This is a genomic window from Streptomyces sp. NPDC058464, from assembly GCF_042721035.1.
Taxonomy (GTDB): Bacteria; Actinomycetota; Actinomycetes; order Streptomycetales; family Streptomycetaceae; genus Streptomyces.
On the sequence record NZ_JBHXMA010000030.1, the window covers coordinates 98,474 to 150,296 of the forward strand.

39 protein-coding genes and 1 pseudogene are annotated in these 51,823 nt (G+C 69.5%); 23 read left to right on the top strand and 17 right to left on the bottom strand.

Annotated features, from left to right (window positions below; translation table 11 throughout):
- The first annotated feature begins 462 nt into the window (after positions 1–462).
- The 6 genes from ACFWPQ_RS34195 (at position 463) to ACFWPQ_RS34220 (ending at position 5,752) form a co-directional block, all read left to right on the top strand.
- Positions 463–861: a cytochrome P450 gene (locus ACFWPQ_RS34195; RefSeq protein WP_384043422.1), complete on the top strand. Its 399-nt coding sequence runs from the start codon at positions 463–465 to the stop codon at positions 859–861.
- A gap of 216 nt (positions 862–1,077) precedes the next feature.
- Positions 1,078–2,055: a TAXI family TRAP transporter solute-binding subunit gene (locus ACFWPQ_RS34200; protein WP_384043425.1), complete on the top strand. Its 978-nt coding sequence runs from the start codon at positions 1,078–1,080 to the stop codon at positions 2,053–2,055.
- Complete coding sequence (locus tag ACFWPQ_RS34205) at positions 2,052–2,759, top strand: class II aldolase/adducin family protein (protein ID WP_384043427.1); 708 nt, start codon at positions 2,052–2,054, stop codon at positions 2,757–2,759. Before ACFWPQ_RS34200 ends, ACFWPQ_RS34205 begins: the two co-directional genes overlap by 4 nt.
- Positions 2,760–2,856: 97 nt before the next feature.
- Entirely contained in the window at positions 2,857–3,603 is a 747-nt protein-coding gene (locus ACFWPQ_RS34210; RefSeq protein ID WP_384043430.1) for a dienelactone hydrolase family protein, read from the top strand.
- A 42-nt stretch (positions 3,604–3,645) separates the two neighbouring features.
- A complete protein-coding gene (locus tag ACFWPQ_RS34215; protein ID WP_384043433.1) occupies positions 3,646–4,629 on the top strand; it encodes a hypothetical protein in 984 nt (327 codons plus the stop codon).
- 31 nt (positions 4,630–4,660) lie between these two features.
- Positions 4,661–5,752 (top strand): alcohol dehydrogenase catalytic domain-containing protein, encoded by a 1,092-nt coding sequence (locus ACFWPQ_RS34220; protein WP_384043437.1) that lies wholly within the window; start codon positions 4,661–4,663, stop codon positions 5,750–5,752.
- 107 nt (positions 5,753–5,859) lie between these two features.
- Here the strand turns inward: ACFWPQ_RS34220 and ACFWPQ_RS34225 are convergent, their stop codons facing one another.
- Complete coding sequence (locus ACFWPQ_RS34225) at positions 5,860–6,504, bottom strand: CoA transferase subunit B (protein WP_384043440.1); 645 nt, start codon at positions 6,502–6,504, stop codon at positions 5,860–5,862.
- A complete protein-coding gene (locus ACFWPQ_RS34230) occupies positions 6,504–7,286 on the bottom strand; it encodes a CoA transferase subunit A (protein WP_384043443.1) in 783 nt (260 codons plus the stop codon). The genes ACFWPQ_RS34225 and ACFWPQ_RS34230 overlap by 1 nt, the downstream gene beginning before the upstream one ends.
- 392 nt (positions 7,287–7,678) lie before the next feature.
- Here ACFWPQ_RS34230 and ACFWPQ_RS34235 point away from each other — a divergent pair, with 392 nt between their 5' ends.
- The 3 genes from ACFWPQ_RS34235 to ACFWPQ_RS34245 all read left to right on the top strand — a co-directional run bounded on the left by ACFWPQ_RS34235 (position 7,679) and on the right by ACFWPQ_RS34245 (position 10,374).
- A complete protein-coding gene (locus ACFWPQ_RS34235) occupies positions 7,679–9,268 on the top strand; it encodes a bifunctional 3-(3-hydroxy-phenyl)propionate/3-hydroxycinnamic acid hydroxylase (RefSeq protein WP_384043446.1) in 1,590 nt (529 codons plus the stop codon).
- A 101-nt stretch (positions 9,269–9,369) separates the two neighbouring features.
- The gene (locus ACFWPQ_RS34240; RefSeq protein WP_384043449.1) at positions 9,370–9,522 is read left to right on the top strand and encodes a hypothetical protein; all 153 of its coding nucleotides are present in this window, start codon (positions 9,370–9,372) and stop codon (positions 9,520–9,522) included.
- Positions 9,523–9,570: 48 nt separating this feature from the next.
- Complete coding sequence (locus ACFWPQ_RS34245; protein WP_384043452.1) at positions 9,571–10,374, top strand: IclR family transcriptional regulator; 804 nt, start codon at positions 9,571–9,573, stop codon at positions 10,372–10,374.
- Positions 10,375–10,616: 242 nt separating this feature from the next.
- Here ACFWPQ_RS34245 and ACFWPQ_RS34250 read toward each other — a convergent pair whose 3' ends face one another.
- The 8 genes from ACFWPQ_RS34250 to ACFWPQ_RS34285 all read right to left on the bottom strand — a co-directional run bounded on the left by ACFWPQ_RS34250 (position 10,617) and on the right by ACFWPQ_RS34285 (position 17,545).
- Positions 10,617–11,978, bottom strand: a complete 1,362-nt coding sequence (locus ACFWPQ_RS34250; RefSeq protein WP_384043455.1) for a DUF3533 domain-containing protein — start codon at positions 11,976–11,978, stop codon at positions 10,617–10,619.
- A 185-nt stretch (positions 11,979–12,163) separates the two neighbouring features.
- Positions 12,164–12,772, bottom strand: coding sequence for a hypothetical protein (locus ACFWPQ_RS34255; RefSeq protein WP_384043458.1), 609 nt, complete (start codon positions 12,770–12,772; stop codon positions 12,164–12,166).
- Positions 12,773–12,962: 190 nt separating this feature from the next.
- The gene (locus ACFWPQ_RS34260; protein WP_384043461.1) at positions 12,963–13,424 is read right to left on the bottom strand and encodes a MarR family winged helix-turn-helix transcriptional regulator; all 462 of its coding nucleotides are present in this window, start codon (positions 13,422–13,424) and stop codon (positions 12,963–12,965) included.
- An 85-nt stretch (positions 13,425–13,509) separates the two neighbouring features.
- On the bottom strand, positions 13,510–13,887 hold the full coding sequence (locus ACFWPQ_RS34265) for an antibiotic biosynthesis monooxygenase family protein (protein WP_384043464.1): 378 nt from the start codon (positions 13,885–13,887) through the stop codon (positions 13,510–13,512).
- Between the two features lie 50 nt (positions 13,888–13,937).
- Positions 13,938–14,858 carry a VOC family protein gene (locus ACFWPQ_RS34270; protein WP_384043467.1) on the bottom strand — a complete coding sequence of 307 codons (921 nt, stop codon included), beginning with the start codon at positions 14,856–14,858 and terminating at the stop codon, positions 13,938–13,940.
- 39 nt (positions 14,859–14,897) lie between these two features.
- Positions 14,898–15,743 (bottom strand): fumarylacetoacetate hydrolase family protein, encoded by an 846-nt coding sequence (locus tag ACFWPQ_RS34275; protein WP_384043470.1) that lies wholly within the window; start codon positions 15,741–15,743, stop codon positions 14,898–14,900.
- Positions 15,744–15,778: 35 nt separating this feature from the next.
- Positions 15,779–16,951: an acyl-CoA dehydrogenase family protein gene (locus ACFWPQ_RS34280; protein WP_384043473.1), complete on the bottom strand. Its 1,173-nt coding sequence runs from the start codon at positions 16,949–16,951 to the stop codon at positions 15,779–15,781.
- Positions 16,952–17,011: 60 nt separating this feature from the next.
- Complete coding sequence (locus ACFWPQ_RS34285) at positions 17,012–17,545, bottom strand: flavin reductase family protein (RefSeq protein WP_384043476.1); 534 nt, start codon at positions 17,543–17,545, stop codon at positions 17,012–17,014.
- A 122-nt stretch (positions 17,546–17,667) separates the two neighbouring features.
- On the opposite strand from ACFWPQ_RS34285, the gene ACFWPQ_RS34290 reads away from it, so the two are divergent.
- Both ACFWPQ_RS34290 and ACFWPQ_RS34295 read left to right on the top strand, forming a co-directional pair.
- On the top strand, positions 17,668–18,465 hold the full coding sequence (locus tag ACFWPQ_RS34290) for a FadR/GntR family transcriptional regulator (protein WP_384043478.1): 798 nt from the start codon (positions 17,668–17,670) through the stop codon (positions 18,463–18,465).
- Between the two features lie 124 nt (positions 18,466–18,589).
- A complete protein-coding gene (locus ACFWPQ_RS34295; protein WP_384043481.1) occupies positions 18,590–19,147 on the top strand; it encodes a pyridoxamine 5'-phosphate oxidase family protein in 558 nt (185 codons plus the stop codon).
- 75 nt (positions 19,148–19,222) lie between these two features.
- Here the strand turns inward: ACFWPQ_RS34295 and ACFWPQ_RS34300 are convergent, their stop codons facing one another.
- Together ACFWPQ_RS34300 and ACFWPQ_RS34305 are read right to left on the bottom strand one after the other, a co-directional pair.
- Positions 19,223–21,046 (bottom strand): RICIN domain-containing protein, encoded by a 1,824-nt coding sequence (locus ACFWPQ_RS34300; protein ID WP_384043484.1) that lies wholly within the window; start codon positions 21,044–21,046, stop codon positions 19,223–19,225.
- A 27-nt stretch (positions 21,047–21,073) separates the two neighbouring features.
- Positions 21,074–23,707 (bottom strand): cellulosome protein, encoded by a 2,634-nt coding sequence (locus tag ACFWPQ_RS34305; RefSeq protein WP_384043542.1) that lies wholly within the window; start codon positions 23,705–23,707, stop codon positions 21,074–21,076.
- A gap of 384 nt (positions 23,708–24,091) precedes the next feature.
- On the opposite strand from ACFWPQ_RS34305, the gene ACFWPQ_RS34310 reads away from it, so the two are divergent.
- The 5 genes from ACFWPQ_RS34310 to ACFWPQ_RS34330 all read left to right on the top strand — a co-directional run bounded on the left by ACFWPQ_RS34310 (position 24,092) and on the right by ACFWPQ_RS34330 (position 30,108).
- On the top strand, positions 24,092–25,117 hold the full coding sequence (locus ACFWPQ_RS34310) for a LacI family DNA-binding transcriptional regulator (protein ID WP_384043487.1): 1,026 nt from the start codon (positions 24,092–24,094) through the stop codon (positions 25,115–25,117).
- Positions 25,118–25,256: 139 nt separating this feature from the next.
- Positions 25,257–26,498 (top strand): extracellular solute-binding protein, encoded by a 1,242-nt coding sequence (locus ACFWPQ_RS34315; RefSeq protein ID WP_384043490.1) that lies wholly within the window; start codon positions 25,257–25,259, stop codon positions 26,496–26,498.
- Positions 26,499–26,508: 10 nt separating this feature from the next.
- Positions 26,509–27,492 (top strand): carbohydrate ABC transporter permease, encoded by a 984-nt coding sequence (locus tag ACFWPQ_RS34320; protein ID WP_384043493.1) that lies wholly within the window; start codon positions 26,509–26,511, stop codon positions 27,490–27,492.
- The gene (locus ACFWPQ_RS34325; RefSeq protein WP_384043496.1) at positions 27,489–28,304 is read left to right on the top strand and encodes a carbohydrate ABC transporter permease; all 816 of its coding nucleotides are present in this window, start codon (positions 27,489–27,491) and stop codon (positions 28,302–28,304) included. The genes ACFWPQ_RS34320 and ACFWPQ_RS34325 overlap by 4 nt, the downstream gene beginning before the upstream one ends.
- 58 nt (positions 28,305–28,362) lie before the next feature.
- Positions 28,363–30,108: an amylo-alpha-1,6-glucosidase gene (locus ACFWPQ_RS34330; RefSeq protein WP_384043499.1), complete on the top strand. Its 1,746-nt coding sequence runs from the start codon at positions 28,363–28,365 to the stop codon at positions 30,106–30,108.
- A gap of 286 nt (positions 30,109–30,394) precedes the next feature.
- Here ACFWPQ_RS34330 and ACFWPQ_RS34335 read toward each other — a convergent pair.
- Together ACFWPQ_RS34335 and ACFWPQ_RS34340 are read right to left on the bottom strand one after the other, a co-directional pair.
- Positions 30,395–31,249, bottom strand: a pseudogene (locus ACFWPQ_RS34335) (IS3 family transposase); the annotation flags it as partial.
- Positions 31,227–31,403 (bottom strand): hypothetical protein, encoded by a 177-nt coding sequence (locus ACFWPQ_RS34340; RefSeq protein WP_384043502.1) that lies wholly within the window; start codon positions 31,401–31,403, stop codon positions 31,227–31,229. The gene ACFWPQ_RS34340 and the pseudogene ACFWPQ_RS34335, both read right to left, overlap by 23 nt.
- A gap of 272 nt (positions 31,404–31,675) precedes the next feature.
- Between ACFWPQ_RS34340 and ACFWPQ_RS34345 the strand changes: the two genes are divergently transcribed.
- The 4 genes from ACFWPQ_RS34345 to ACFWPQ_RS34360 are packed head-to-tail and all read left to right on the top strand — an operon-like array spanning position 31,676 to position 36,503.
- Positions 31,676–32,932: a substrate-binding domain-containing protein gene (locus ACFWPQ_RS34345; protein WP_384043505.1), complete on the top strand. Its 1,257-nt coding sequence runs from the start codon at positions 31,676–31,678 to the stop codon at positions 32,930–32,932.
- A gap of 12 nt (positions 32,933–32,944) precedes the next feature.
- A complete protein-coding gene (locus tag ACFWPQ_RS34350) occupies positions 32,945–34,516 on the top strand; it encodes a sugar ABC transporter ATP-binding protein (protein WP_384043508.1) in 1,572 nt (523 codons plus the stop codon).
- Complete coding sequence (locus ACFWPQ_RS34355; RefSeq protein ID WP_384043510.1) at positions 34,513–35,487, top strand: ABC transporter permease; 975 nt, start codon at positions 34,513–34,515, stop codon at positions 35,485–35,487. Before ACFWPQ_RS34350 ends, ACFWPQ_RS34355 begins: the two co-directional genes overlap by 4 nt.
- On the top strand, positions 35,484–36,503 hold the full coding sequence (locus ACFWPQ_RS34360; protein ID WP_384043513.1) for an ABC transporter permease: 1,020 nt from the start codon (positions 35,484–35,486) through the stop codon (positions 36,501–36,503). The genes ACFWPQ_RS34355 and ACFWPQ_RS34360 overlap by 4 nt, the downstream gene beginning before the upstream one ends.
- Positions 36,504–36,703: 200 nt before the next feature.
- Here ACFWPQ_RS34360 and ACFWPQ_RS34365 read toward each other — a convergent pair whose 3' ends face one another.
- The 3 genes from ACFWPQ_RS34365 to ACFWPQ_RS34375 form a co-directional block, all read right to left on the bottom strand.
- Positions 36,704–37,687, bottom strand: a complete 984-nt coding sequence (locus ACFWPQ_RS34365; RefSeq protein ID WP_384043516.1) for a LysR family transcriptional regulator — start codon at positions 37,685–37,687, stop codon at positions 36,704–36,706.
- Between the two features lie 353 nt (positions 37,688–38,040).
- Complete coding sequence (locus tag ACFWPQ_RS34370; RefSeq protein ID WP_384043520.1) at positions 38,041–39,165, bottom strand: SMI1/KNR4 family protein; 1,125 nt, start codon at positions 39,163–39,165, stop codon at positions 38,041–38,043.
- Positions 39,166–39,755: 590 nt separating this feature from the next.
- Positions 39,756–41,321: a hypothetical protein gene (locus ACFWPQ_RS34375; protein WP_384043523.1), complete on the bottom strand. Its 1,566-nt coding sequence runs from the start codon at positions 41,319–41,321 to the stop codon at positions 39,756–39,758.
- Between the two features lie 157 nt (positions 41,322–41,478).
- Here ACFWPQ_RS34375 and ACFWPQ_RS34380 point away from each other — a divergent pair, with 157 nt between their 5' ends.
- The 3 genes from ACFWPQ_RS34380 (at position 41,479) to ACFWPQ_RS34390 (ending at position 51,780) form a co-directional block, all read left to right on the top strand.
- Complete coding sequence (locus tag ACFWPQ_RS34380; protein ID WP_384043526.1) at positions 41,479–46,932, top strand: hypothetical protein; 5,454 nt, start codon at positions 41,479–41,481, stop codon at positions 46,930–46,932.
- Positions 46,933–47,012: 80 nt separating this feature from the next.
- A complete protein-coding gene (locus tag ACFWPQ_RS34385) occupies positions 47,013–47,309 on the top strand; it encodes a WXG100 family type VII secretion target (RefSeq protein WP_361292658.1) in 297 nt (98 codons plus the stop codon).
- A 94-nt stretch (positions 47,310–47,403) separates the two neighbouring features.
- Positions 47,404–51,780 carry an FtsK/SpoIIIE domain-containing protein gene (locus tag ACFWPQ_RS34390; RefSeq protein ID WP_384043530.1) on the top strand — a complete coding sequence of 1,459 codons (4,377 nt, stop codon included), beginning with the start codon at positions 47,404–47,406 and terminating at the stop codon, positions 51,778–51,780.
- The last annotated feature ends 43 nt before the right edge of the window (positions 51,781–51,823 follow it).

Sequence of the window (51,823 nt, forward strand, 5' to 3'; positions counted from 1 at the left end):
GGGCCGGGCGGGCCGGCGCGCCGGCCGCGCGCCCCCCCCCCCCCCCCCCGCCCGCCTGGTTTGCGGGGGCGCGCCCCCCCCCCGGGGCCGCCGGGCCCCCCCCCCCCCGCCCCTCCGGAATCAGTGCGAGCCTCCGAGCATGTCCTGTACCGCCCGGCGATGGACTTTTGGGGCGTACGTGCGACCTCGATCGCATCAGTGGCTGGCGGCCTCGGGCCTCGTCCCGGCTTTCCTGATTTCCGGGACATGTGCCTTGATTGTCGGGTCGCTGGTTCTCGCCATGCGCAATGATCAGTTATGCGTGGACACCCGCTGCGCTATGCAGGTACGGGCACCGCGCACTAGGAGGTGGTCATGTCCTTTCACCTGGTGATGGCCTATGTGGCCGCGGGGATGGACACCACCGTGCACGCCATTGGTCACATGATCTGACTGCTGGCCGAACACCCCGCGCAATGGGACATGTCGCGAGCCGATCCGGCCCTGGTCCCGTCGGCATTCCGGGAAGTGCTGCGTTACGAATCACCCGTCCAGACGTTCGGGCGTACGGCGCGTGTCGATGCGGTCGTCGGAGATGTCGCCGTCCCGGCCGGTACCCGCCTGGCAGTCCTCTTCGGCTCAGCCAACCGCGACGAGCGCAAGTGGCCGGACGCTGACCGCTTCGACGTCACGCGGAGCAACCACGACCATCTCGCCTTCGGATTCGGCCTGCATGGCTGTGCCGGGCAGGCGCTGGCCCGTATGGAGGGCGAGGCGATCCTGCGCGCACTCCTTCGCGATGTCGTCCGTATCGAGGTCGGCCGGCCGGTCCGTCACTTCAACAACGTCCTGCGCGGTCTGGACTCGCTCCCGTCACCGTGACTGTTGGCTGAACGGGCCGACTGTGCACCGACAACGCGCCCTGTGAGAGGTCGACACGGGACGGCGCCCGACTGGCGGTCACGTACGCCATAGCTCTAATGGTAGACCTATGACGCTAGACTAGATGTCTCCCGCCTCTCGCGCCCGTCCAGGGTGTACTTCTATATTGATTCGATTGGCAGGATTCATATCCTTCATTACAGGACTGGAGCCGCGATGAGTCCCTCCGTTGCCAGGCCCGACCGGCCGGTGGAACCGAAGATCGAACGCTCGCTCACCCTGCACCTGCGGGGCGACTGGGGCAGTGCGAACCTGCACCGGGTCTGCGGCTGGATCGCCCAGGAGCTGGCGGACCGCTGCGGTCCGCACACGCGCATCGCCACCTGGAACAGCCGGGGCTTCTCCGATGCCGTCCGCGCCGTGGGCAGAGGCGAGGTGCAGGTGGCGCTGACCACCCCCACCGCTTTCGCGCTTCCGGCCCTCGACGGGCGCGGGGTCTACTCGGATGAGCACTACCCGGACCTGCGCACACTGGGCGTGGTGCCGCAGCGAGACCGGCTGGTCGTGGCCGTGCACAAGGACCTCGGCATCACATCTTTCGCCGAACTGCGGGAGCAGAAGCCCGCGTTGACCCTGGCCACGTCGATCCACGACGGTGTCAACCACGTGGGGCTCGCCGCCCACGAGGTACTGACCCGGTCGGGCGTCGATGTCAAGGGGTGGGGCGGCGAACTACTTGAGGACGAGAGGCCGTTCGAGTCGCTCGACCATGTGAAGGAGGGCCGCGCCAACGCCATCGTCCACGAGGCGATCATGCTGCCCGTCTGGCAGGAGATCGGTCGCCACCTGAACTTCCTGGAGGTCGAGGAGGACGTCCTGGAGCGGATCCACGAGGACTTCGGCTGGCCGGCGGCAACCGTCGACGACGGCTACTTCCCGGGGCGCTCCGCCTTCCGGACGCTCGACTTCTCCGACTTCCTGGTACTCACCCGCGCCGACCTCGCCGACGACGTCGCGTATGCCATCGCGTGGGTGCTGGGGGAGACCCGGCACATCATCGAGGGGCAGTACCGGCACCTGGCCCCCGAGCGCAGTCCGATCACCTACCCACTGGACCCGGCCACCATGGGCAAGTCACCGATTCCGCTGCACCCCGGGGCCGCCCGCTACTACGGCGCCCTGCCCACGTCATGACCCCCGGCGAGGCTCGTGCCCACGTGATCCAGGCCTCGCACGCCCTGGCTGCCGCCGGTCAGAGCGACATGGTCTGGGGCCATGTCGCTGTGCGCGACCCGGAGGGGCGCGGCATCTGGATCAAGGCGCCGGGCTGGGGCCTCGAAGAGGTCGGCCACGACCGGCTGCAGCTCGTGTCGTACGACGCCGAGGTGCTCGAAGGGGACGGCGCCCCGCACAAGGAGTGCCACATCCACCTGGAGACCCTTCGGGAGTCGCCGGAACTGACCTGCTCGGTGCACACCCATGCCGCGTCGGCCGTCGCCTTCGCGGCCCTCGGAGTTCCTCTTCTGCCTCTCTCGCATGAAGGAGCACTCTTCGCGGGAGCCGACGTGCCCCGCTTCCGGGAGACCGGCGGACTCGTCAGCACGCCCGGCCTCGGCAAGGCGCTTGCGGCAGCACTCGGAGATGCTCCTGCCGCCTTCATGCCCAAGCACGGGCTGGTCGCCGCGGGCCGGACCGTGGCAGGGGCCGTGATGCACGCGGTACTGCTCGAACGGGCCTGCGCTCTCCAGCTGACGGCGCAGGCGGCCGGCCCCGTGCTCGTGCACTCCGACGCCATGGAAGCCCTCGCGAAGCGGGCCGAATGCTGGCCTGAAAGCCAGCTGGAAGCCGGATACCGCTATCTCGTCCGCCGGGCGCACGTCGCCTTCGCCGCCCTCTGACGCTTAGCCCCTGACCACCGTCAACCGGGTACGGCGGCACGGCTGACGTCCGCACATCGGCAACCTCCTCTCTCATACCAGTGAAGGACTCAGCACCATGACTGACCAGCACAGCATCAACAGCGCCACTACCGAATGGCTCACGGTGTCCACGGCAGACGGTCCCATGCGCGTGTACATCGCCAGCCCCGCACAGCCTGCCAGCCGGGCGGTGGTGGTGCTGCAGGAGGCGTTCGGCGTCAACGAGCACATCCAGGACATCGCGCGGCGATACGCCGCTCGTGGCTTCCTCGCGCTCGCGCCCGATCTGTTCCACCGCAACGGCGTCGGCATGCTTGCCTATGAGCAGCATGCCGAGGCGATGCCGCTGATCGGCGCGATCGGTCCGGACGCGATCGTCACCGATGTCCGGGCCGTCGTGGCCCACCTCACGGAGCAGGAGGGCATTCCGGCCTCGCGTACGGCCGTCAACGGCTTCTGTTTCGGCGGCCGGGCGGCTTTCACGGCCGCCACCGGGATCGGCGGGCTGGGTGCCACCGTCGTCTTCTACGGTCCTGGCATTGCCGCCGGTCCGCACGCGGTCGTGGACCGGGTCAAGGACATCGATGCCCCGATGATGTTGCATGTGGGATCGGCGGACCCGACCATTCCCGCCGAGCAGGTCAGGGCCATCGACGAGGCGCTGACCGGCGCGCGGGTCGAGTTCGAGAGCCATGTCTACGAAGGCGCTGGACACGCCTTCGCCTGCGATGCCCGTCCGCACATGTATGTCGAGGACAGCGCGTCCACTGCTTGGCAGCGCACTTACGCGTTCCTCGACTGGCACCTGCCCGCGACCGCCTGAACAGCCGTTTCCCCAACGAGACAAACGAAACAAGGACGTTTCATGGCCACTGTCACCGAAGTCGTCGCGGTCGTCTGTTCGGACGAGCCGTCCCGTCTGGTCGAGAGGGACGAGCATCTGCTGCTGTCGCCGCCGCACCCGAACCCCTTCCCGGTGAAGCTGTGGAGGGATCACGAGCCGCTGAGTGTGGTGCACTTTCCGCAGGAGTACGCGGCAGTGCCGTTCGCTCCGCCGCGCGGGATCTACGAGAGTGCCCAGCTCCGTGTCGAGTGGCAGACGATGGACAACCGTCAGCCCTTCTACCACCGCAACTGCGACGTCGACGAGATCTCCTACCAGATCGCCGGCGACCGCACGTTGATGACCGAGCTCGGTGTTGTCGAACACCGGCCGGGGGAGTTCTCCCGCCTGCCGCGTGGTGTCGCCCACGACAACTACGGGCGCCAGGAGAGCCATCTGCTCTTCTACACGCCGGCCCCGGTGAGGGAAGAGCGCAACCCCGTGCGGCGGTCGGAGGTGGTGTTCCCCGTCTTTCCCGGCTGGCAGCCGGGGAAAGTCAACGAGGCGGTCACACAGTGCATGGGCAGCCCGGGGCACGACATCAGCGTCGCACCCGTGGACGAGCTGCGGCTGCTGGAACAGGTGCACGCGGAGAAGGAACGCCTTCAGGTCCTCACCGGCACCGGTGAACTGGGCATGACCTGGTTGTACCGCTCAGCCGGTTTCCGGCTCGGCACGGTGCGGTTGGAGCCCAGTGGGCAGCGGGTGTACCGCCGGACCCTGGACGCGGACGAGGTCCAGTATCAGATCAGCGGCCGCCGCACCCTGGTCAGCCAGCGAGGCATCGTCGAACTCGGGCCGGGCGACTTCGTCCGCATCCCGCTGGGCATCGCGTACACCAGCGTGTGCAGTGAGGAGAGCGAGCACATCGCCGTGTTCTCCGACCGCGAGCTCCCACAGATCGCCGAGACGAGCAGGGCCGCCGAGCCGTACACCCCCGAACTGCTGGCCGCGCTTCAGGCCTGACACAACGTAGGAGCCGTATACCATGACCGCCATGCTCGCAGCGCGCGCCGAGAAGGGCTCCGCCGCGCTGCATCTGCACAAGATCGCCACTCCCGAGCCGGGCCCCCGCGACGTCCTGGTGAAGGTTGCCTCCGCCGGTCTCGCCCCCGGCATGATGGCTTTGCTGGCCCAGGGCGCCTTCAAGCACCTGCCCACCACGCTGGGGCACGAGGCCGCGGGCACGGTCGTCGCCGTGGGAAGTGAGGTCGACCCAGCGGTTGTCGGCACCCGGGTGCGGGTGCATCCCAACCTCAACTGCGGAACCTGTGGGTACTGCCGTTCCGACCGGGACATGATGTGTCCGCAGCAGGCGATGATCGGACACGCCGCGTTCGGTGACGTCCCCATGCCGCTGTACGACCGGTATCACGACGGCGGGCTGGCAGAGTACATCCGTGTTCCCCATGGGCTGGTCGACCCGCTTCCTGACTCCGTGTCCTTCGACGTCGGCGCCAAGGTCCACGACCTCGCCAATGCCGTGCGTGCCCTGAAGTGCGCGGACCTGCGGCTCGGGGCGACTCTCGTGGTCACGGCCGCGACCGGCACCATGGGCACGGCCACCATCAAGCTGGCACGGTACTTCGGCGTCACCCGGCTGATCCTCGTCGGGCGCAGCGCCGAACGGCTGGAGGCGGTCCGGCACCTGGCGGGCGGTCTGGCCACCGATGTTGTGGCGCTCGAAGAACTGCCGCAGAACTGGGCGAAGGAGGGCGGTCTGACCCGTGCTCTGCGCGCTCTCGTCCCCGGAGGGGCTGATGCCGTCCTCGACTTCGTGCCGGACGGGCCGGCCACCGGTCAGGCGCTGGCCTCGCTCGCGACCGGAGGCAGCCTTGTGCACATGGGTGCCAACCGCAGTCCGCTGATGTTCCCCATGATCGCCGTCATGGTCAACTGCTGGCGCATCATCGGCACCCGATCCTGCACGCGCACCGATGCGCAGGAAGTGCTGACCCTGCTCGCCGACGGCATCCTCGACGTGGCGGAACTCATCACCCACCGCTATCCGCTCACCGAGGTGAACGAGGCGGTGGCGGCGATGCAGAGCCGGAGCGAACCCATCTGGATGGCAGTGGTCAATCCCTGACGACACAGCCGCGTCTGCGGACACGGGGCAAGGGCTGTACCGGATCCGGTACAGCCCTTGCCCCGTGTCTCGGTCACCACGGACTGGGACCCCGCCCATGGCCCGTGCTACACGCGCGGAAGAGAGACCCTCAGGGAGGCGGCGGTCGCCGCGATCACCTTGTCCGCCGTCACCGTGGGCGCCGTCTCGACGAGTGTCAGGCCGTCGGCCGTGACGTCGATGACAGCGAGGTCGGTGATGATGCGGTGGACGCAGCCACGCCCGGTGAGCGGGAGTGTGCACTCCTGGACGATCTTCGGGGTGCCGTCCTTGGCGGTGTGGTCCATGAGGACGATGACGCGGCGGGCACCGTGGACGAGGTCCATCGCGCCGCCCATGCCCTTGACCATCTTGCCGGGGATCATCCAGTTGGCGAGGTCGCCCGCGGCGGAGACCTGCATGGCACCGAGGATCGCGGTGTCGATGTGACCGCCGCGGATCATGCCGAAGGAGAACGCGGAGTCGAAGAACGAGGCGCCGGGCAGGACCGTGACCGTCTCCTTGCCCGCGTTGATCAGGTTTGCGTCGACGTCGGGGTCCTGAGGGTACGGACCCACGCCGAGGATGCCGTTCTCCGAGTGGAGTACGACCTCCACACCGGGCTGGATGTGGTTGGGCACGAGGGTCGGCAGACCGATGCCCAGATTGACGTAGTCGCCGTCGTGGAGTTCGGCGGCGGCCCGGGCCGCCATTTCGTCTCGGGTCCAGGACATCAGGCCAGTACCGTCCTCTTCTCGATGGGCTTGTCGGCGGCTTGGCCGGGGTCGAGGGCGAGCACTCGCTGCACGAACACCCCCGGCAGATGTATCTCGTCGGGGTCGAGTTCGCCCGGCTCGACGAGTTCCTCGACCTCGGCGAGCGTGATGCGCCCGGCCATGGCGACGAGCGGGTTGAAGTTCCGGGCCGACTTGTCGAACACGAGGTTGCCGTGCCGGTCGCCGCGGGTGGCGCGGACGAAGGCGTAGTCGGTGGTGATGGCCCGCTCCAGGACGTAGGTGACGCCGTTGAAGCCTCGTACCTCCTTGGCTGGTGAGGCGACGGCGACCGACCCTCCCCCAGACTCCGTCTGGGAGGTGCCCCCAGCCGCGTAGCGCCAGGGCAGACCGCCCTCGGCGACCTGGGTGCCCACTCCGGCCGGCGTGTAGAAGGCGGGGATGCCGGCCCCGCCCGCGCGCAGGCGCTCGGCGAGTGTGCCCTGCGGGGTGAGTTCCACCTCGAGTTCGCCGGTCAGGTACTGACGGGCGAACTCCTTGTTCTCACCGACGTAGGAGCCGGTGACCCGGGTGATACGGCGGTCGGCGAGCAGGATGCCGAGGCCGTGGTTGTCGGTGCCGCAGTTGTTGGAGACGACCTCCAGACCGTGGGCACCCTGCGCGTGCAGGGCGCGGATGAGGGTCTCGGGGACGCCGCACAGGCCGAACCCGCCTACGGCGAGAGTGGATTCGTCGGCGATGTCGGCCACGGCCTCTTCGGCGGTGGCCACTGTCTTGTCCATGGGGTGCTTCCTCGGGTGGGCCGGCCTGTGAAGCCGGACGCGGGGGCAGCGGGGTGAGTGGTGCTGTCACACTTACCCAATTCATCATGATGATTACATGGATAATGTGGTGTCGGGACCTATGTCGTCAAGGTGTCGAGGCACTCGCTGCGTACCTCGGCTAGAAGTGGGCGCCGGTGCGGGTTTCGATCGCGCGGTGGACCGGTCTGGATGTCGTCAATCCCCTCGCGTTCGGTGTGATCGAAAAAGCTCTAAGGGTAGAGCTTTACGGGATCCGCCCCTCGCGCCCTGGTGCCTCACCTTCTATGATGGCTGCAGAGTAGGACATGAGTCCTTCTTTTCAGGACAGGAGCAGCAATGAGGTCCTCCCTCGCGTCAGTGGTGGTCATCCCATGACCCCGGCGCAGCATCCGGTACTCGTCGTGGGCGGCGGACCTGTCGGCCTCGCCGTCGCCAATCTCCTCGCGGCGCGCGGTGTACCTCTCGTTCTGGTGGAACGCAACGCCTCCACCAGTGACGAGGCCAAGGCCATCAGCCTGGACGACGAATCCCTGCGAACCCTGCAGGCGACCGGCCTCGCGGACAAGGTTCTGGAGATCGTCGTGCCTGGAACCGGCACCCGTTACTACGACCGCAAGGGCCGGCCTCTGTTCCATGCTCGCGGCCCGCAGGCGTACCGGCTCGGCTTCCCGTTCAAGAACCAGTTCGCCCAACCCGAATTGGAGAAGGTCCTCCTCGACGAGTTGAAGTCCCGTCCCGAGGCGGATGTGCGGTTCTCGACCGAGCTGGTCACCCTGGAGGAGAGGCCGGACGGCACCGGCGTCACCGCCACCGTCCGCACGCCGGGCGCCATGGACGAGGAACTTCTAGAGGTCAGTTGGGTGTTGGCCTGCGACGGCGGCCGTTCCGCGGTGCGCGAGCTGTTCGGTATCCGCATGACCGGCACCAGCCACCAGGAGGTCTGGCTGGTCGCCGACACCACCGGCGATCATCACGACGAGCGCTACGGCATGCACCACGGCACTCCCGACCGGCCCACTGTGATCGTGCCCGGCCGGGGCGGCCGCTGTCGGTACGAGTTCCTCCTCCACCCCGGAGAAGGGGAGAAGGGTGTGCGGCCGGACTTCGAGACCCTGCGCCGGCTCGTCGCGCCCTACCGATCCCTCACCGAGGAGCAGGTGGAGCGCTGCACCGCCTACACCTTCAACGCGGTCGTGGCCGACCGGTGGCGTGACGGGCACGTCCTGCTGCTGGGTGACGCCGCGCACATGATGCCGCCGTTCGCCGGCCAGGGGCTCAACTCGGGGATCCGGGACGCCACGAACCTCGCTTGGAAGATCGATGACGTGTGGCACGGGCGAGCCCGGGAAAGCCTGCTCGATACCTACGAGGCGGAGCGCCGCCCCCATGCCACCGCCATGGTCCGCTACTCCGAACGCCTCGGCGATGTCGTTATGACCACCGACCGGCGGCGCGCCCTCGTGCGCGACATCGCCGCCCGGACCCTCCTGCGCATACCACCGGGACGGCGCTACCTCAGCGAGATGCGGTTCCGGCCCCGCGCACGGCACGAGGCCGGACTCGTCGTGGGCGACCACCCCCTGACCGGCACGCAGCTGCCACAGCCGCGGGTCCTTGTCCCGCCGAGTCTGCGCCCACAACTCCTCGACGACGTGCTCGGAAAGTCCTACGCCCTGCTGGGCGTCGATGTCCCGGACGCCGCCTGGCGACGCGTCGACGGCTCACACTGGCCCGACGACACGATTGGCATCAAGCGCATCGACGTCCTCCTCGGCGACCGGCTGCCGCCCGCGGCGGCCGCACGTGAAGCCGTGGCGGACGCGGACGGCAGGCTGGAGGAAGCGCTCGGGACCGCCCGCAACCGATTCGTGCTCGTCAAGCCCGACCGCTACATTGCCGCGGTCATGGGGCCGGACGACCTCCCCGCCGTCGCCGCCGCTCTGCGCCGACAAACCGCGTGAGCACTCTCCCGACGCCCACGGCGGCCGTCGGGGCTAGGAGAACTGCGGACCAGAGCGACTCGTCCACGTGCAGCGGCCGTTGTCGGTTCTCGAGCCCGCCGATGTCCAGATGTCCGTCGATACCGCGGATTGAGAAGGACGTACGGCAGTCGTTCCGTACGAGCACCGACTTCGGTCTCTGGCCGGAGGAGATCTGCACGGAGACCGAGCGGCTGCTCAATGACGACGGCGCTGCCTACCAGCCCATCCAGTAGTACTGGTGTTGTAGGCGCAGGAGGCATCAGGACCTTACGATGTCCTGCATGACAGGACGTAAGTCAGAAACCCCCGCCCCGACAAGCCAGTATCGGGAGCGCAATTCGACCGCCGACCGGGCGCTGGACATTCTGGGGCTGTTCTCGGAGGGCAGGCTGTCTGTGTCGGGGCAAGAGGTCGCCACCGCGCTGGGGACGGCGCGTTCGACCGCCTACCGGTACCTGCAGAGTCTCGTCGGGAGCGGATTCCTGGAGGAGGACCCGGGCGGGGGCTTCCGTCTGGGGCTTCGGGTGCTGGAGCTCGCTCGTCTGGCTAGGCGCGGGTACGGTCTGTCGGAGATCGCCCTGCCCGTGATGCGGAACCTGTCCGGTGAGATCGGCGAGACGGTGCTGCTCACCCGTCGTGCCGGAGCGGCCGCGATCTGCGTGGAACGGTGCGAGGCGGATCACCCGGTGCGGATTTCCTACGAGCGCGGCAGCGTTCTGCCGGCCAATGCGGGTGCCTCCGCCCTGGCACTGCTCGCTTGGCTGCCCGAGAAGGAGTGCCGGGAGCTGCTGGAGGGTCAGAGGCTCCAGCGGTTCACCGCGCGCACCATGACAGATGTCGATGCTGTGATGGCCCGGCTCGGGGAGATCCGCCAGGACGGGTACTGCGTGAGCCGTGGTGAACTCGACACGGACATCCTCGGCATCGCCGCTCCGGTGCGGGGAGCCTCAGGGGGTGTCGTGGCCGCGCTGAGCGTGGCCGCGCTGGAACACAGGGTCCCCGACCGCCGGCTTCCCGAGGTGGTCGAATCCGTGCGCACTGCTGCCGAACACATCGGTAATCAGTTGAAGATGGTCGGCGACTGACAGAAGAAGCCGTCCATACAGCCCAATGGCGTTCCTGCCGCGCCTCTGCGCGTTCAGTGGACGAAGCGCACCACGACTCGCGGCCGTCGGCCGATACGCGGGCGGCGCGGCCCGAGTCAGGCTCGGACCGCGCCGCCTCCGGCCCAGGTCAGGGCAGGACAGGGCCGGATATCACCGCCGCTGATGCCGTCCCCGGTTCTTGGCGGCTTCCCCGTGCTTCATGCGCACGGGGGCTTGAGGGGTTACGCGGACGCCGTGTCGTCCGCGCGGACCGTGTTCTTGTCGTGGTGGAGGAACTCCCGCAGCCGGGTGAGTGTCTGGGGATGGATCCGGTGCCAGCCCTTGTGGTCGTATAGCCAGGTCACGGCGAATCCGATGATCAGGCTGGCGAGGAGTCCGAGGCCCAGTGTGATCCAAGCACGGTCGAGTCCCGCGGCGCCCTGCGCGTCGAAGTACATGATCGCGCGGACGCCGTCTGTCACGGCGCGCTGGGGTTCGAACTGGGCGAGCCACCGCCAGAACGGGGGCATCGCCTGCAGGGGAACCGCACCGCCGGAGGTGGGAATCGACGCGGCGATGAAGAACAGCATCGCGGCGACGACACCGGGCCCGCCCAGCATGGCCAGCACGGTCAGCGTCCCGATGCCCACCGCTGAGATCGCTGCCGTGCCGAACACCCACAGCAGCAGCGAGTGCGGCAGGTCCAGGTCGAGGGCGAACGTGGACACCCCCAGGATGACGGCCGAGACGACAGCCGAAGTGACCACCATGACCAGGTACTTGGCCAGGAGGGTCTGCCGGCGGTTGATCTGCTGCGGCAACGCCACCTGGCGCTTCGGCCCCATTTCGGTCGCGCTGAAACCGAGCGCGGAGTCGGTCATGTTGTGGATGAGGTTGGCTCCGAGGAAGCCGGTCATCATCAGAAGCAGTGCGTAGAAGAACGCGGTCAGGCCCTGTCCCGTACGCGCGCCCAGGTGCACCCCGTCCCTCGCGGTAATGGTGATCGGGTCTTTGAGCAGGGTTTGATTCGCGGCCGGCACCTTCGCTCCCGCTTCTTGGGCGTGCGCGAGGATCTGGGCGCCGGCACCTGAGGAAGCCCTCTGGATCGCGCCCTCGGCGATCTGCTGACCCATGGAGGCGGCCATGGAGCCCCCGGCGTGGTTGGTCAGGACCGTGACCGCGGGCCTCTTCGGATGGGCGCCCGCGAGACTGAGCAGCTTCCTGCTGTAGTCCTGGGGCAGGACTATGGCGGCGAAGAGCTCGTTTCGCCCTAGGGCGGTCTTCGCCTCGTCGAGGGTGGCGTAAGTCTTCCACTTCACCGTCCGGTGAGGCTCCTGCTTCCGGGTGGCGATGCCCTTCACGACCTGGCCGCCGATGTTCTCCCGGTCGCCCTTCTTGACGGTGGTGCCCTTGTCGAGGCTGACCAGGCCGATCGGCGCGTCACGCAGGTCGGCCTTGGGGTTCGCCACGCTGCCGTTGAACAGCACCGTGATGAGGCCGAGCGCGACGGTGAGCAGGCTGACAGGGATGAGCCACACCCGGGGCGCGCGGAGTACGCGCAGCGCGGTGACGGCTATGGGGTGGCTGGAATGAGGGGCAGGCATGTGTCATGTCCCGACGTCGTGGACCCGATGCAGTAGCTCTAATCTTATACCTATAGAACTAGATTTAGATAGCGACCTGCGCCACTGCGCTGCTGCACCCATCACGGGGCGGGAGGTGTTGCCCTTCGTGTCGCAGGTCTGTGAGGCGGAGCACGGATTCTGGATGCCGGCCCGGTTGTTCGCTCTCAGAACGGGCCGGTGGTTCGGGCACGGTGGTCGCCCAACTGCGCGCGACCGGGCTGTGCAGATGGAGCGCGCCAGCGATGGGGCGATCCGGCCTCGGTCACCGCTGATACCGTCACGCCCCGTCTGCTTACACCGCCGATTTCTGCAGTGCTGGTGTGGTGGCGGGGGTGCGTGGCAGCAGGGCAGCAGGGCAACGAAGAGCGCGCCCAGGAGGGCCGGGATGACGAAGGCGTAGAAGCCGTTCTTCGTCGAGAAGCAGAGCGCGGCGGCAGTCGCGATGTAGCTCGGGGGTTGAAACTGATCGTCGGGTCCAGGGGTGCCCTCAGGTCGATGCCGCGGTCGACCGTGATCGTGGGCGGCCACGTGCCGGTGCTGTAGATGAGGAGCAGGCCCATAAAGATGCCACCGCACAGCAGCAGGGTGCCGCGCAGCCGTCCGGGGGAGAAGGTGTAGGTCGGACCGTTGAGGCCCTTGCTCCGCGGTTCCCCTTGTTCCTCACTGGCTTCGACGGAGGTCACGGGCATCAGCCACCACACCAGCAGAACCAGTAAGAGCGGCAGCGCGCCGAAGAGGAACATCCGTTGGAAGTGCACGTCGGGGGGCAGCATGCGGCTGAGGAGCGCCGCGGCGACCCCGCCCATCCCGATGGCGCCGAAAGCGACGTTGACGTACAGGGTGCGCCTCTGCGGCGGGGCGGTCCTGGTGACGAACGCAGCGGTCAGGCAGCGTCAGAACCGGCGCAGTCGGGAGGATGCGGATGAACTGCTCTGACGCGAGCCAGCAGGAGCTCTCGCACCCTCACTGCTGCGAGGGTGCGAGGGCTTTGGCGAGATCCCACAGGCCGGGGAGGGCCTCGGTGATGCGCTCGGCCACCTGCGGTGACAGCTGTTCGAGCGCCTCGTTGATGACGACGCTCAGGCTGGCGTCGACCTGACCGGCCGCCGTCCGCATCTTGCCCGTGGGGTGGAGCTCCACATAGCGCTTGTCGCGAGCGCTGGGCCGGCGTTCCAGGAAGCCGTCATTGGTGAGTTGCGTGACCAGGGTGCTGACGTTGTTGGGTTGCATCCCCAGGGCCGTGGCGACGTCGCCCACGCTGATGCCTGGCTGACTGTCGACCAGCCTCAGCACTTCGACCTGGGCGAGTGGGCGCCTGGACTCTCCGGCGGGTGGAGATTGACGTTGCTGAAGGACGCGGTGCAGGGTCCAGACCACTCGGGTCAGTTCCACGGGCAGCGCTTCTCGGGTGGGTTGGTTGCTCACCTCTCCAGGATATATCTAGGCGTAGACCTTTAATGTGGCGGGCCGGATGGCCGACGGGACCACCACAACACCGTCGGCCGTCCGGTCAGGCCACGCACACCCCGGGCACCGCTTCCTTGCGCATCAACGACGGGTAGGCGACCGAGCCGTCCGGGTACAGGGGCAGTGTTTTCTGGAATTCGGGGGTGTTGAACGCATTTCTGAGCGCGCTGAGGGACTCCCACACGGCCACGTTCGTCAGGACGTGGCTGTCGCCGATGCCCCGGTAGAGCTGGGCGGAGACGAGACCGGGCTGCGCTTTCATGATCAGAGAATCCTGGCGCCAGACGCTGATGACCTCGTCTACCTGCCCTTGGGGGGCGACGAAAGTGTTGACGAGAGTGACGGGCTGTCCGTCGTCCGGGCCCTGGAGCTGGGCCAGGAAGGAGGCCGAGGCGGCGTCGACGTCCTTGAGTTCGATCACGCGGACTCCTTGGAGAGAGGGGCGGGAAAACAGGTGGGGAGCGCCAGTGCCTAACTGCTGTGTGCGCCGGTCATCAGTCCGGCGAGGTCGTCGGGCTTGATGAACGAGGGCGGTGGGGGCGGCCCCCAGTTGAAGAGGCCCTTGGCGCCTTCGAAGACCTCCGGCTTCCAGAGCTGGTCGTCGACGATGCAGTCCAGGTCGGAGTAGTACTCGGAGAAGTTCCCGGCGGGGTCCTTGAGGTACCAGAAGAAGTTGGAGCCGGCGTGGTGCCGGCCCAGGCCCCAGACATGTCGTTCGGGGTGGTCCTCCAGCATGGCCGCGGCGCCGCGGCCCACCTCGTCGACATCGTCGACCTGCCAGGAGGTGTGGTGCAGGAATGCCACCGGGGCAGCGAGGACGAGGACGTTGTGGTGGTCGGTCGAGCAGCGCATGAAGGCGCCGACGTCACCCATGAAGTCCGAGATCTTGAAGCCGAGACCGTCACGGAAGAAGGCTGTGGTGGTCTCGAAGTCGGTGGTGCCCAGGACCGCGTGGCCGAGCTTGCGGGGCTGGACGGGAGTGCTGCGCAGCGTGCCGGGCGCGCGTGTTCCGACGCGTTCGGCGCGGCCGGGACCGTTGTAGGGCGTGGGCGGGGTCGTCGGCTGCGTGACCCGGGGCTCGACGCGCAGCACGGCGCGGACACCGGTGATCTTCTCGTAGGCGGTGAGGGTGCCGGCCTCCAGCGCGGCGTGAATACCGAGGCGGTCCAGCCGTGCGGCGGCCGCGGCGAGGTCGTCAGGGGTGTCGACGCCTATGACGATCTCGACGAGGCGGCGGGTGGGTGTCTTGACGAGGCGGAGCTGGCGCCCGCCGTCGCGCGTGCTGAACCAGCCGTCCAGTTCCGGACTGAGGCCGAAGGCGGTGTAGTAGGCGGCGGTCTCGGAGGTGTTGGGGACTCCCATGACGATCGAGGACAGACGGTGCAGGGACATAGGGGACTCCTGGACGCGGGAAGTACGCGGGGTGGGGGCTCAGGCGTGGAAGGTCTGGCGGAGTTCGCCGATGCCTTCGATGTAGCTGACGAGGACATCACCGTCGGAGAGCCAGCGTTGCGGGGTGCGGCCCAGTCCGACGCCGGCGGGGGTGCCGGTGAAGATGACGTCGCCGGGCAGCAGCGGAAGGATGGCCGACAGACGGGAGACCAGGGCGGGGACGGAGAAGATGAGGTCGCGGGTGCGGCCCTTCTGGACTTCTTCACCGTTGATGGAGCAGCTCAGTTCGAGATCGTCGCTGTCGGCGAGTGCGTCCGGCGTGACCAGGTAGGGGCCCATGGGAGTGAAGCCGGGGTAGGACTTGCCGAGACCGAACTGAGGTGCAGGCCCGCTGAGTTGGGTGATGCGCTCGGAGATGTCCTGGCCGACGGTGAGGCCGGCGATGTGCAGCCAGGCGTCGTCTTCGCCGATTTGGTGGGCGGTTTCGCCGATGACGGCGACGAGTTCGGCTTCCCAGTCCGTGTGTCCGTCCTCGGGGAGGTGTACGTCGGTCACGGGTCCGGTGATGCTGGAGACGTACTTGGTGAACGTGGGCGGCAGGGTGTCGGGAGACTCGAAGCCGGACTCGTCGGCGTGCGCGTGGTAGTTGAGACCCACCGCGAGGACCTGGCGCGGGGCCGGGGCCGGCGAGCCGAGGTCTGCGGCGGCGAACGGCCGCCCGGCCGGCAGTTCGGCGTTCGCGGCCCAGACCCGGAAGTCGGTCCAGCGCTCGTAGATGTTCTGCGGGTCGGGCCCGAACCGGCCGTCGCTGGCCTCCTCGACGTCGACGGCGGTGTCGTCGTCCGTGATGATGACGAGGCGCCCGGAGAGATTGGCGGTACGCACGTGCTGCTCCTTGAATGGGTGGGGGGTGGGGCGGGTCAGACCAGGGGGGTGATCTTCTCGTCGATGCCGAGCAGGGCCTTGCCGTACACCTCGATCGCCACCGTCGGGGCGGCGACCGCGTGGCGGCCCGCGGTGTTGGCGTCGCGCCAGATCCGCTGCAGCGGGTTGACCTCGGCGAAGGAAGCCGCGCCGTGCACGCTGACGAGGGTGTTGATGGCTTCGAGGACGTTCTGGATGGCCCAGCCCGTGTCCGCCCGCACGCGGGCGCGCTCGGTGTAGTCGAGGTAGACACCGCTCCGTGCCGCCTGGTCGATGGCGGCGGCGGCGCGTTGGGCGTGCAGGGTGGCGGTGTCGATGCGCAGGGCGGCCTCGGCGATCTGCATCTGCACGGCGACCGATTCGGCCTGCGTCTCGTAGAAGGTGTACGAGATCGGCTTGCGTCCGGCCTTCTCCGTGACGTACTTCAACGCCGCACGACCCAGTCCCAGCTGAGGTCCGGCGAGGACGAGGGCGAGGACGGGCACGAAGCCCGAGCGGGAGAGCACCTCGTCGGTGTGCTCGGTCGGGTACCTGCCCTCGATGGCGGCGGGCACGGACATGACGCGGTGCTCGGGGACGAAGATGTCGTCGGCGATCAGGCAGTTGCTCGCCGTGCCCTTCATACCCGCCACGAACCAGGTGTCCTCCAGTGACAGGTCGGTGCGGGGGGCGAGGACCAGGCCCTGATCGACGACGGTGCCGCTCTCGTCCGTCAGCGGAACGCCGAGTACGGCCCAGTCGGAGTGCGAGGAACCGGAGTTGTAGTACCAGCGCCCCGACACCCGCCAGCCGCCGTCGACCTTGGCCGCCGTGGAGGTGGGGCTCAGCACCCCCGTGACGCGTGCCTCCGGGTTGGCGCCGAACACGTCGTCCTGCGCCTTGGAGGGGAAGAGGCTGGTGAGCCAGTTGCACACGTTGACCAAGGTGACGACCCAGGAGGTGGACCCGTCACCCTCGGCCAGCGCTGCCGACACGTCGAGCATGGTACGCATGGACGTCTGGTGGCCGCCGTACCGCTTGGGGGTGGAGAGTTTGAACAACCCTGCTTCGGCGATGGCGTCGATCACGGGATCCGGTACCCGCCGGTCGGTCTCGGTGGCCGCCGCGTGCTCGCGCAGCAACGGCTGCAGGGCCACGGCACGGGCGATGAGATCTTCGTTGGTCGTCATCGTGGTGCGCTCTTTCTGTCGGTCCGGGGGCGGAAGTACGTGATGGGTGGGGTAAGGCAGTCAGCGTGCGAAGGCCGCGATGTGGTCGGTGATGGCGTTTCGGTGGGGGCGGTCGGCGTAGGCGGAGTGGGTGCCGAAGGTGCGGTGGCCGTAGACCAGCGGTGGGGCGGGTGTGGTCCGGGCGTGGGTGACGGTGCCGAGCAGCAGCAGGTGGTCACCGCCTTCGACCACCTCGGCCACCTCGCACGCCAACCATCCGGAGGCTGAGTCGAGGCGCGGCAGGCCGTGGTCGTAGTGCCAGGTCGTGTGGGCGAAGCGGTCGGCCCCGCGGCGGGCGAAGGTCAGCGCGAGGTCGTCCTGGGTGTGGGCGAGGACATTGACGCCGAAGCGTCCGGTGCTGGTGATGCGGGACAGGACTCCGGACGCGCGATCGAGTGCCACGGTGACCATGGGGGGCCGTAGCGACAGTGAGGCGAAGGCGCTCACGGTGGTGCCGTGGGGGAGGCCCTCGGCCGTGGCGGTGACGATCGTGACCGGTGCGCAGACGCCGGCCATGAGATCGCGGAACTCCTGCTCACCAAGGACGGGGACCATCGGATCTCCATTCATTATGATGATTATGGCGATGTTGCATCCCTGTTTCCTGAGGCGTCAAGAGGATGCGAGGATTTTCGTCATAATGAATCGACAGTGCTCGATCGGAAGGCGGAGGGGCTGTGACGGCTCAAGGTGAAGGCGCTCGGCGCGAGAAGCGCGGGGAACGGGGCGCTGCCGCGGACCCGGGCGCGGATCCGCCGGCGCTGCGGCGCGCCGACTGGGGGCAGGCGGGAGGCGCCTCGCGTGCCGAAGCCGCGGCCGACATGGTCGCCGACCTCGCCGCCCAGGTGTCTCCTGGTACCCGCCTGGGTACGAAGGACGAGCTCCGCGCTCGCTGTGGCGTGTCGGTCGGCACGTTCAACGAGACGCTCCGGCTGCTCCAGACCCGGGGCGTGGTCACCGTCCAGCGCGGTCCCGGTGGCGGTCTGTTCGCCGCGGAACAGACCCCGATGGCGCGGCTCGCGCACTCCGTCCTCGCGCTCGACGCCGCTCAGGCGGACGTGGCGCAGGCGCTGCGGATCCGGGACGCGCTGGAGCCGCTGCTGTGGCAGGACGCACTGTGGCACGCCTCTCCGGCGGACATCCGGGACCTGCGTGACCACCTTGAGCGTATGGACGACGCGGCTGAAGCGGCTGACGCCGACAGGTTCGTGCGGGCCAACTGGCAGTTGCATCTGCGTGTCGCGGACATCACCCCCAATGCCCTCCTGCGCTCGCTGTACGTGGCGCTGGTGGGGCTCGTGGACCGTCACGCGATCGCCGTCCGGCCGCAGGGCGGCGTTCCGCTCGCCGAGCATGCCCGTGACCGCTCCAGGCTGCACGCCGCCCTGGTGGACGCCCTCGACAAGCGTGATGAGGAGACGCTCATGCGGCTCGTCCGCGAGCACGACACGGCTCCGGCCGTCGACGCGGAATGAGCCCGTGATGTCGACGGTCGGGCGCAACGGGCAGACATGCGTGTCTCGCATAGGAGGACTAGTGTCCTATGTAGTCGACCGGGCGGCCAGTGCTCGGCGTACGTCCTTTTTCTCCGGAGGCGTCGTGACGCAGGTCGAGCCGAGCTTGGAGGAGATCGAGGAAGCCGTCGTCGACCTGCTCCGCAAGGAGGAGATCGCCACCCTGGCGGTCCTGGACGGGCAGGGCGCGCCGTCGGTATCGACGATGCACATCGCCGCCGACCGGCTGCGTGTCTATGTGCTCACCTCCACGCACAGCCGCAAACGCTCCGAGATGGTCGAGGACGCGCGAGTGGGCTACGTCGTCAACCACGTCCTGCCCGGAACCGGCGACGGACGCTGCGAGACCCTGTCCCTGCAGGTCAAGGGGCGGGTGACTCTCGTGGAGTCGCCGGGCGAGATCGAATGGGCCGTCAGGCTGAGCCGCGAGCAGTTCCCGTGGGCGGCGGATTCCGGCATGTTCGACCACGCCGGTGGCTCGGAGGGAGGGCAGAAGGTCTTCTTCCGTGTCGATCCGGTCGAGGCGGTGTGGACGGACCATCGCGTGGGGCCGAGGTGGCGGACGGTCCTCGACTGCACCGACGACGGCAGGAGGCTCTCCGGCATGCGCCCCTACGCGGAACTCTTCCCCGCTCGGGGGTGAAACCGAGACAGGGCCGACGGCCCGGTCCACCAGGGGAGTGGGGGAACCGGGCCGCCGGCCTGAGGGAGGGCGCTGTCAGACCTTGCCCTGCAGACGCCAGATCTGGTTCTTCTTGGTGCTCAGGGCGCTCGCCGGGTCACAGGTCCACTGGTGGATCAGGGCGCCGGGCGACGTGGAGACGTTGGAGACGTCCACGCACTTGCCGCTGTGCACGGCGACCAGCTGGTAGTCCTGGCTGTTTCCGAGCGCGGTGACGGGGTTGAGGGTGAACATCTGGTTGGTGGCGCCGTTGCAGGTGTACTGGATGACGGCGGCGCCATCGGCGGTCGAGGCGCCGGAGACGTCGAGGCACTTGCCGCTGAGTTCGTTGACGACGGTGTAGGTGTTCGCGCGCCCGGAGACCGGCTTGAGGTCCAGCATCTGCTGGTAGCCGCCCTCGCAGTTGTACTGCTGGTACTGGGTGCCGTTGGCGGTGCTGAGGTTGGTGTCGTCCAGGCACAGCCCGCTGTTCTCGCTGACGGCGACCGTGGAGACGGTGGTGTTGGACGGCGGCAGCAGGGTGACGGTGTAGCCGTCCTTGGCGTTGCTGAACGGGACGCTGACCGAGGCCGCGTTGTTGCTGACGGTCAGGGTGGTGTCGGAGACCGTCGTCGGTCCGGTGACGGCCGCTCCGTTGTTGTAGGGCACGCGCTGGACGATCGCCCGGACCTGGCTGTTCTCCACCACCGAGGTGGTGTTGAGGCCGGTGAGGTTGACGGTGACGTTGCCCGTGTTGCCGCTGCTGCCGAGCAGGATCTTCGCGTTCTTCGCGGTGTTGTCCTTGGTCGCGAGCCCGTCGGTGCCTGTGCCCGGGATCAGGTTGACGATGTTGCCGCTCTGCGAGCCGTAGTAGCGGTACATGAACCACTCGCCCAGCGGGAGGTACTGGCCGGCGCTGTTCTTGGTGAGGAGGTTGGCCTCGTAGTCGTGCAGGTTGGTGCCTCCGGCCCAGTTGCCGCGCAGTCCGTCGGCGCCGGCCCGCTCCAGGCGGCCGATGAACCACGCGCCGCCGCCCGGGGACTGCATGGACAGGGTGGCGTACTCGTTGATCTGGTACGGACGGGTGTTGACCAGCCCAGCTGCGGCGAGCGTGGAGTTGGCGCGGCCGACGTCCGTGACCGGGTCACCGGGCTCGTCGTGCCAGCTGTAGATGTCGGGGGCGACGTTGTTGGCCTTGACGTAGTTCAGATACGTCGTCCACCAGGTGTTGGAGGAGTTCGGCTGGCCCGCGGTGCTGGGCCCGACGATCAGCTGGCTCGGGAAGGCGGCCCGGACCTTCGCGTAGAACCGCGACCACATCTGCAGGTACTGGCTCTGCGAGGCGCCCCAGAAGTTGCTGCCGTCGGGCTCGTTCCACAGGTCCCACTCGACGGTCATGTTGTTGGCCTTGACGTCGCCGATGAGCTGGGTGACGAAGTTGTCGAACTGCGTCCAGTCACCGTTGTCGCCGGGCCAGCCCTGGCTCGTGGTGCCGTCGGCGCCCCACAGATCGTGCGGGAGTATGACGAACGTGCCACCGAGGGCGGCGGTTCGCTTGTACTGGGCCAGAGTGGAGTTCCAGCGGGTCTGGTAGTCGGCGAGGCTGGTGGCGTAGCCGCCGCTGTTGAGCTGCGCGCCGCCGGCCCGCATGAAGTGCCACTTGATGTCCTTGAAGAAGTGGTCCTGCGGCAGCGACCCGTCCGGGGTCATTCCGTAGATCATGCCGGACGCGTGGTAGGTCGGGGCGCCTCCGGCGGTGGCGAAGTCCACGGTCACGCTCGTGTCGGCGGCGTGCGAGGCGGTGGCGGGCAGCACGCTCGCCGCGAGCGCCGTCAGGAGGACGGTGGTTCTGAACAGCAGGCGTGGTGATCGGGTGTGCATGTGCGGCTCTCCGAGGGGTTGGGTGGGTCAGTGCTGCTTCTGTGCGAGGGGGGTGATCGAGAGCCGGTCGAAGACCGGCGCGTACGGCGACCGCTGGCCGTACGGGTTGCGGGTGTCGCCGTCGAAGTCGGGCAGCTCGTCCGCGGTGAACGTGAGCCGGTTCGTGCCCTTCTTCAACGTCACCGGGACGGTCAGCTCCCGGAAGTCGTCGAAATGGAAGGTCGTCGGGAACAGCACTCGGAGGACCGGCCCGCCGTTCACCGAGAGGTCGGCGTGGCGGGCGATCGGGTCGGGGTTGTAGTGCGTGGCGGGTGCCTGTTCGCCGTTGGAGTAGCGGATGGTCACCGCGTGCCGCCCGGACCGCGTGGCGACCACGTCGACCGTCAGGGCGTTGGTCGCTCCGCCGCCGACGTCGGTGACGGCCCGGCCCCCGGAGGCGAGCGGGTAGGCCTCCGTCACCTTGGCGGCGCCGGTCAGCGTGCCGTCCTCGGCCTGGTAGACCCTGGTCGCCAGGACACCGCCGGACGGCGCGACCCGCAGCCGGTCCAGGACCAGTGCACGCGACGTCCCGGTCACGGTGATCTTGTTGATGCCGCCGGACAGGAACAGGTGGATCCGATCGGTGCCCTTTCCGGGCCCACCGACCTGGGGCACGTCGAGCGTCTCGCCGTTGAGGGCGACGGCGGCCCGGCCACCGCCCAGGTGGTCGACGGACACGGTCGTTTCCCGGTCGGTGGGGGAGTGGACCCAGAAGGTCGCGGAGTCGCCCTCGGCCAGTGGTACGGCGCCCGGGCCCGAGGCGCCCTGTTGCGTGTAGACGGGCCGGGCGCCGGCCAGCGTCGCGTACTCGGCCTCGTAGACCGCCGGTGCGCTCGCCTGTGCGTCCCGCAGCGCCAGGTCGATCTTGTCGATGATGGCGTCGCCCTTGGTGACGCCCAGGTCAGGGTCCGTGGCGGCGAGGGTGATGCGGTGCCGGCCGGCGGTCAGCTGTACCCGGGTGTCGGTGTGGCCCCACACGACCCACTTGTAACCGAGCGGCAGCAGCAGCTCCTGCGGCTGCTCGCCGTCGACGCGCAGGAACACGTTGGTCGGCCCCTGCTCCTTCACCAGGTCGTACAGGTTGTAGGAGTTGGCGAAGACGCTGAGGTCGTACGTGCCGTCCTGCGGAACGTCCACGTCGAAGCCGAGGACGCCGTCGGAGCCAGTGCGCAGTCCGCCCACGTTGTAGGTGCCGGAGGTCGCGAAGCCGCCGACGTTGGAGGGGGTGCCCTCGGGGCCGTTCTTCGAGTAACCACCGCCGGTGTAGACGGCGTTCTCCGCCTCGTACGTCCCGCGCCAGCTCACCGAAGGCGCCTCGGGGGTACCGCCGTGGCCGCCGGGGGAGAGGATGACCTGGTACGCCGACATCTCGTTCATGCCGGTCATGGGGAGGGTGACGGTGCCGTCCGCGCCGACCCTCAGCTCCTCGTCGGCCAGACGGAGCGGCTGGGCCGAGTCACCGACCTGACCGGTCCAGGGGATCTCCTGCACGGTGGCGTGCACCGTCTTCCCGAAGAGCTCAGTGCCGACGTTCTCGAAGACGATGTCCGCGTCCCCGCTCTTCCCGCCGAAGAGAGCCCGGGACTGCCGCTTGTCCTCGTCGACGGTGGCCAGGCCCTGGAGGGTGTACTGCTGGTTGGGGTGCGGGGCGGTCACCCGAACGGTGTGACCGGACAGCTGGCCGTAGGCGTTGAACAGCCACCACTGGCCGTTTCCCCTGTTGGCCTCCACGGCCGAGTCATTGAGGTTGCCGTCGATGTTCCAGTACGCCAGATCGGCGTCGATCTTGGACTCCTCGATCGCGGAGGCCCACTGCACCATCTGACCGGGGACGGAGAGGTGGTAGTTGTGCCCGTACTCGTTGACGTTGACGGGCAGCGGGCCGACCCCGACGTCCTTCTCCATCTGCCGGTACCTGGCCACGTTGGTACGGACCGCGGCGGGGCTGGAGAGCTCGTGCCAGGTCATCACGTCCGGGACCACGTCGTTGGCCTTTGCGTACGCCAGGAAGCCCTTGACCTGGTCGTAGAGGACGCTGGTGTTGGGGCCGGCGACGCGGGCGTCCGGATCGAGGTCCTTGATGAGGTGGTAGACCTCTTTCCAGGCCGCGAAGTAGTACTGCGGGTCGTCCAGCCAGGAGACCTTGTTGTAGCTCCACTCCCCGGTCCCGAACATGTTCCCCTCGGGCTCGTTGAAGGGGACGAAGACGACGTGGTCCTTGTAGTCGCCCATGGTCAGGACCTGCCGGACCTGCTTGCGGATCCTCTCCTTGAAGTCGGCGAGCCGAGCCGGACCGTCCGCGCCAGGCCACTGGTAGGGAAAGCCGCGGTAGATGTCGGTCATGTAGACGTAGACGTCCTTGCCGCCCGAGTCCACGAAGGACGGCAGGATCTCCAGGGCGTCCGCCCCGGGATGCTGGGGGCCGTCCTGCGCCTTGGTCGACACCGTCCGGACGTGCATGCCTTCGAGCGCGGTACGGCTCGGCACACCGTCGCCGTAGACGCCGTACAGCGAGCCGGAGGCGCCACCGTGGAAGGCGCCGGTGTCGTCGGCGAGGTCGACGGTGAGCCGCTCGGGTTCCGCCGCACGGGCCGTCGTACCGGCGGCGGGTACGACGAGCAGGGCGGCGAGGGCGGTCGCGGCGGTGGTGCCTGCGGCTGCCCTTGTTCTGCTGCGGATACGTCTGCGGATACGTCGCAACTGAGGTCTCCGTGGGGTGATCCGTCCCGGGAATCGAACCGGTTCGATGACTGTCGAGCTGGCCCGGCCTGGAACGGCAAGGTCCATACCGAGGGCGGTCGAGGGTTCGTGCAGCTGTGTCGAACCGGTTCGCCGGAAGCTAGCACCGCCGGAAAAGGGGCAGCAATACCCGGAACGCAGAAAGGCGCCGGTTCCCCGGAAGTCTGCGCAAGGCATTGACAGCGGCCTCTGTCGCTCCTAACTTCCCATCACGCGAACCGGTTCGACAGACGGCTCGCTATCGAACCGGTTCGACCAAGGAGTGCCGTGAACATCGGTGAGATCGCCAAGCGGGCCGGTGTCTCGCGGAGCACCGTGTCCTACGCTCTGAGCGGCAAGCGCTCGGTCTCCGAGGAGACCCGCCGCAAGATCCAGCAGGTCATCGACGAACTGGGCTACATCCCCAACGCGAGCGCCCGTGCCCTGGCCAACGGCCGGACCAGCACGATCGGTCTGGTCTTCCCGCCGGCCGGCACCCACTACACCGGCATGCAGCTGGACTTCATCGGCAGCGTGGTGGAGGCCGCGGCGGCCTACGACTACGACGTGCTGCTCTCGCCCAGCGGTGTGGACAGCGACCGCTCGTTCCAGCGACTGCTGGCGGAGCGGCGGGTCGACGGCGCGATCCTCATGGAGATCAGGCTCCAGGACGATCGCGTCGACCACCTTGTGGAAGCAGGCTTCCCCGCTGTGTGCATCGGCCGCACCGCACATCCGGAGGGCGACTGGTGGGTCGGACTCGACCACACCGCGCTCGTGGAGGCATGCGTCCACCACCTCGCCGACCTGGGACACACCCATGTCGCCTTCGTGAACCGGCCCGAGCACCTGCTGCGGTCCGGCTACGAGTCGGCGCACCGCGGCCTCGAAGGATTCAACAAGGCCGCGGCGGAACGGGGGCTGACCACGCGCACCTACACCTGCGGCGACGACGCGGCCTCCGGTCAGGGTTGCCTGGAGCGGATCCTGCAGGAAGACCCGGCCACCACTGGCCTGGTCACCCTCAACGAGGCGGCACTCGGCGGGCTCTACCGAGGCCTCGCCGTGGCGGGCCGCCATGTGCCGCGCGACTTCTCCGTCACCGGCGTCGTGGCCGGCCGGTGGGCGGAGACGGTGACCCCGCAGCTCACCGCGGCCGACGTGCCGGCCGAGCAGATGGGCCGCCTCGCCGTGGAACTGCTCGTCGAGCGGATTGATCACTCCGACGCCGGACCGCGCCACCACCTCCTGACCCCGCCCATCTCCCTGCGTGCCAGCACCGGACCCGCCCACGGGCGTACCACCCGCGACTGACACCTGGACCGTTCTTCTCTTCTTCTCTTCCGGCGGCCGCCGCGACCGGCCCGCCGCCTTTCACCGGCCCTGACCGGCCGGGCTCTCTCCACACCCGCAGCTTCGGCACGCCCTTGCCGAAAACACAAAGGAACGCACCATGAACAGACCCACCGGACGGCGGCTGACCGCCGCGGCCCTGACCGTCGTCGCCCTCGCCGCCACGAGCACCGCATGCTCGTCCGGCGGGGACTCGTCCGCGAAGGGCGACGGCGGCGGCACCTTCACCATCTGGGACCCCTACCCGCAGTTCACCGCGGATTCGGCGTGGGCGAAGCTGCTCGACGGTTGCGGCACCGAGGCCGGTGTGAAGATCAAGCGGACCGCGTTCGACACCAGCGACCTGGCGAACAAGGCGCTGCTCGCGGCGCAGCAGGACAACTCCGCGGATGTGCTGATCGTCGACAACCCGGTGGTGTCGACGCTGGCGGAGGCGGGAGTCCTGACCACGACGGCCGACAACAAACTGGACACGTCGAAGGCCGACCCCAACCTGCTCGCGGCCGGCCAGGCGGGTGGTAAGACGTACGGCACGCCGATCGGCGCCAACACCCTCGCCCTGTACTACAACAAGACGGTGCTGAAGAAGGCCGGAGTGGACATCTCGTCGGTCAAGGACTGGAAGTCGCTGACCGCGGCGCTGGCGAAGGTCAAGGCGGCGGGCAAGAAGGGCATCACCTTCTCCGCGATCGGCACCGAGGAGGGCAGCTTCCAGTTCCTGCCCTGGTTCTGGGGCGCCGGTGCGAACCTCACCGAACTCGACTCCGCCCAGGGCGTGTCGGCCCTGTCCCTGTGGAAGGACTGGCTGAAGAGCGGCTACGCGCCCAACTCGGTCCTCAACAACACCCAGACCACCAGCTGGCAGGAGTTCGCCACCGGTGACTACGCTTTCGCCGAGAACGGCACCTGGCAGCTCGCCAACGCCGAGAAGGCCGGCTTCGACTACGGGGTCCTGCCCATACCCGGCGCCACCGGCGGCACCGCCGCGGCACCGACCGGCGGCGAGTTCGTCACCATCCCGGTTCAGGGCGACACGGGCCGCTACGCCACCTCGCAAAAGCTGGTGTCCTGCCTCACCAACACCCAGAACCTGCTCGAAACCGACACGACCCTCTCCTACGTGGCCCCCACCACCGCGGTACAGGACAAGCAGGTCGCGTCCGACGCCAAGCTGAAGCCCTGGGTCGAGGCGGTCAAGGCAGCCAAGGGCCGCACCAGCGACGACCTCGGCACCAAGTACCCCAAGATCTCCGAGCAGATGTGGAAGGCGGTGCAGTCCGCTCTCAGCGGTGCCGCGTCACCCAAGGACGCGCTGAAGTCGGCGCAGGCCGCGGTCAAGTGACGTGAGCCCGATGAAGCAGACGACGCACCTGCCGGAGCGTCGGCCGGTGCCGGACGGGGGCCGCATGGCCCCCGCCGGCCCGCGGCACCTCCGCTCCGCCCCCCGGCGCCGCCCCCGTTCACCACAGTGGGCGGCCTGGGCCTTCCTCACCCCGGTCACCCTCTACCTCGGCCTCTTCTACGCCTATCCCCTGTACCGCAACCTCGATCTGAGCCTTCGCCACTACACCGTCCGCTCCTTCGTCCAGGGCGACGCGCCCTTCGCGGGCCTCGACAACTACCGCACCGTCTTCGACGACCCCACCTTCGGCCCCGCACTCACCCACACCGTGGTCTTCACCGCCGTGTGCCTGTTCTTCCAGTACGCGATCGGACTGGCCCTCGCGGTCTTCTTCAACCAGCACTTCCGGCTCTCGGCGACCCTGCGCGCGCTGTTCCTCGTACCGTGGCTGCTGCCGCTGATCGTGTCGGCGTCCACCTGGTCATGGATGCTCAACAGCGACTCCGGAGTCGTCAACGCCGTCCTGCACGCCGTCGGCATCGCACCGGTGAACTGGCTGACCTCGCCGTCGTGGTCCCTGGCGTCGGTGATCATCGCCAACGTCTGGATCGGCATCCCGTTCAACCTCGTCGTGCTGTACAGCGGTCTGCAGTCCATCCCCGCGAGCCTGCACGAAGCGGCCGCGCTGGACGGCGCCGGCGCCTGGCGGAGGTTCTGGCACGTCACCTTCCCGCTGCTGCGCCCGGTCTCCGCCGTCACCCTGCTGCTGGGCCTCGTCTACACGCTCAAGGTCTTCGACATCATCTGGATCATGACCAAGGGCGGCCCGGCCGACTCGTCCACCACCTTCGCCACCTGGTCCTACCGGCTCGGCTTCGGCAACCTGCTGCCGGCCTTCGGCCCCGGTGCGGCCGTCGGCAACCTCCTCGTCGCCGCGGCCGTCGTCTTCGGCCTGGTGTATCTGCGGGTCCAGCGGAAGCAGGCACTGTCATGACGCGCCGGACACCGTGGAAGACAGCCCTGGGAGTCGCTCTCACCGCGATCATGCTCTTCCCGGTCTACTGGATGCTGAACGTGTCCTTCACTCGTGACCAGGACATGCGCAAGAGCCCGCCCGACCTGTTCCCCGTGCACGGCACGCTGGAGGGCTACCGGGCCGTCCTCGACGACCAGCTTCCCTACCTCGGCATCAGCCTCGTGATCGGCCTGGGCACCGTGGTGCTCACCGTGGCCCTGGCCGCGCCCGCCGGCTACGCGCTCGCCAAACTGCGCCCCCGCGGCGGCGGCGTCCTCAGCTTCCTGTTCCTGGTCGCCCAGATGATCCCGGGGATCATCATGGCGATGGGCTTCTACGCCATCTACCTCAGCCTCGGCCTGCTCCAGTCCGTGCCCGGCCTGATCGTCGCAGACTCCACGCTGGCCGTGCCCTTCGCCGTACTGATCTTCACCGCGTTCATGTCCGGCATCCCCGGCGAACTCCTCCAGGCCGCCAAGACGGACGGCGCCGGCCCCGCGCGCACCTTCTGGTCCATCGTCCTGCCCATGAGCCGCAACGCGGTGGTCACGGTGTCGCTGTTCGCCTTCCTGTGGTCGTGGTCCGACTTCGTCTTCGCCAGCACCCTCGACGGCGGCGGCGCCCACGAGCCGATCACCCTCGGCATCTACCACTACATCGGCAACAACAACCAGCAGTGGAACGCCATCATGGCCACCGCCGTCGTCGCCTCCCTGCCCGCGACGGTCATCCTCGTCCTCGCCCAGCGCTACGTCGCCGCAGGTGTGACCGCCGGAGCCGTGAAGGACTGACCGCCGTCCCCGTCCACCTCCGGCGACACCCCCCTCTCGAAGAATCGAGTAGTTCTGCATGCCCGACGCCCGATCCGGCCCGGCCTTCTCCCTCGACGACATCCCGTTCAGTACGCACGGCTCCTGGTTCGGTATCTCGCCCGTGCTGGCGGAGAAGCAGCGTTCCAACGACCTTCACCTGGTGTCCCACCAGAACGGCATGCACGCCGTCCTGCGGTTCACCCCCGTACATCCCACGTCCCTCCAGGGGTACGGGGCCCGCGCGACGGCGATCCCGAGTCTGCTCACTTGGACGACACTCGAGGGACGACAGATCGATCTCGCCTACGAGTCACGCCACACCGTACGTGTGCGGGGGGCCGGCGCAGGTCTGCGCATCACCGCGGCGTCGGAGACACTGACACCGTTCTCGGGCACATATTTCCTCCACGACCCCGTGGACGGAGGGTATGTCTTCACCTCGTACGAGACGGGCCGCCGCTATCGGGTCACCGTGCTGTCCGGGACCGTAAGTGAGGTACGCGGGAGCCAGGCCCTGGGCCGCGCCGAACGCGGTCTCACCGTCACCGCGGAGGCGGGCGGCACGTGGGAGGCAGCGGTCGAAGAACTCGACACCGCGCGTGCTCCCTACACCACACGAGCGACGTTCGCCGAGGTCGTGGCCGCGGCCGCGCAGAGTTTCACGGACTTCGCCGACGCGGTGGCACCTTGGCGCTCCGCCGAGACCCCGGCCGCCGAACTCGCCGCGTACGTCCTGTGGTCGGCGACGGTGGAGCCGGCCGGCCTGGTCACCCGGCACGCGACACTCATGTCCAAGCACTGGATGGACAAGGTCTGGAGCTGGGACCACTGCTTCAACGCCCTCGCCCTGGCACCGGGAGCACCGGCCCTCGCCTGGGACCAGTACCTGCTGCCGTTCGACCATCAGGACGCGAGCGGTGCTCTGCCCGACTCGGTGACCCACTCGGAGGTCCTCTACAACTTCGTCAAGCCACCTATCCACGGCTGGAGCCTGAGCCATTTGCGACGCCGGCTTCGTCGGCCTCCCGGCCGCACCGAACTCGCCGACGTCTACGAGAAGTTGGAGCGCTGGACAACGTTCTGGCTCTCCGCACGCCGGGCCCCTCGCGCCACACTGCCCCATTACCAGCACGGCAACGACAGCGGCTGGGACAACGCGACCACCTTCGATCCGGAACGCGTGGTCGTCACCGCCGATCTCGCGGCATTCCTCGCCCTTCAGTTGCGCGAACTTGCTGCCTTGGCGGCAGAACTAGGCCGTGATGACGACGCCGAGGAGTGGACCGGTTCCGCGGAGGTGATACAGACGGCCATGCTTGACGAACTCTGGACAGGAGAGCGGTTCGTCGCGCGGGGCGCGGACAGCGGTGACACTTGGGTGAGTTCCAGCCTGCTCGACCTGATGCCGATCGCTCTGGGGGAGTACCTACCGGATAACGTTGCCAAGAGCCTGGCCGCGCGGATCGAGACCCACCTGACCCCGTACGGACTGGCCACCGAACTGCCCACCTCGCCGCACTACCGCGCAGACGGCTACTGGCGCGGACCGATCTGGGCCCCTGCCACCGTTTTGATCGAGGACGGCCTGCGCCGCAGCGGTCACCAAAGGCTCGCCGATGAGATAAGCGCCCGCTTTCGGGCCCTGTGCGAGGCCCACGGTTTCGCGGAGAACTTCGATGCCCTGACCGGCACAGGCCTGAGAGACCGTGCGTACACCTGGACCGCCGCGGCCTACCTTCTGCTCGCGGAGAGCCACACGCATCGGGAGGCCTCGACCGACTGACTGACTGGCCTAGATCCTGGCCGATGGCCCGTTGACGGAGGATCTCGCAGGTGGCGACCAACAGCCAGTCAGCGGGCTCTGGCAGCTATCACGGGGAGTTGTCACGGCGGGCGAGGGGCGCGTTTGAATATCGGGTTCGTGCCGGAGTGCGCTGGGTTGCCCGTGGCGGTTCATGACGCTCCACCAGGTCTCTGGGGATCAGGCCGGACGGGCTCGCCCTGGCCGACGTCCCGGACATGGAGGGACGTGAACTCACTTGACAGGAAGTGCTGTTCGGCGGCGCCGCGGTACTCTCGATCCAGGTCAAGATCGCGATCCGCAGTTCCTCGCGGGTGGTCCAGCTCCGACGGTCGAGGACGTTCTTCTGCAGCAGGCTGAAGAAGGACTCCATGGCCGCGTTGTCGCCGGCTGCCCCTACCCTGCCTATCGATCCGACCATCCGGTGGCGATCGAGAGCCCGGACGAACTTCCGGGACCGGAACTGCGATCCGCGATCGCTGTGCAGCGATGCACCCGTCGACGTGTTCACGCCGGGCCACGGCGTTGTCCAGGGCAGTCACGGCCAGGCGGGACTTCATCTGCGCATCGATGGAGTAGCCCACGATCCTGTTGCTGAAGACGTCCTTGACCGCGCAGACGTACAACTTGCCTTCGGCGGTGGCGTGTTCGGTGATGTCAGCGAGCCACAGCCGGTTCGGGCCGGTGGCGGTGAAGTTGCGGCTCACGAGATCGTCGTGCACCGGCGGGCCGACCTTCTTGCCCCGGCCACGCTTCTTGTCGAAGACGCTCCACCAGCTGTTGTCCCGGCAGATCCGCCACGCGGTGCGCTCGGCCATCACTGCCCCGGCACCACGCGCTTCATCGGCCAGGAACCGGTAGCCGAATTCCGGGTCGTCGCGGTGGGCGTCGAACAGTGCGTTCGCGCGATATGCATCCTCCAGGACAGTGTCGGCCACCGGCTTGCCCAGCCAGCGGTAGTAGGGCTGTCTGGCGAGCTTGAGCACCCGGCACGTCACCGTGACGGGCACCTCGCCGGCGGCCAGCTCCTTCACGAGCGGGTAGATCCTTTTCCCGGCAGATGCGCCTGCGAGAGATAGGCCGCAGCCCGGCGCAGGACCTCATTCTCCTGCTCCAGCAGCTTGATTCAGGCCGCTGACATGACCGGACGGGCATGCCAGCACTCTGTCGAGCCGATCCAGCCAGCCGTCCACCTCGTCGTCCGAGGCGGAGTCCGCCTGCATGATCCGCTGCACGAGCGCGACCGGCTCCGCGCTTCTCATCTCCACAGCACTCATCGAGTCCCTCCACCGGGTCACCCTGGTGGGACGCGTGATCGCCCGGACAACTCCTGGCTGGATCGCGATCCTCGGCGGTGCGGAACGGCGTGCGCGACCCGCGGCGGCCGAGCGGCGCGGACCTGACGGGCATACCACCCATCCCCAGGCTCGATGACTGGGGACCTTGTACGTCGTTTCGGGCACTTCTTACGCTGCCGTGCAATTTAGTCGGGCCGTTTCCCTCCGTGACCCGGCACTGACTTGCACAGGCTCGAAGGAGAGTCCCCACGATGACTGCAAGACCAGCGACCGCGGCCACCGCCACGACGCGCCGCAACCGCACCGTCCGGATCTCGGGCGCTCTCTGTGCCGCGGCCCTGCTCACCGTCACCGCTGTGGGCTGCAGCAAGAAGAGCTCGGACAGCACGAGTGCCGGCGCCGATTCGTCGTCCTCGTCCTGCGGCACCGTCCCGGTGGCGAAGTTCAACGACACGGCCGGCCTGATCAAGGCCCTGGGCTCGGACTACACCGCGGCGTACAGCGGCTACTCCGGCACCGTGCAAAAGAGCGCCTGGGCGAACTGGCAGGGCAAGAAGTCCGGCACGATCACGGTCGGCATCTCCGAGTCCCAGCTCACGAACCCCTACCAGACACTGATCAACAACGCGCTGCAGAAGTACCTCAAGGCGCAGGGCTACAAGGTCATCGACCTGGTGTCCACCAACGAGGTCACCAACCAGATCTCGCAGTTCAACCAGTTGATCACCGACAAGGTCGACCTGATCATCTACCAGCCGCTGGCCGCGGGCTTCGAGTCGGTCGTCGACAAGGCCGCCAAGGCCGGCATCCCGTCCATCTCGGTACTCAACAACGTGGCCGACGCCAACACCGTCAACGTCGTGCCGAACGCCTTCGCGGCGGGCGAGGCGCAGGCCGCCGCCCTCGCGAAGTCGATGGGCGGAAAGGGCACGATCCTCGGCGTGCACGGGATCAAGGGCGTGCCGATCGACACGGACACCTTCAACGGTGCCAAGGCCGCACTGGCGAAGTGCTCCGGCATCACGCTGGACGACTCGATCTACACCGACTTCTCACCCACCACCGCGCAGACCAAGGTCCAGCAGTACCTGGCGGCGAACCCGACCAAGACCATCGGCGGCGTCCTGGAGGGCGGCCCGATGACCACGGGCATCATCTCGGCCTTCCAGAAGTCCAACGTCACCGTGGCGCCGGTCGCCGACAACGGTCTGACCAAGGGCGGGGTGGCGTACTGGGCCGCCAACCAGAGCAGCTACAAGGGCGTCGGCCTGTTCAACCCGGCCGACGGACTGGCCAAGGCCGTCGTCCAGGTGGCCAAGCACATGCTCGACGGTGACGGGGTCAAGGCCTCGGACATCGTCATCAACCCGCCGCTCGTGACGAGCGACAACCTGTCGAAGTTCTCGAAGTCGAGTTTCAAGACCGGCGACGCCTCCACCATCACGGTGGGCGACGTCGGCCAGACATTCGCGGAGACGAGCTACATCGACGGCTTCTTCGGCTCGTAGGGAGCAAGTACGTTGAGCGAGCAGAGCCAGGTGGCCCTCGAAGTCACCGGTCTCGCCAAGTCGTTCGGGGCGACCAGGGCCTTGCGGTCCTGTTCGCTCCGGCTTCTGGCCGGCGAGGTCCATGCCCTGATGGGCGAGAACGGGTCCGGGAAGAGCACCCTGGTCAAGATACTCACCGGGGTACACGTCCCGGACTCCGGCGGCTACCGGGTCGGCGGCCGTACGGTCCGCCTCGGTGGCCCCGCGGCGGCGATCGCGGCCGGTGTGATGGCCGTCTACCAGGAGGTTCTGGTGGTCGGCCCCCGCTCGGTGCTGGAGAACATCTGGCTCGGCGCCGACGGGGTCTTCCGGCGGAAGATCTCCGAGGCCGACAAGCGGGCCAAAGCCGCAGCCGTACTGGGCGAACTGCTCGGCGAGGCACCCGACCTGGACACTCCGGTCGAACAGCTCTCGCTGAGCGACCGGCAGGCCTGCGGCATCGCCCGCGCGCTGGTCCGCGAGCCGAGGGTGCTGATCCTGGACGAGGCCACCAGCGCGCTCGACGTGGCCACCCGGGACCGGCTCTTCGAGGCCGTCGCCCGGCGCAAGGCGGCCGGCATGGCCGTGCTGTTCGTCTCCCACCGCATGGACGAGGTCGACGCGATCTCCGACCGGGTGTCCGTCCTGCGCTCGGGCGAGTCGGTGGCCACCCTGGAGGCCGAGGACGCCACCACGGCCGAGCTGGTGCGCCTGATGACAGGCGCCGAACACCTCACCGAGATCCCCGAGGGCGGCGCGCTGGCGCACCGCAGCGGCCCCGCCGCCGACGCGCCGGTACTGCTGCGGGTGCGCGGGCTGCGGCTCCGGCCGGACGCCGACCCGGTCGACTTCGAGCTCCGGGCCGGGGAGATGGTCGGTCTGGCCGGCCTTGAGGGCCACGGCCAGGACGCCTTCATCAAGGCGCTGTGGCACGGCCCCGCGGGTGCGGGGTCCGTCGCACGCGTGGAGGTGGGCGGCGAGACCGAGATCCGCTCGGAGCAGCGGGCGGCGGCGGCCGGCATCGGGTACGTACCGCGCGACCGGCGCGGCGAGGCCCTGTTCGGGACGCTCTCCATCCGGGAGAACTTCTCGGCCGCGACCCAGGACCGCGACACCCGCTTCGGGCTGCTGTCGCGGGCATCCGCGCTGGGCCGCTTCGCGGAGTACCGGTCCGGCCTCAAGGTCCGGATGGGCCGCGAGTCCGACCCCATCACGACCCTGTCCGGCGGCAACCAGCAGAAGGTCGTCATCGCCCGCTGGCTCGCCCGCCGCCCGGACGTACTCCTGCTCAACGACCCCACCCGGGGTGTGGACATCGGCGCCAAGCGCGACATCTACGCCCTCCTCGACGAGCTGACCGCACGCGGTGTCGCGGTCGTCATGCTCTCGACGGAGGTCGACGAGCACATCGAGCTCATGGACCGCGTCCTCGTCTTCCGCGAGGGCTCGCACTCCGCGACCCTCGACCGCCGGTCCCTGACCCGTCAGTCCCTGGTCGCCGCGTTCTTCGGCCGCACGGTCACCTCCTCGGTCGCCGGCTCCGCCTCCCCGGATGGTGACTCATGAATTCCCTCGATTTCCTGAGGGGCCTGCTCGGCAAGCGCCCGTACGCGTTCGCGGGGCTGCTCGCGCTGGTCCTGCTGGCGGTCAACACCGCCCTCCAGCCGGCGTTCCTGGCCTTCGGCAACTGGGCGGCGGTACTCGCGTCCTTCGCGCCGCTGGCCGTCGCGGCGATGGCCAGCACCCCGGCGATCCTCTCGGGCGGTGGCGGCATCGACATCTCGATCGGCCCCTTGCTGACCCTGATCGACATCGTCATCGTGGCGAACCTGTTGCCCAACGGGCTTACTTCACCCTTCGTGGTGATCCCGGTCTGCCTGGCGATCGGCGCGGCGATCGGCGCGGTCAACGGCGTCCTCGTGGCCGTACTGCGCTTCCAGCCGGTCGTGGCCACGCTCTGCGCCAACATCGTCATCGGCGGCCTGGCCACCCAGGTCCAGGGCGACACCGTGCCCTCCGGCAGCACCTCGTGGACCAAGGACCTGGCCGGTTCCTTCGGGCCGGTTCCCGGCGCACTGCTGACCATCGGCGCCCCGCTGCTGATCTGGTGGGGCCTGTCCCGTACGCCGTTCGTCAAGGCGCTGTACGCGGTCGGCGGCGACGACGTCACCGCCTTCTCCGCCGGCGTGAACGTGCCGAAGGTCCGGATCGCCGCCTACTCCCTCGGCGGGCTCTACGCGGGCATCGCCGGAATCGCCCTGATGTCCCTCATCAGTGAGGGCGCGGCCAGCATGTCCGCGCAGTACACGCTGCTCGCCATCGCCGCGGTGGCCCTGGGCGGCACCTCGCTGGCCGGTGGCCGGGGCTCCCTGTTCGGCTCGCTGCTCGGCGCGGCGAGCATCTACCTGATCAACAACCTGCTCAACGTGGTGAGGGTGTCCACTCTGTGGTCCACCGCGATCTACGGCGCGATGCTGCTCTTCGCCGTGGTCGTCGGCGCCGTGTTGACCAACGCCCGCAGGAGGGCCGTCGCATGACCACAGACACCGCGGTCGCGGACCCGGCGACGGGAACGGGCGGGGTTCCCCTGCTCCACACGCTCAACGAGTGGCAGCGCCGGGTACCGCTGCTCCAACTGCTCGCCCTGGCCGCGCTGTACGTGTACGGCCTGAGCACCATCGAGGGCTTCGGCTCGCAGCGGGTGCTCTACGCGATCCTCGTCAACGCCTCGCTGCTGGGCCTCGCGGGCGCCGGGCAGACCATCGTCGTCCTGGTGGGCGGGATCGACTTCTCCATCGCGGCGTTCATCTCGGCCGGCAATGTCATCATCGCCGAACTGTGCGGCACCGACCACTGGTCCACCGGGGCCGCGGTGGCGGTCGCGCTGGCCGTCGGCGTGGTGGGCGGACTCGTCAACGGAGTGCTGTCGTACCGCTTCAAGGTCGAGCCGCTCATCGTGACGCTGGGCGTCAGCGCGCTGCTGTCCGGTCTGGTGCTGAAGTGGATCAACGGCTCCGCGACCGGCGTCGCCCCGGCGTGGCTGGGCAGGCTGACGGCCGCCAACGGCACCACCTTCGGCATCGGCATCCCACCGGTGGTCGTCATCTGGGCGGTGGTGGCGATCGTCATCGGCCTGGTGCTCACCCGCACCCGCGCCGGACGGAACCTCTATCTGACCGGCGTCAACCAGTCGGCAGCCCGGCTCGCCCTGGTGCGGGTCAACCGCACCTGGATCTACGCGTACGTCGCCAGCGCGGTGCTCGCCACCTGCGTGGGCATCCTGCTGGCCGGCTACTCGGGCTCGGGCAACGTCACGATCGGCGACCCCTATCTCTTCCAGTCCCTGGCGGCGGTCATCGTCGGCGGCACCATGTTCGGCGGGCGCGGCGACTACTGGCGTACGGTGCTCGGCGCGCTGGTGCTGTCGGTGGTCGCCCTGCTGCTCAGCGCCAACCAACTGTCGTCGGCCGCACAGGACATGATCACCGGTGGGCTGATCCTGGTCGTCGTCGGGCTATACGGCCGGGAAAAGCGGCTACGCGACCGCATCTGAAACACTCAGGGCCCGCGCGCGAGCCGGCCGGCGGTGCGGTACCGCCGGCCGGCTCCGCCGCGTATACGACAACGACGCGGGCGGTCGCGTTGCCTGCGACGTGTCAGGACACTCTCCCAGCGGTGGGGTACTCGCTGCACCAGCGACGGCGAGGCATAGGGACCGGATCATTCCGGTTCCCGCCGCTCTCCCGGACGGCGCTAGGAGACCACTCTCAGATCCGATCGCGGATGGGCGGCCGGGGCGGCGTCCCCGGCGCCGGTCTCCTGCGTGAGCGACCCGTCCAGCGATGCGCCCACCTTGCGCAAGGTCTCCCGCAGCCAGCGGTGAGCCGGGTCCGTGTGCCGGTTGTGGTGCCAGTACATGGCTTCCACCAGCGGTACGACCGGGAACGGCGTGGGGACAGCGAGACAGCGTGTGAGACGCTCGTAGCGCGTGGCGAGCCGTTCCGGAACCAGTGTGACGAGATCGGTGCCGCTCACGAGGAACGGCAGCACGCTGAACCCCGGCGTGCTGACCTGCACCTTCGGCCTGATACCGAGAGTCTCCAGCTGACGGTCGGCGGGGGTGTAGCTGTTGCCGATGACGCAAGCCGCGTGCGGCATCTCCGCCAGGTCGCGCAGGGAAAGCGTCCCATTGACCAGGCGCGGGTTTTCCGGGTCGACCAGGCACACGAACCGGTCGTGCATCACGGCCTCACTGACGCCCGGCAGCTGGTAGCCGAGCGGCACGATCATCAGGTCGTGGCAGCGCAGGTGGCTTTCGTTCTCCGGCTGCCCCTCCACGATGGGGTGGAAGTCGATGCGAACGCCTGGCGCCTCCTGGGCGATGATCCGCAGCAGCGGTTCCAAGAGCACCGTCATCACGTAGTCGGACATCACGACGGAGAACCGCTGCCGGCTACTCTCCGGATCGAACTGCCGAGTCAGCGACAAGGCCTCCTCCGCCTTGTGCAGAGATGCCTGTACAACCGGCAGAAGCCGCTCCGCGAGCGGCGTCAGCTCGTACTCGCGGCCCACCCGCACCAGCAACTCGTCGTTGAAGTGCCGGCGCAGCCGGGCCAGTGAGCCACTCATCGCCGACTGGCTCGTGCTGAGCCGGAAACCGGCATGCGTGACGTTCTTCTCCTCCAGGAGCGCTTCCAGCGGCACCAGAAGATTCAGATCGATCGCTCCGAGACTCACCGACATCCCCTTCCGGCCACGTTGATGAGAAAGCGATGAAACGCGAGAGTAATCACCGGAACACGGCCGAGGAAGGGAGCCGGTGGAACGTGGAAAAATGCGATGTGAGCCATCCGAGCGATCCATACTCGCAGCTCAGGGTGGCCGCACATGGCCGAGTTCGATAATGAGCGTTTCTCGCTCTTGGCCCCCCTTGTCCCCCCTTGCTCGTGAGGCAGATCGCGATCGCCTCCGACTCCACGAACGAGCCGCGTGCCGCGATCGCGGAAGCCTGCCGTGGAGCGGCAGAGACAGGGTGGGGTGTGTCGATGGAGTCGGCTGCCTACCTCGAACTCGACCGACGCGGCACTGAATCACTGGTCATCAGCGGCTGGTTCCATGTCGTAGGGCTCGAATTCGATGTAGTCGAGGGGGTTCTCGTCGCGGCGTCCGAGCGGGGGCAGTCCCTCGGCCGCGTATTGGCCGCGCAGCCATTCCAGCAGGGTTTTGGTGAGGCCGGTGTTGAGCGGTGGTCCTTGGTCGGCATGGCGCGGTACGACGATCAATGGCCAGTCGTCCGGCGTGGCACCTTCGGTCAGCCAGCACAGTTGGTCGCCGTCGATGGAGTCGGCGAAGGGCAGGAATCCCCCGGGCTCGGGATACACGGCCAGCGGATGGTACTCAGGGAACTCGGCTCGCTGCCCCTGGTAGGTCTCCGCGTACCACTCGGCCCATGGTGCGAGCGCATACTGGCCCTCGCCGAACGGGATGTGGAAGCGCAGCCAGCCGCACCAGGAGCCGGCCCCGTACCGCTCCATCAGCCGTACGTACTCGCCGGGCAGGCGTGTACCCAGCCGTTCGTACAGCCAGTCCCAGTTGTGCTTACCGAGCGAGGGTGTCTCCGGCGGCGGGACGAATGCGATCAAAGTCCCCAGCCCGCTGCCTGCGGTGAGCGCCGCCCGCTGCTGAGCGGTTGGCTCAGGTCGCCGAGGCGGCGGTGTCCACGGGGTGCGCTCCAGATCGGTTTGCATGCCACTTCGGGCGGCCACCGGGCGCATGCCGTCGGCCACGAGCCGGGCCAGCGTCGGCACGAGCGGGGTCGCGAAGCGCCGCCAGGGGTCGCGGCCCGCGTTCTCGTCGTCCTGACAGTGCATGACGACCGGCCACTGGTCGGGGTCGTCGGAGGCCGTGGTGTCCCAGTAGAGGGTATCGGCGGTACGGGTGGCGCCGAAGGGAAGGACACCGGGGGCGTCACGCCGAGTCCGCTGGACCCAGGTCCCATAGTCGAACCAACCGCGGTTGACGCAAGGCATGTGAAGCCAGAGCCAGGCGCCGATGTCGAGTGGGCCGTACATGGCAGCGATGGCCTTGTAGTCGGCGGGCAGGCTCGTCCCCAACCAGGACTCGACTGCCGGCCAGTCGACAGGTACGGCGTAGTCGGCCGGCGGATCGCCGAAGATCTCGGCGAAGGCGTTGACGTGCGGGTCTGAAGCGTTCACGGGTCTATGGACCTTTGCCGGGAGCGAACGGGTGTTGACCGGGAGGGCGGGGAAGCACCTGGGCTTCTTCCAACCTGCGGCAAGGACGGGGTGGTTGGGCTGACATTGTGGTGAAGCCCCTGGTAGATGGGTTTTCGATCAAGAGAACCGTCTCCGCCGGAGGCTTCGCATGCCTGTCTACCCGTCGGACGTCGGCGTGTCCAGTTATGCCCTACGCCTCCTGTCCACCTGTCTGCGGCAGCACCGTCGCACGACCGGCTCCCACTGGCGGCGTCCGAGCATCGGGTCCGGCCGGCCGGATGCCGGTTCAGATGGGGTGTCCGGCGGCGTGGTCGGCCATGACGGCGGGTAACTGACCTGGCCTGTGCTCCGCAGTGTGGACAGGCCGCAGTGCCGGTCGTGTCCGGCTGGCACTCGAAGGTCTTCTGCCCACGGCATCGTCCGGCGCCGGGTCCGCCCCGGCCGCCGGGGAGGAGGTCGGCCGGCTGCCGGGGCGGAGACAAGGGCCCGTGTTCGACCGGGCTGTCGTCGCGGGGCCTCCCGATTCGCCGAGGCGTTCGGGGACTTGGGAGGGCCCCACGCCATGGGCGTCAGACGCGTCCTGTGCCGGCTCCGGCGAGCGTCTGCGTCGGCACGATCACGCTCAGACCCAGCACGCCCAAGTCGACGCTGCCGTCGGACTCGGCGTACCACCGCCAGTGCGCCCCGGGCACGTCGCCGACCGTGAGCACGATCCAGCCGCCGCCGTCGGGTGCCGACAGGTCCGCCAGCACCCGCGCCTCCTCGGCCGTCGGCGCGTCCAGCAGGACGACGAACCCGGTGACCTCGCCGGTGCGGGCCGCACCCCGCACCAGACCGACGCCCAACTCCTGGGCGGAGTTCAGGACTTCGTCGGGCGCCTTGCCCTTCACATCCGCCACCGAACGCACCCGCACCAGACCGTTGAGCCCCGGCAGGGCGCTCGCGCTCGGGTCCACCGAGACCACCACGGTGCGCTGCCGGGGCAGTTCCAGCAGCCCCCTGACCAGTGCGGCCACGGTGTCCTGGGCGACCGTGAGGTCACCGCAGACGCTCAGCGCGCCGTTGATCTGCCCGAGGTCGACCATGACCTGCGCGTCCCGCTCGCCCACCCCGACCCGGGCCAGGTGCGGCATGGCCAGGCCCAGGTCGGCCGAGGGGTCGCCCTCGACGACCGACGGCAGGTTCGTGCGCTCCCAGCGGGTCGGGGCCAGCGCGGTCCACGGCGCCGGGGCCTGCGCCGCTCCCGAGACCGAGGCGAGCAGCTTGGTGGGCTCGGCCAGCACGCTGTACACCCGGACCGGCCGGGCCGTCTCCGAGGCGGCCGCCGGCACGATCTCGCGCAGCGCCTGACGGACCATCACCGGCGTCCGGGTGTCCGCCGCCAGCCGCCTGGCCAGCGCACCCCGGCGACGCCGCCGCAGCGCCAGGGCCATGCCGCGCGGCAGCCGGGGCCGCAGTACCCGGCCCGCACGGGCCGCGCCGGAACCGGTCGCCCGGGCCGCCCGGCCGAGCGGGCGGCGGGCGACGATCGTCACGGTCAGCGCGGTGACCCCGGCGATCCCGCCCGCGAGCAACGGCAGCGGGACCTTGCCGCTCACCGCGGCGAGCGGTCCGCTCGCCTTCGCGGCCTTCGTGGGCGCCGTACTCGCCGCGGCCGTCGACGAGTTCTGCCCGGACCCGGCGGACCCGGCGGACCCGGCGGACCCGGTGGACTTCGACTGCGGCAGGACGCCGACCTGGACGCCGGAGCCGGCCGCGTCCTCCGGGAGGATCAGCGCGAAGCCGGGCTGCAGCTGGTCGGGGCTGACGAACACCGAGCCGTCCGGCAGCAGACGCCCGCTGTTGAGCACCAGGATCTCCTCGAACCGGTTGCCGTCGCCGAGGGTGCGCTGGGCGATGTCGAACAGCGTGTCCGGCTTGCCGCCGTTCTCCTGCGGCGACCTGACGACGTAGAACTTCGTCACGTCCTCGGCCAGCAGCACGTGGCCCGGCCGGGTCGGGACCGCCGCGTGGGCGGGCGCGGGCAGCGCCATCCAGGTGACGAGTGCCAGGGAGCACACCGCCATCGCCTGTGCGGTCCTGCGCTGCACGTCCGTCCGCCGGACCCGGACCGTCGTCGCCGGTGCGTCTCGCATCTTTCTCGTCCTCCTCCGTCAGGGCCGTCGACGCGCGGCTGGGAGCGCGTCGGCCGTCACACGGGTGGATCGCCCGGTCGGTTCAAACTCTCTGAACCGTTCCCGGACCTGAGCCGTGCACAGGGCGCCGAAGAACGAGAAGCGGGGAGGCGCCGAGATGGCACGACGGCACACCACGGGCTGGGAGGTCCTGGGGTTCACCAACGACCCCACCCCCGGCGATCCGGAGGCCATCCGGACGCTGGCCGGCACGTACCAGGAACTCGGTGACGGGGCCGGCGAGGCCTTCGACTTGCTGAGCTCCGACGGGGCGATCCGGCAGGGCAAGGGCAAGGCGATGGACGCCCTCCGGGAGAAGATCAACAAGGATCTGCCGGGGATGCTGGCCAGGACCCGGGACTCCTTCCGGGACGCGGCCGAGGCGTACACCACGTACGCCGACACCCTGACGAACGCCCAGGACATGCTGGACCGGGCGATCGACGAGGGCCAGGAAGTGGCCGCGACCGCGCAGTCGGACGTACCGGCACTGGCCGCGGACGCCACCCCGGACCAGGTCGAGGCGCACGACACCCAGCAGGGTCAGGTCGACGAGGCGAAGAGCCGGCTGTCGGCCGCCGAGGGGTTGGGGCGGCAGGCGGAGCAGCTGCGACAGGACGGGTCGCGGCGGGCCTCGGTCATCCTGGACGAGGCGGCGAACGAGGCGATCCCGGAGCGCGGTTTCTTCAAGAAGCTCGGCGACTTCCTCGCCGACAATCCGTTCATCGAGATCATCGCGGGCATCATCGTCGGGATCGTCGCCGTCTTCTTCCCCTTCGTGGGCGTGCTCCTCGGGGCGGCCCTGCTGGGCCTCTCCCTGATCCGGATGGCCTCCCAGGGCAAGTTCGACGTGGGAGACATCGTCATCGGCATCCTGACGCTGGTACCCGGCGGTGTGCTGCTCGGCGCGCTCGGCAAGGTCGGCGGCACGGTGGCCAAGCTGGCGAAGATCGCCCCGTTCCTCGCCAAGCTGGGCAAGGGAGCCGGTACCGTCTCCGCCACCCTGACGAAGATCATTCAGGGCTCGACCGCGTTCCGCAAGGTCATCGCCCCGCTGGGCAAGGGCCTGGTGGGGCTCGGCGAGAACCCGGCGCTCGCCGCCTTCGGCAAGGTCGCGGTCGACGTGGGCACCGAGTTCACCCTCGGGTTCGCGGCGTCGGGCATCACGGCGCTGGCCGACGGCAAGAAGTTCGACCTCGGACCCGCCGCGATCGGCTCGCTGATCGGCGCCGCCTCCGGCGGTGCGCTCTCGCTGTTCGGCGGGACCAAGTTCGCCAACAGGTTCAAGGACGCCTTCACCACCGAGGGCAAGTTCAAGAGCAACATCGACAAGGCGTTCTCGCTGGAGAGCCTCGGCGTCACGAACGGCAAGTTCAAGCCCAGCGGCGTCTTCCACGTGGACGGCAAGGGAGTGCCCCAGAAGACCGGCTTCCACGGCATCAACGGCTCGACCGGCACGGACGCGTCCACCGGCGAGCTGAAGACCAAGGTGACCACGCCGGACGGCACCAAGACCGAGGCGAAGGTCGTGCCGCCCGGCCCGAAGGACGTCGACGGGCCGCGCGGCGACGATCTTCCCTTCGCGCCGCCGGACGCGGACACCAAGATCAAGACCACCACCCCCGACGGCTTCACCTCGGAGACCAAGAACGGCGCGAACACCATCACGTCGCCGGTCGGGGACAAGGTCACCTCGGACGGCACGACGACCAAGATCGAGACCCCGCTGCGCGGCCCGGAGTTCGGGGAGAAGGCGTTCGACGTCGGCGCCGGGGAGTTCGCGGGGACCATCAAGGACTCCTTCGGCGGGCTCGGCGCGAAGGCGCCCACGATCGGCACCGAACTGTCGCCGAACGGCTTCAAGACCTCCGGCTCCTTCGGCGAGGTCGACCACCGGAACGGCGTCACCACCATCAGCTCGCCCGGCGCGGACGGCAACGGCCCGACGCCCCAGTTCACGCTGAACGGCCACGAGATCAGCACGCCCGGCGGCGTCGGCGCCACCGACCGCCCGGACTTCGGCTCGGTGCACGCCCCCGGAATCTCGGTCGACCACCAGAACGGCGTCCACTCGGTCTTCACCACCCCGCACCCGGACGGCGGCACCCCTGCGGTCATCACCCACAACCCGGCCGACAACAGCATCGGCGTCAACCTCGGCCACAACACCACGATCACCGCGAACGCCGGTCACATCAACAACGGGGTGTCCTTCCCGAGCGGCTCGCACGCCTCGGTCGACAACGGCGGCACCGTCCACGTGAACAACGGCGGTCCGGGCGGACAGGGCGTCACCGTGCCGCCCGCGCACTCCACCCAGCCGGTCACCGTCACCGACGGCGCCACCACGACCACCCTGCCGCAGGGCGGCGGCGCGACCGTCACCACGCCCGGCGGGCACACCACCACCCTCGACAACACCGGCTTCACCGTGCACACCGGGGGCGCCAACCCGGACACCGTGCAGTTCCACGGCGGCAACGGCAACGGCACGCTCGACGTGACCCCGGCCGGCGGGCACCCGCCGGTGACCGTGCACCCGAGCGGCGACGTCTCCGTCGGCGGCATCAGGACCGACCACACCGGCGGCGGCAGCGCCACCAACGGCACCCACACGGTGGACTTCTCGCCGCACGGCGTCACCTTCAAGGGAGCCGACGGCAACGGCTTCGGTGTCAGCCCGGGCGGACGCTTCGACGTCGACGGCATCCACCACACCCCGGACGGGGTCGTCACCGCCGGGTCGACCACGCTGCACAAGGACGGCTCCGCGGCCATCGCGCACGACGGCCAGAAGTTCGACGTCGGCCCCGACGGCCAGATCACCGTGACCCCGCCGAAGGGCGCCCCGAACGCAGACGGCGCCCCGGGCAAGGAAGGCGTCCCCACCACCGAGGGCGTCCCGACCACCGAGGGCGTCCCGCAGCCCACCCCCGGCCACCCCGTCACCCTGGGCAACGCCACCATCAGCGTGGACGGCAGCGGCTCCCACACCGTCACGCTCACCGGCAAGAACGGCACCACCGTCTCGGTGAACAACGGCACGACCACCCTCAACCAGGGCCCCGTCCAGGTCAGTCACGGCCCGAACGGCATCACCGGCAGCACGGGCGGGGCCCACCCCGTCCAGATCAGCCACGGGCCCGACGGCACCTCCACCGTCAGCCACGGCGGCACCACGGTCAGCACCGCCCCGAACGCCCCGACCACCGTCGGCCCGCACGGCGCCGGCGGCCCGCCCGCGGTCACCGTCACCCCGCCGAAGGGCGGGAACCCGGTGCAGGTCACCACCGCCGACGGCAGCACCTCCACCCTGACCGGCAACGGCGCCCACACCGACGTGGGCGGCAACAACGCCGCGAACGCCACCGTCGGCCCGAACGGCGCCGTCACCACCTCGGCCCCGGCCGGCGCCCACACCACCGTCGACCACGGCCCGAACGGCACCGTCGCCACCGACAACGGCAGCGGCTTCGCCGTCGACAACAACGGCACCGTCACCGACGGCACCCTCACCGTCCACCCGGACGCCGACGGCCACGCCACCATCGCCAACCCCGCGGACGGCGGCACCCAGGCGACCCTGAGCCCGAACGGGATCGACACCCAGGGCGTCAGCACCACGGTGAACGGCGACGGAGACGTCGTCCTCACCCACCAGCCGAACGGCGCGCAGTCGCCCAGCACCGCCACGATCGGCCAGGACGGCTCCCTCTCCGCCCAGGGCCCCGACGGCGCGATCGCCGGCCGCGGCCCACGGCCCCACAACCCCGGCGAGGGCGGTGGGGTCCCCGCGACCAGCACGACCGTCATCGGCGCGGACGGCAACGTGATCACCTCGAACGGGCAGACCGTCACCCACTCGGACGGCGGCTTCACCACCACGATCACCCACGGCCCGGGCGGCCGGACCACCAACACCGTCCACGACAAGTCCGGCGTCGGCCACAGCATCGACGGCAACGGCCAGGCCACCGTCCACAACTCCCCCTCCGGCGCCGACATCGGCGGCAGCAACACCCAGGTCACCGTCCACACCCCGGCACAGGAGGGCTGGGGCCTGTTCGGCAAGCCCAAGACGACGGGCGGTGAGAACACCCTGTCCAACGGCCCGAACGGGCCCACCATCACCACCCACGGCGCCGACCCGATCGCCGAGCCCGGCAGCACGGTCGTCCACCACACCGCCGACGGCCACGAGGGCGAGTTCACCACCACCTACGGTCCGGCCCAGGGCACCTTCGGCCCCGGCGGCGTCCACAGCCTCGGCCCCTCCGGAACCCACCTGGACCCGGTCACCCATCAGCCCATCGACACCGCGGGCCGCCCGATCGGCAACGGCCCCGGCCAGACCCCGATCAGCACCATCGACGGCAACGGCCACAGCGGCATCACCGTGAACGCGCCCGGCGGCGGCCCCACCGTGCACCACGAGGGCTTCCTCGGCGGCAAGACCACCGTCGACACCGGGAACGTCACCGTCACCAAGACCCCCGGCGACAAGGAGAACGCGGGCACCGCGGGCCAGAAGGCCGGAATCCTCGACGGACCGCACAACCCGCAGACCCAGACACCCCCGCACGGACCCGAGACCTTCACCGTGGGCGGCAACAACGGCGGGCCCGGCGTGGAGGTACCGGTCGGCAGCGGCAAGTCCACCGTCCACGGCGGCCACTTCGACGTGAAACCGGCCGGCAACGGCACCTTCGAGGTCTCCCTCCCCGGCGGCGGCGGAGGCGGCCACGGCCCGGGCAACACCGTCACCGTCGGCAAGGACGGCACCCTGTCCGGCCCGGGGGTGACCACCGACGGCCCGCCACCCGGACAGCAGGGCCCGGCCGGACCCCCGCACGCCAAGCTCAGCAACGGCACCACCATCACCCAGGGCCCCGGCGGCACCACCGTCACCAGCCCGCACGGCGGCGCCACCAGCACCTTCGACCACGGCACCGCGACCACCCACGACCCGGCGAACGGGGTGACGATCACCCAGCACCCGGGCGGCAAGGCCACCTTCACCAGCACCGCCGGCGGCGACACCACCACCGTCCACGTCAAGAACGGCGGCGTGGACGGCACGGTCACCAAGCCAGACGGCAGCACCTTCAAGGTCGACGTGGGCACCAGCGGCGCCGCCAAGGTCAAGGACGGCAACGGCAGGACCGTCGCCGACGTGGACGCGGCCGGCTCCGTCAACGAACAGCACTCACCGGTCCACGAGTACTACTCGTACACCAGCAGCCCCACCTCGGTCACCGACCTGCGCGAGTACGGCTACCAGGCCGTCACCGGCGTCCTCAAGGGCGTCTTCAGCTCGGGCATCAGCGCCGCCTACGCCATCGACAACCAACACGCCGACCCGCTCACCACCCTGGAGAACGCCGGCATCCGCCTCGGCAACGGCATCGGCAGCGGGCTCGCGAGCACAAAGCTGGAGAACACCCACATCTTCAAGACCAAGGGCCCCGAGACGGCCATCTCCAGCATCCCCACGAAGGTCCTCGGCGGCCTGAACAACAACGCCGACGTCGACTTCGCACATTCCAACGACGAAAAGCCCATCACCCTCTGAACCACTTCGGCGACCCACGCGTGTGTAGGGCGCCGAACCGAAAAGGCAGAAAAGACAGAAGAGAAACGGGAGAAATTCCAATGGCCGACTACATCGTCAACGACGAGAAGACCGCCGCCTCCGCCGCCAGCACCATGAACGAGTACGACACCGCAGTGGCCCAGCTGGAGAAGATCGCGCGGGACCTCCACGCCCTGACGGAGGACGGCTACAACACCCCCGGTGCCAAGAAGTACTTCCTCCCCTTCGTGGACGAGTTCAAGCAGCACTACCAGCAGGTCGTCGACGGCCTGACGGGCATCTCCAAGTACGTCGACGGCGTCGGCAAGGGCTTCAACCAGCTCGACGACAGCATGGGCAGCAGCCTCAGCCAGTAGGTCCAGGCACACCGGCCGGGCCGGGTCCGTCCCCGCGGCCCGGCCCGGCCGCCGTCGACACCATCTCTCCCGCGTGCACCGAGGAGCACCGACCATGCGTGTGACCGTGACCGCCGTCGACCCGCAGCAGGGCCAGACCGCGGACATCATGATCGAGGCCGACCCGTCGGTTCCGGTCGGCGAGCTCGCCGAGGAACTCGGCCGACGGCTGCGCGGCGGTGACCCCGACGCGCCCCCCGCCCTCTTCCACAGCGGCACCGAGCTGCCGTACGACCAGCCGGTGGGCGCCACCGGCCTGCGGGCCGGCAGTCTGCTGTCCCTGGACCGGCCCGTCGCCTTTCCCGGCCGGGAACCGGACGGCGTCGTCGAGGTGCGCGCCGTCGGCGGCACCGACGCCGGCGCCGTCTTCCGGCTGCCGCCCGGCGACTACGAGATCGGCGCCGCGCACGCCTGCCGGATCCGGCTGACCGCCGACGACCTCGCCGAGACGGCCGCCCTCCTCAAGGTCTCCGCCGCCGGCACCGCGACCGTCCGTTCCGCGCCGGGTGAGCAGGCCCTGCTCGACGACACCGCCGTACCGGACTGGGCCGACTGGCCGGCCGGCGGTGTCCTCAAGGTCGGCCCCACCCTGCTGGAGCTGACCGAGCCCACCCTGCCCGACGCCGCCCTCGTCCCCTCCGAGGACGGGGTCGGCCTCGACTACAACCGCCCGCCGAGGCTGCTGCCGCCGCCCGTGCAGAACCGGTTCAAGCTGCCGGTGCCGCCCGGCAAGCCGCCCCGCAGCAAGATCCAACTGCCCCTGATCTTCGCGCCGTTGGTGATGTCCCTGGTCTCCGTACTGCTGCTGCACAACACCCGGTTCCTGGTCTTCGGCCTGCTGTCCCCGGTCCTCGCCCTGGTCAACCAGCTCTACGGCAAGAAGCGCGGCAAGGAGAACCACCAGCAGCAGGTCGCCGAGTACGAGCGGAAGAAGGCCGAGCTGGAGGAGGAGGTGACCGAGGCGGTCCTCGCCGAGCAGCGGGCCCGCCGGGCCGCGAGCCCCGATCCGGCCAGCGCCCTGCTCATCGCCGCCGGGCCCCGCCTGCGGCTGTGGGAGCGCCGCTGGCGCGACGACGACTTCCTGCTGCTGCGCCTCGGCGTGGCCGACCGCCCGGCCTTCGTGGAACTGGAGGACCCGGCCCAGGCCGAGCACCGCCGCCGCCTCACCCGCACCACCCGGGCCGTCCCCGTCACCGTGCCGCTGCGCGCGGCCGGGGTCCTGGGAGTGGCCGGCCGAGACGCGGCCGATCCGCTGGTGCGCTGGCTGACCGCCCAGGCGGCCACCCTGCACAGCCCCACCGACCTGCGGATCTGCGTCCTCGCGGGCAGCGGCGGCGAGGACCGCTGGTCCTGGGTGCACTGGCTGCCGCACACCGCCCCGCTCGGCGAGGACACCCGCAGCATGGTCGGCGCCACCGCCGAGTCCACCGGCCGCCGGATCGCCGAGATCTGCGCCGTCATCGCCGCCCGGCAGACGGCGGGGGAGAAGGCACCGCGCGGCGGCGCGGCCGGTGAGCCCGACATCCTGGTCGTCCTCGACGGCGCCCGCCGGCTGCGGGCCCTGCCCGGCGTCATCCAGATCCTGCGCGAGGGCCCGGCCGTCGGCGTGTACGCGGTGTGCGTGGACGACGAGGCCCGGCTGCTGCCCGAGGAGTGCCAGGCCGTCGCCGTGGTCGGCACCGACGGCCGGCTGCGGGTCGAGCGGACCGGCGCCGACCCGGTGGACGGCGTCCTGACCGACGCTCCGGGCCGCGCCTGGTCCATCGGCGTCGCCCGTGCCCTCGCCCCCCTGCGGGACGTCGGCGACGAGGCCGAGGAGAGCCTGCTGCCCGGCTCCGTACGGCTGCTCGACGTCCTCGGCCTGGAACCGCCGGTCCCGGACGGGATCGCCGCCGGCTGGGTCGTGCGCGGCCGCAGCACCAGGGCGGTCCTGGGCACCGGCGTCGACGGGCCGTTCTCCGTCGACCTCGCCGCCGACGGACCGCACGGACTGATCGCGGGCACCACCGGCTCCGGCAAGTCCGAACTGCTGCAGACCCTGGTGGCCGGCCTCGCCGTCGCCAACCGCCCCGACGAGCTGAACTTCGTGCTCATCGACTACAAGGGCGGCAGCGCCTTCGCCGAGTGCGAGGATCTCCCGCACACCGTCGGCATGGTCACCGACCTCGACACCCACCTCGTGGAACGCGCCCTGGTCTCCCTCGGCGCCGAACTCAAGCGCCGCGAGCACATCCTGGCCGTGGCCGCCGCCAAGGACCTCGACGACTACACCGACAAGCGCACCCGGCGGCCGGAACTCGGACCGCTGCCCCGACTGGTCCTGGTCATCGACGAGTTCGCCTCCATGGTCCGCGAACTGCCGGACTTCGTCAGCGGGCTGGTCAACATCGCCCAGCGGGGCCGCTCCCTCGGCATCCACCTGATGCTCGCCACCCAGCGGCCCTCCGGGGCGGTCACCGCCGACATCCGGGCCAACACCAACCTCCGTATCGCCCTGCGCACCACCGACACCTCCGAGAGCCGGGACATCATCGACGCCCCCGACTCCGGCCAGCTCTCGCCCCGCACGCCCGGCCGCGCCTACGCCCGGCTCGGCCACGCGGCCCTGCTGCCCTTCCAGACCGGCCGGATCGGCGGCCGCCGCCTCTACCCGGGGGCCGCCGACGACAAGCCCCCCGCGCCCGTCCTCACCGAACTCCACTGGGAGGCGCTCGGCGACCCGCTGCCCCGCGCGGCGGAGACCGAGCAGGCCGTGCAGCCCGTCACCGACCTGTCCGTGCTGGTCGAGGCCGTGCGCGGGGCGGCAGAGCAGCTGACGGTGGAGCCCCCGCGCCGGCCCTGGCTGCCGCCGCTGCCCGACTCCCTCGAGCTGGCCGGCCTGTCCACGGCGCCCGCCGCTCCGGGGCAGCTGCCCGCGGTTGCGTACGGCATGGTCGACGTCCCGGCCGAGCAGGCGCAGCGCGAACTCGTCTTCGACCTCGACCGGATGGGCCACCTGCACGTCATCGGCTCGCCGCGCAGCGGCCGTTCGCAGACCCTGCGCACCCTGGCCGCCGCCCTGGTCCGGGCGCACGGCACCGCCGACCTCCACCTCTACGGCCTGGACTGCGGCAACGGCGCCCTGCAGGCCCTCACCGGACTGCCGCACTGCGGCGCGGTGGTGGACCGCGGCGAGGCCGAGCGGGTCGTACGGCTGACGAACCGGCTCACCGCCGAGGTGGCCCGGCGGCGCACGCTGCTCGGCCGGCACGGCGTCGCCGACCTGACCGAACTGCGCCGGAACCTGCCGGAGGAGGAGCGGCCCGCGCACATCGTGCTCCTGCTCGACCGGTTCGAGGCCTTCGAACGGGAGTACTCGGCCTTCGACCAGGGCAGTGTGCTGGACGCCATGGTCCTGCTGATGCGCGAAGGGGCCGGCGTCGGCGTGCATCTGGTGATCGCCGGCGACCGGGTGCTCGGCCAGAGCCGGTTCTCCGCCACCACCGAGGACAAGCTGGTGCTGCGCCTCAACGAGCGCAACGACTACTCGACGGTCGGGCTGACCGTGCGCAACGTCCCGGAGGACCTGCCCGCAGGCCGCGCCCTCCAGCCCAAGGACGCGACGAGCGCCCAGATCGCGCTGGTCGACGGCGCGGACCCGAGCGGCGCCGCCCAGACCCGCGCGCTGGCCGCACTGGCCGGGCGCACCACGCAACGGGACGCCGGGGTCCCGGCGGAACGGCGGCCGTTCCGGGTGGACGTCCTGCCCGACCGGCTCGGCTTCGAGGAGGCGCTCTCGCGCAGGCCGAAGCAGGTCTCCCCGCTGTGGGCGATGGTCGGCGTCGGCGGCGACGAACTCTCCGCCCAGGGCACCGACCTCTCCCAGGTCCCGTCCTTCGTCATCGGCGGGCCGCCGCGCTCCGGCCGCAGCACCGTGCTGCTCACCATGGCCCGCTCGCTGCTCGACCTGGGCACGAAGATCCTGGTGGTCACCCCCCGGACCTCGCCGCTGCGGGGGCTCGCCGGACACCCCGGGGTGGTCGGGCTGTTCACGGACGCCGACGTCGAGGTCGCCGACTTCCGCGCCGCGCTCGGCAAGGTGGACTCACCGGCCGGCGCGATCCTGGTCGACGACGCCGAACTGATGATCAACTCGGAGCTGGACAACGACCTCGCCTCGCTCGCCCGGGGAAGTGCCGGTGACGGCTGGGGCCTGATCGTGGCCGGCAACAACGAGGTCCTGCTCGGCGGTCTGTCCGGCTGGCAGTCCATCGTGCGCCGCAACCGCTGCGGAGCCCTGCTCTCCCCGCGCTCGGCCAGCGACGGCGAGCTCGTCGGTGCCCGCCTGCCGCGTGGCCTCATCGGCCAGGACAACGAACCGGGCCGGGCCCACCTCCAGGTCGGCGACGGCCGCTTCCTGACGGTCCGGGTACCGAAGACCACGGTCGACTAGCCGGGCCGCACGGCGATCGGCCCCCGGCTTCCCGGCCGGGGGC

Excerpts from the sequence above, each read along its gene's own strand:
- ACFWPQ_RS34195 (WP_384043422.1), top strand. The coding sequence starts at position 463 with ATGTCGCGAGCCGATCCGGCCCTGGTCCCGTCGGCATTCCGGGAAGTG.
- ACFWPQ_RS34200 (WP_384043425.1), top strand. The coding sequence starts at position 1,078 with ATGAGTCCCTCCGTTGCCAGGCCCGACCGGCCGGTGGAACCGAAGATC.
- ACFWPQ_RS34205 (WP_384043427.1), top strand. The coding sequence starts at position 2,052 with ATGACCCCCGGCGAGGCTCGTGCCCACGTGATCCAGGCCTCGCACGCC.
- ACFWPQ_RS34210 (WP_384043430.1), top strand. The coding sequence starts at position 2,857 with ATGACTGACCAGCACAGCATCAACAGCGCCACTACCGAATGGCTCACG.
- ACFWPQ_RS34215 (WP_384043433.1), top strand. The coding sequence starts at position 3,646 with ATGGCCACTGTCACCGAAGTCGTCGCGGTCGTCTGTTCGGACGAGCCG.
- ACFWPQ_RS34220 (WP_384043437.1), top strand. The coding sequence starts at position 4,661 with ATGCTCGCAGCGCGCGCCGAGAAGGGCTCCGCCGCGCTGCATCTGCAC.
- ACFWPQ_RS34225 (WP_384043440.1), bottom strand. The coding sequence starts at position 6,504 with ATGTCCTGGACCCGAGACGAAATGGCGGCCCGGGCCGCCGCCGAACTC.
- ACFWPQ_RS34230 (WP_384043443.1), bottom strand. The coding sequence starts at position 7,286 with ATGGACAAGACAGTGGCCACCGCCGAAGAGGCCGTGGCCGACATCGCC.
- ACFWPQ_RS34235 (WP_384043446.1), top strand. The coding sequence starts at position 7,679 with ATGACCCCGGCGCAGCATCCGGTACTCGTCGTGGGCGGCGGACCTGTC.
- ACFWPQ_RS34240 (WP_384043449.1), top strand. The coding sequence starts at position 9,370 with ATGTCCAGATGTCCGTCGATACCGCGGATTGAGAAGGACGTACGGCAG.
- ACFWPQ_RS34245 (WP_384043452.1), top strand. The coding sequence starts at position 9,571 with ATGACAGGACGTAAGTCAGAAACCCCCGCCCCGACAAGCCAGTATCGG.
- ACFWPQ_RS34250 (WP_384043455.1), bottom strand. The coding sequence starts at position 11,978 with ATGCCTGCCCCTCATTCCAGCCACCCCATAGCCGTCACCGCGCTGCGC.
- ACFWPQ_RS34255 (WP_384043458.1), bottom strand. The coding sequence starts at position 12,772 with ATGCTGCCCCCCGACGTGCACTTCCAACGGATGTTCCTCTTCGGCGCG.
- ACFWPQ_RS34270 (WP_384043467.1), bottom strand. The coding sequence starts at position 14,858 with ATGTCCCTGCACCGTCTGTCCTCGATCGTCATGGGAGTCCCCAACACC.
- ACFWPQ_RS34280 (WP_384043473.1), bottom strand. The coding sequence starts at position 16,951 with ATGACGACCAACGAAGATCTCATCGCCCGTGCCGTGGCCCTGCAGCCG.
- ACFWPQ_RS34285 (WP_384043476.1), bottom strand. The coding sequence starts at position 17,545 with ATGGTCCCCGTCCTTGGTGAGCAGGAGTTCCGCGATCTCATGGCCGGC.
- ACFWPQ_RS34300 (WP_384043484.1), bottom strand. The coding sequence starts at position 21,046 with ATGCACACCCGATCACCACGCCTGCTGTTCAGAACCACCGTCCTCCTG.
- ACFWPQ_RS34315 (WP_384043490.1), top strand. The coding sequence starts at position 25,257 with ATGAACAGACCCACCGGACGGCGGCTGACCGCCGCGGCCCTGACCGTC.
- ACFWPQ_RS34320 (WP_384043493.1), top strand. The coding sequence starts at position 26,509 with ATGAAGCAGACGACGCACCTGCCGGAGCGTCGGCCGGTGCCGGACGGG.
- ACFWPQ_RS34325 (WP_384043496.1), top strand. The coding sequence starts at position 27,489 with ATGACGCGCCGGACACCGTGGAAGACAGCCCTGGGAGTCGCTCTCACC.
- ACFWPQ_RS34330 (WP_384043499.1), top strand. The coding sequence starts at position 28,363 with ATGCCCGACGCCCGATCCGGCCCGGCCTTCTCCCTCGACGACATCCCG.
- ACFWPQ_RS34340 (WP_384043502.1), bottom strand. The coding sequence starts at position 31,403 with ATGAGTGCTGTGGAGATGAGAAGCGCGGAGCCGGTCGCGCTCGTGCAG.
- ACFWPQ_RS34345 (WP_384043505.1), top strand. The coding sequence starts at position 31,676 with ATGACTGCAAGACCAGCGACCGCGGCCACCGCCACGACGCGCCGCAAC.
- ACFWPQ_RS34355 (WP_384043510.1), top strand. The coding sequence starts at position 34,513 with ATGAATTCCCTCGATTTCCTGAGGGGCCTGCTCGGCAAGCGCCCGTAC.
- ACFWPQ_RS34360 (WP_384043513.1), top strand. The coding sequence starts at position 35,484 with ATGACCACAGACACCGCGGTCGCGGACCCGGCGACGGGAACGGGCGGG.
- ACFWPQ_RS34375 (WP_384043523.1), bottom strand. The coding sequence starts at position 41,321 with ATGCGAGACGCACCGGCGACGACGGTCCGGGTCCGGCGGACGGACGTG.
- ACFWPQ_RS34380 (WP_384043526.1), top strand. The coding sequence starts at position 41,479 with ATGGCACGACGGCACACCACGGGCTGGGAGGTCCTGGGGTTCACCAAC.
- ACFWPQ_RS34385 (WP_361292658.1), top strand. The coding sequence starts at position 47,013 with ATGGCCGACTACATCGTCAACGACGAGAAGACCGCCGCCTCCGCCGCC.
- ACFWPQ_RS34390 (WP_384043530.1), top strand. The coding sequence starts at position 47,404 with ATGCGTGTGACCGTGACCGCCGTCGACCCGCAGCAGGGCCAGACCGCG.